Genomic DNA, 57,671 nt, shown 5'->3' on the forward strand with positions numbered 1-57,671 from the left:
AGAAGTATTTTGATCTAACATTGCTAACGTCTCCAGAGGAGTAAATTTATTTGATGAGAGAATGATAGAACAAACCATTAAATAGGTGAAACGGTTTGTTTTTATAAAATTAATCGGTTTTACAAATTAAATGATTAAATTTCTTTCTAAATCATAAGAATATACCGATGTGAATGCAGTCAATATTGGGCCATTATCGAGAAATGCAAGTTAAATAGTGGAAAAATAAATGAATTCATCGCGCTTTAAGCAAGACAATGCTAGAGTCAACCCTATTGTATTGAGAACTTTTTAGGGAAATGGCATGCAGGTCAAGCAAGGGATTTATCAGCATTATAAAGGTCAGTTGTATCAAGTCTTTCATGTTGCAACACATAGTGAAACGCGTGAAAAAGTTGTGGTCTATCAGTGCTTATATGACGACTATTCAATGTGGATTAGACCATTAGAGATGTTTATGGAAACCGTTGAAATTGATGGTGAAGTAATTCCACGTTTTAAGCTGATCCAAGAAACCCACTGAGCAGATATTTAGCCCTTCAATTTATAAATATGAATGAAATAGTAAAAGGACAGAATCATGAGCATGGATGCAAATTTTAAAAACTATATGCAACAACTCTATGCAGACTTTAGCGCTCACGATGCTGCGCAAAATCACCGACTTGCGCGTTACCGAAATATTGAGCCTGAATCTGCACTGTTTTTGGCTATGCAAATTCGCTTAAAACAAGCCAAACAGATCTTGGAAATTGGAACATCTACAGGTTATTCCACGCTGTGGTTAGGAGATGCTGCACAGTCTACACAAGGGCGGGTCGAAACCATTGAAATTGATGCAGCGCGTATCGAGCAAGCTAAACAACATGCGGCAAATTTAAGCTTAGCCGAATACATCGAATTCCATCATGGCGATGCACTGCATTTTTTACAGCAGTTAAATCAGCGTTATGACTTTATTTTATTAGATGCAGAACGTGATGCGTATATCGCGTATTGGCCATATTTAGCTGAATTGATACAAGCTCAAAGTGGCGTGTTAATCGTGGACAATGTGCTGTCACATGCCAATGAGGTCGCTGAATTTATCCAACGTGTTGAAGCGGATGATCGTTTTATCAGTACGACATTAAAGGTGGGCGCAGGGCTCTTTATGGTGACTTGGCGCAACTAAAAATCAGGGCATTCAGCCCTGATTTGATCGAAAATATTTTTTAATTAATAAAATACTGTTGCTATAGCGCTAAACTTGTAGCGGATTAACCCTGTAAGCTTACTCGTGAAAAATGTAGATCATATTCTAAATATTTGTGGACAAATGCCGTTTTATCACTACATCGAAGTAAATTATCATAAATAAAAGGTGAAACTGGATAAAAGAGATCCCCAGAACCATTCGCATAAAAAATTTTTAAGTAACGTGAAGAAGAACTGTATTTCCAAGAAGTTACAACAGTTGTTGTCATAAGCCACCCCCTTATTGCGTTGTTATAGTCATACTGCAGTTAAAGGTTTATCTCATTTGAAATTAAGACAAATTTAGGGCGTGGAGTATTGCAGAATTGTTAAAAAATAATGTTTTATCTCACATTTTTTTCATTTCTTTATCAACTAATTTGATAAAAATAATGCCAGTTCAGAGAAATGCCAAAAGCGTCATTCTCGCTTGTTGGTGTCGGGGGAGTTAAAAACTACGGCATTGTTCTGATTTATTACCTTTGACTTGGTTGTTGCTGCCATTAATTGAGAACGCATTTTCAAGACAAATCAAATTACCTGCGATTTCATTATTATTTAGAACAATATTGCCGTTATTTTTCTTTAATTTCAGGTCGCCTGAAATTTGGTTATTGAGGAGTTGGATGTTTTTCCCAGTCGTAAAATCGACATTGCCACTGATATTGTTATGATTGGCAATGATCTTGGTAAAATTTTTATTAGATTCAATATTGCCTTTGATGTGGTTGTCATGCAGTTCAACACTGGCGCCATTTTCTAAAATCACATTGCCATGAACAATTAAACCTTCAAGCTGACAATTTTTTTTGACTTTAATATCTTCACGAATACTTTGGTATTTAATTTCACCATCGCAATTCACGGCAGCAAAAGTCGTAAACGAACATAAAATTAAACTGATCGAGACGAAATATTTTTTCATGGGCTTACATCTTCCTGAAATAAGCAATTGACCTAAAATTCATGTTAAAAATACTGAAATACAGGCAAAGATGTAAGCTTAGATAATCAGGTTTGCGGCGCATTTTTATTATATTTGTGTAAGTTCTAACTTGATGAATATCTACAGATATGTGGAAAGTGCTAGAGCGTTAAAGTTGTATGAATAAAGTGTGAACTACGTAGGGTGCAAAGAGGTACTTGCTCGCCAATAATAGGCACAAAAAAACCACGCTAAAAGCGTGGTTTTTGAATCAGTTCAATCTAATCTGTATTAGATTTTACCAACTAGGTCGATTGAAGGAGCAAGAGTTGCGTCGCCTTCTTTCCATTTAGCTGGGCAAACTTCGCCTGGGTGAGCGTGTACGTATTGAGCTGCTTTAACTTTACGAAGAAGTTCTTGAGCATCACGACCGATACCACCAGCGTTGATTTCAACGATTTGGATTTTACCTTCTGGATCGATAACGAAAGTACCACGATCAGCAAGACCGTCAGCTTCGATTAATACGTCAAAGTTTTTAGCAAGAGTCCAGTTCGCATCACCAACCATTACGTATTGGATTTTTTTGATTTCTTCTGAAGAATCGTGCCAAGCTTTGTGAGTGAAATGAGTGTCAGTAGAAACTGAGTAGATTTCAACACCTAGTTTTTGGAATTCTGCATAGTTGTCAGCAAGGTCACCAAGTTCAGTTGGGCAAACGAAAGTGAAGTCAGCTGGGTAGAAGAATACAACAGACCATTTACCTTTAAGATCAGCTTCAGTTACTTCGATGAATTGACCATTTTGGAATGCAGTAGCTTTAAACGGTTTAACTTCAGTATTAATTAAGCTCATCATTGTCTCCATGATTGAGGTTTGTTTTTGATTTCCAATAGGGTACAGAAATTTTTCTTATTGCTGAAATAGTATTTTTACATAACTAATATCGGAAAATCCGAATTAATAGTGATTTACTCATTTCCCAATAGACCAGTATTTCATCTCATTTAACCGCAGTTGTGTGAGGATTAAATGACAGGAACTACCCTAAACGTCCTACACAGACATGAAGTCACACACCTTAAAATTCAAGGGTAAAATTTAAAAAAAGTGATTTAAATTTTTCGATTGTTGATTCAATCCATCTATAGGCATGCCAATTTGTACACCTGCGAAGCAGTTTTGTTCGTTCAATTAGGCGGATGAAGGGGAATATGGTGAATTCATCCTATTTTCAGATTTGAAATCTAATCCGCACCGCGCCAGATAAATTCACTTCGGGTTTTCAATTGTTGCATTGGGAAATGCGATGAAACCGAGTAGAATATCGGGTTTCATGTAGTTGTAAGGCGTATTCTTGGTGGTGAAAGATTTAAATGTAGATCAGATGGTGATGGCTCGTGATGTTCACCGTTTAAATCGATTGCGTAAGAGTAAAGACGCCAATGAAAAGCTGCATGAAGAACTGTTTGAAAAGTCAAATGCGAAAGTCCGCGAACGGATTGCCCGCATTCCAAATATTAAATTAAATCAAGACTTACCTGTTACGCAGTATGCAGACAAACTGATTGACGCGATTCAAAAGCATCAAGTGATTATTGTGGCAGGTGAAACCGGTTCGGGTAAAACCACGCAGTTACCGCAAATTGCCATGCTTGCAGGTCGTGGTTTAACGGGTTTGATTGGTCATACTCAACCCCGTCGACTGGCTGCACGTAGCGTTTCGCAGCGTATTGCAGAAGAAGTGGGCGAAAAGCTAGGGGAGTCGATCTCCTTTAAAGTTCGTTTCAATGAACAAGGTTCACAAGATTCCATCGTGCGTTTGATGACTGACGGTATTTTATTGGCTGAACTGGCCAATGACCGATTCTTAAATAAATACGACACGATTATTATCGATGAAGCGCATGAACGTTCGCTAAATATCGACTTCATCATGGGCTATCTCAAACAGCTCTTGCCACGTCGTAAAGATCTCAAAGTCATTATTACTTCCGCGACATTAGACGTAAACCGCTTCTCTAATTACTTCAATGGGGCACCTATTTTTGAGGTGGAAGGTCGAAGCTTCCCTGTAGAGTTGCGTTATCGTCCGATTTCAGAGCTGAGCATTGTCGGCAGTGATGATGATGAATTTGACGATTTTGAAGAAAATTTACCCCGTGCCGTGGTTTCGGCAGTAGAAGAATGTTTTCAAGATGCGCAGGAAAAAGGTCATCCTGAACATGCCGACATTTTGATTTTTGCCAGCACTGAACAAGAAATTCGTGAGTTACAGGAAACACTGCAAAAGTTTGGGCCACGTCATACCGAAGTTTTACCTTTATATGCTCGATTGGCTTTGGCAGAACAGCAAAAGATTTTTAATCCATCGGGTGGTGGGCGACGTATTATTATTGCCACCAACGTGGCAGAAACGGCTTTAACCGTACCGAATATTCGCTACGTAATTGATAGTGGCTTTGCACGGATATCCCGTTATAACTATCGCTCACGTGTACAGCGTCTACCGATTGAGGCTGTATCACAGGCGGCAGCAAATCAGCGTAAAGGTCGTTGTGGTCGTATCGCACCGGGTGTGTGTATTCGACTGTATTCAGAAGAAGACTTTATGAGTCGTCCTGAATTTACCGAGCCTGAGATTAAACGAACCAACTTGGCCTCGGTTATTTTGCAAATGCAAAGTTTGGGCTTTGGTGAATTAGAAGACTTTGATTTTATTGAGCCGCCAGATCATCGTTTGGTGAATGATGGTCGTAAGCTTTTGATTGAGCTTGGGGCGATGGTTGAGAAAGGGAAAGCCCCTCTTTCGCAAAGAGGGGTTGGGGGAGATTCTATTGAAAGTAATCCCCCTAAATCCCCCTTTACAAAAGGGGGACTTCCTCCGGCGAAGGGTGGTGGTTTAACCAAAATTGGTCAGCAAATGGCGAAAATGCCAATCGACCCGCGTCTTGCACGGATGATTTTGGGCGGAGCGCATTTTGGCGTATTAAATGAAGTCTTGATTATTGTCGCTGCTTTAGCGGTACAAGATCCACGTGAACGTCCTGCGGATAAACAAATGCAGGCCGATCAGAAACATGCTTTGTTCCGTGAAGCTGACTCGGATTTCTTGTTCTATATCAAATTATGGGAAGCTTTGGTTGCTAACCGTGACATGAGTGAGAATAAGCGTCGAACCTTTGCACGCAACCATTTCCTTAGTTGGTTACGCCTCCGTGAGTGGAAAAAAACCCATGAGCAATTGGTGGATTTGGCTCAGGGCTTAAAACTGTCCTTTAATGAAAAGAAGGCCAATTATGAAAATCTGCACCGTGCGTTATTAACGGGTTTACTTTCATTTATTGCCAACAAAACCGATGAACGTAACGTGTTCATGGCAGTGCGTCAGCAAAAGGCACGCATTTTCCCTGCATCAACTTTGCATAAAACCAATACACCTTGGGTCATGGCTTTTGAGATGGTGGAAACCTCTCAGGTATATCTTCGTACATTGGCGAAAATTGAACCTGAATGGATTTTATTGGCTGCAGGCGATTTATTGAAGCATCATTATTTTGAGCCGCATTGGTCGAAAAAAGCTGGTGTGGTGAATGCTTATGATCAAATTTCTTTATTTGGTTTGATTATTGAGCCACGTCGTCAGATTAATTATGAAAAAGTGGATCATCCGGCGGCGCATGAAATTTTCCTACGCGATGCGTTGACGACGGGACATTTGGGTATTACGCCGCCGTTCTTAAAACACAATTTATTAAAACTCGAAGAAGTTGAGCGCGTTGAAGATAAACTGCGTCGTCGTGATTTAGTAGTGGATGAAGAAACCATCTACCAGTTTTATGCTGCTAAAGTACCTGAAGAGGTGGCAAGCCGTCGTAGTTTTGAAGACTGGCGTGCAACGGTAGAACCACAAAATCCGCGTCATTTATTTATCGATGATGATGCACTTTGGATGAATGACCGTCCAACGACCCAGCAATTTCCAGACTACCTACGCAATGGTGAACTGCGTTTGGCTGCAAGTTATCGTTTTGACCCAAGTCATGATGAAGATGGCGCAACGGTCAAAATTCCAGTTCAAGCTTTGCCGCAAGTGGATGAAAATATTTGGTCATGGGGTATACCTGGTTGGCGACAAGACCTGATTGAAGCCTTGCTTAAAGCATTGCCTAAGGATAAACGCCGTCACTTGGTGCCAATACCTGATACGGCTCGTAAATTGATGGATCGTGTCGATGCCGTGCATTTGCGCGAGCATATTTTTAGTTTCTTGGCGTTCCAACTACGTGGTGAGCAAATCACAGATAAGGACTTTTCTTGGGAGCGCGTTGAGCAATATCTGCTGCCTTTAATCAAAGTCATTGATGAAAAAGGCCGTGTGATTGAGCAAGGTCGTGACCTAGATGAACTCAAAGCACGCTGTCGTACGGAAACTCATAGCCCAGTCAAACAGTTAAAAGGTGAGTTTAAAACCTTCCCTGATAATTTTGTGTTCGAAGCATCACAAAAAGTCACGGGTGTGGTGGTAAAACAATACCAAGCGCTTGTTCCAGTCAAAGGCTTTGCGGAGTTGGATGCCAAAGATGAATCGGGTGTGGTGATTCAGACCTTCAATGACCAATTTGAAGCAGTCAAACAACATCGCGAAGGGATCATTCGTTTGGTTCATATGCAGTTGGGGGATTTAGTTCGTCAGTTGAAAAAACAGATTTCTAAACCCTTGGCATTGGCTTATTCACCGCTAGGTGACAAAGCAAAACTAGAGCAAATGTTAGTTTATGCCACACTTCAGCTTGCAATAAATGAGCTACCTGTCAATATGCAGGAGTACCAAAACCTGATTTTAAATGTAAAGAAATCTTTCTTGACCCATGGGCAACAAGCGTTAGCCGTTTTAACTGAAACCTATATTCAATGGCAGGATATACGTCGGAAATTATTGGTTTTAGATGATTCTGTATTTGGAAAGAATATTGATGACATTGAAGATCAGCTCGATTTGATGCAACTTTCAGATTTTGTTTATGGCAAAACTTCCGATGTGTGGCTCGAATTTCCAAGATATTTGAAGGCATTAGTCTTGCGTTTAGACCGCTTGCCAAATAACCTACAAAGGGACAATTCTGCCATTGATCAAGTTGACCCATGGATGGAAAAATTATTTAAGTTTAAAAATGACACTCGCCTTAAAGAATTGTATTTCATGGTTGAGGAGTTACGCATCTCTATTTTCTCTCAACCAATGAAGACCAAGATGCCAATTTCTCCATCCCGCTTGCAAAAAGTATGGGATAAGCTCGGAATCAGTTAAGATATAGGTAATTTCTAAAAGGAGTTTTACATGGGCATCCGCATTACGGGTACAGGTCTTTATCATCCAGAAGACGTAATTACTAACGAAGAGTTAGTTGAAGCTTTAAATGCTTATGTGGAACAGTACAACAGCGACAATGCTGAAAAAATTGAAGCCGGTGAGCTAGAAGCGCGCCGTGGTTCAAGTGCAGAATTTATCGAAAAAGCGTCTGGCGTGAAAGCACGTTATGTTGCTGAAAAAAGCGGTATTTTAGATCCAAAACGTTTACGCCCAGTGCTACATGAACGTCCAAATGATGAAATTTCGCTACAAGCGGAATGGGGTGTTGCTGCGGCTAAACAAGCGATGGAAAATGCAGGCGTGACTGCAGAAGACATCGATGTAGTGATTTTGTCTTGTTCAAATATTCAACGTGCTTATCCTGCTGTAGCGATTGAAATCCAAACTGCATTGGGTATTCAGGGCTATGCATATGACATGAACGTTGCATGTTCAGCTGCAACTTTTGGTATTAAGCAAGCCTATGACGCGATCAAATCAGGTGCTCGTCGCGTGTTATTGGTGAACGTTGAGATCACGTCTGGTCATACAGATTTCCGTATGCGTGACTGCCACTTCATCTTTGGTGACGTTGCAACGGCTTCGATCATTGAAGAAACTGAAACCAAAGCTGGTTTTGAAGTGTTGGATATTGACCTGTTTACACAGTTCTCAAACAACATTCGTAACAACTTCGGTTACTTGAATATGAGTGAAGTCGATGCTGACATCGACAACAACCGTTTCCGTCAAGACGGTCGTAAAGTATTTAAAGAAGTGTGTCCATTAGTGGCGAAAATGATCACTAAGCAATTGGATGACAACAAAATTGCGGCAACAGATGTAAAACGCTTCTGGTTACACCAAGCAAATGCCAGCATGAATGAATTGATTCTGAAACTGGTTGTGGGCAAAGAACATGCTCAGCCAGACCTAGTGCCAATCATTCTTGATGAATTTGCCAATACTTCTTCTGCAGGCGTCATTATTGCATTGCACCGGACTGCGAATGAAGTAAACCATGGCGAGTACGGTGTACTTTGCTCATTTGGTGCAGGCTATTCAGTAGGTTCTGTACTTGTTCAAAAACATGATGCTGCCTAAGGTCAGCTCATTTGCAGGTTGAACATGATGCAAAATGGATAAAGCGTTTAAGCGCTTTATCCCGCATGTATTTCACGCCAACGTTTTTGGGCGCTGAATATATCGATGCATCTAAACCTGCAATGTATGTAGGGAATCACACAATTTACGGTGTACTCGATTCACCTGTGATTATTGATTATCTCTACAATGAACATAAAGTGGCTGTAGTCAGTATTGCTGATCATAGCCATTTTTATTTGCCTGGTTGGCGTGGGATGGTCAAAAAGTTCGGTGCAGTCCAAGGTATTCAGGACTATGTCAGAACAGTGATGCAACAAGGTTATTCCATTTTGGTTTTTCCCGGTGGCGGTCGAGAGGTTTTGAAACGTAAAGGGGAAGCCTATCAACTGATCTGGAAGCAACGTTATGGCTTTTTAAAACTGGCGCAAGAATTTAATTATGATATCGTGCCTTTTGCCGCTTTAGGTGGAGATGAAGTCTTTGAACTGGGTTTTGATGCCAGTGTGATTATTGAACATCGTTGGTTTAAACAACTATTAAAAATACAAAAACTCGATAAATTATTACGTCATGGTGATGTGATTCCGTCTTTACCCAAACGTATTATCCCCAAGCGCATTCCATTCTATTTTCAATTCTTACCCCGTCAAAGTTTGAGTCATATTCAGAGTGTAGAGGATTTAAAGCTCTATCGAGAGGCACTACAACAAGATATTTACACTGCAATAGAACAGCTTAAGAAAATCCGTTCAGAACAACATTCTACAGATCAATAATAGTGACTACTCTTCAACTTCATCCATTTTTATTCGTCACAGCTCAAAATCATGGTGAATTTTGTCACAACAATAGCTTTTAGATTTTTTATTGAACGCCTTTGTATTGACCTTTTGTACAGCTATTTGGCTGATTAATGGCAGTAGTCGGAGCATTAAACTTTGACTATAGTGAAGGTTGAAAAATAATCAACGATCGTTAGGGCGGAAGATGGAAAAGAAAAGCTTGCCCCCGCAGCTTGAGCATATTGCTCGGCAACTTATTCGAATATCTCCAAGTTTAAAGCAGTTGTATCAAGAGCAAATGGATCTTGCTACAGCACTCAATTCACAAAATATCTTTAAAATTGAGCAAGAGCAGCACCGCATTCAACTGTGTAATGGACTATGGACCTTACAGCTACAAAGTCGTGAATCAATTGGCTATCAGTTTCCTAGAAGTCCGTTTAGACCCATCAAAATTGCTGAATTGCATTCGACAGCGCCTTGTATTGAGGCAATAGAAGATTTCTTATTTCATGAATTGTATTTTTTTACTGGGGACTTAAAGCCGCAACATTCACTCTTGCTCAGAGAAAAAGCACAGCAATTTAGACAATTGATCTTACAGTCGGTTTTTCAACATCTAAATGGGCCAGCGCGTGTTCAACAGTTTTTAGCACAGATGACAGCAGTTGAAGCGCAAATTTTTGATCAGCTGATGCAAGAGCAGCAGATTTATCAGACACCGCTATTACAAACGTATATCGAATGCCAAATCTGTCTACCACATTGGTTGATGCAAAAGATTGAGCAGATGTTTGCGCTTCATTCACTTACAGAAGCTGAAATATTGCCGATACAGCTCTTGATGGATAGTTTGGACGAGATTTGTTTTGCTACAGCACAATTTTTAGATCCAACGATTTACCGGATCATGAGTTTGAGTTATGAAGATCGGTTCAATTTACAAGAATTAAATGAACATATAGAAGATATTATTTTGTTGCTCGACCATGCATATGAGCGTCCCAATTTGTTGGGTTTTATTCGTTTGATGCATCGGGATGTTTGGGCAGAGCAGGACATATTAAGCCATAGCAATTTTGTGCAAGCCACAGCAATTTGGCAAAAAAAATGTGGAAAACTCCCTTTACTCGACAACAACCGTGCAGTGCGATGGATGTTCAAGCAGTCAGCCGAAGTGTTGGATTGGCTGAGTCGTAATTTTCAACACAGTAATGTACGAGTGGCTGTGACGGCATTAAGTTTTGTCGATACGCAGCATATTCATCCCGCATTGATTCTTGCGACCTTACAACATTTTCAATTTATTGCAGCGCGCTTATTTATTCAAAATTGCCATGCGATTGCGCATGAACATGATTGGTTTAATCATGAAAAAAATCTGCAGTTTGTTTTACAGCGAAAATATCAGCCGCACGATGATCATCGCGTTGTCATCAGCCCATCGATTTTGTATTTAGATGAGTGGATGATCTTAATGCGACAGGTTTTAGGCACAGAGGATCAGGCCATAAAAAAAGTTTATTTGCCTTTGAGCCGTATTATGCAGGCCTATCTGCAGCATTTATTACGTTGTACGCAGCATTTACCACAGGCTTTGATGGATTATATCCGTCCAGAAACTCAAGAAAATCGCCAGTTTTTAAATGTTTTACGACAACATAAAATTCAACTGCAGGATTTTCGAAATTTATTTTATTTAAAACATGCCAATTTAAGAGTATCTGTATTTGATGCCTATGTGCGTGACTATGTCAGTGCAGCCTATTCGACAGGTCATACAGTGCCTAAAAATATTACGTGGAATGGGGTCTTTCATCAGGCAGTGCATTGGCATGCTAAGCAACAAAAGCAGGAAGTGTTAACTCAATTAAAGCGTCAATTTTCGACAACGGTTTGGCAGCCGGTTACAACTGAAGACAAAATCTATTTTCAAGATTGGGTCTTTGAGGAATTAAAAACCATCGATCGAATTATTGATGAATCTATTCACTTTCGACATTGTTTAGCGTCAAGTTATAGCGCCAGTATTATGGTAGGGGCGTATGTGGCTTTTCATATGTACCATCCCATTTTGCATGTATCGATGACTTTGGGTTGTCATGTGCAAAACCAGATCTTGGTTTTTGACCAACTCGAGTATTCAAATAATACCCAAGCAGAAATAGAAAAAGTAAATATCGCCAAAGAATTTTTAAATGGGTTCAATAGCTTAAAGTAAGATTGGCGAAATACGGATTTAGGAAACTGTGTTGTGTGCTTAACTTTTGAGTCAAAAATCGTTAGGCTATAGCCGTTCTTTTACGGTATAGGTCTTATGAAACAAGAAACTGCACTCAAGCTGCTCAAAGCAGGCGAAAATGTGTTTTTAACAGGTTCGGCTGGTGCAGGTAAAACTTATACTTTAAATCAGTACATCAATTATCTAAAAGCGCGCAAAGTGCCGGTGGCAATTACGGCTTCTACAGGGATTGCTGCAACCCATATGAATGGCATGACAATTCATACATGGGCAGGGATTGGGATTAAAGATGCGATTTCCGAAGATGAGTTAAAGCGCTTAAAAGAACGTAAATATTTAAAAGAGCATTTGGAAAATGCCCAAGTTTTAATCATCGATGAAATTTCGATGTTGCATGCCAAGCAATTAAACTTGGTGAATAAAGTTTTAAAATTTTTTAAAGACAGTGAAGATGCTTTTGGGGGGATTCAAGTCATTGTTGCAGGTGACTTCTTCCAGTTACCCCCTGTGGGACGCAAAGGTGAATTAAACCGTGACAAGTTTTGCTTTATGTCTGAGGCATGGGTAGAAGCGAAGTTTCGCGTGTGTTATTTGACCGAACAACATCGTCAGGGTAATGACTATCTCAATGATATTCTAAATGCGATTCGTGCTCAGCAAATTACTGGCGATCATTTGCATGCTTTAAGGCAGACAAGTTCACAAAATATAGGTGAAACCTTTACGCGCTTGTATACCCATAATATGGATGTAGATAGTATTAACTATAAACATCTAAATGAAATTGAGCAAGAATCTCGCCAGTTTGAAGCCCAATGTGATGGTAATGATAAACTGATCGAAACCTTAAAATCTTCAGTGCGTGCGCCGGAAACTTTGACCTTAAAGAAAAATGCCAAAGTGATGTTTGTAAAAAACAACTTTGACGTGGGCTATATCAATGGCAGCCTCGGTGAAGTGATAGGTTTTGAAGAAGATGATGAATATGGCATCTTGCCTAAAGTAAAACTCACTGATGGCACGACCTTGGTGGTCGAGCCTGAAACATGGTCTGTCGATAATGATGATGGTAAAACCATTGCCAGTTTCCAACAAATTCCACTGCGTTTGGCCTGGGCGATCACCATTCATAAATCTCAAGGGATGACCCTTGCAGCGGCTGAAATTAACTTGACCCATACTTTTGAGAAAGGTCAGGGTTATGTGGCATTGTCGCGTTTAAAAACATTAGATGGTTTGCGTTTACTTGGTTTTAATGAACAAGCCTTAGAACTCGACAGTTTGGCCATTAAAGCCGATCGACGCTTTCAGGAACTCTCTGATGAAGCGGAAACCAATTTTGCAGAGGCCGATTTAACCGTTCAACACAAAGCCTTTATTCGCCATTGTGGCGGAACACTGAATGAAGTGGAAATCGAGCGCAATGAAAAGAAAATTGCCAAAACTGGTGCGAAACAAAGCTTTGCCACAGCGACTTTAGATCAAACTCGTGAATTATTTGAAGAAGGTTATGAAATTCAAGATATTGCAGTGGAGCGTGGTTTAACACCTGCTACGATTATTAACCATTTGGCTCGTCTGCAAAAAGAGCAAGGTTTGGATATCTCGGTGGCACATCCGGGAGAAGACGTGGTTGAACAGGTGCGTAAAATCTATAAACGCTTGGCGAAGCGACAAGACCCAGCACATTATAATGATGACGGCACGGTTAAGCTGCGCCCAATTGTGGAGTTGACCAGTCCACGCATGGGATATGACCAAGTTCGTTTGGCTTTATTATTTGTGGAATAATGGATATATGGTGCATACGAAAAATACTGATGAATAAAGTGTGGTTAATATCGTTCAATAGATTTAACAGCAGACTGTCTAAAGGATTCGTATTTTTCCTAAGCGATGGTTTACACTGTAGCAAGTTAATTTGCTAACGATTTGAATTATGACTTTTAGTGCATGGTATTCACTGCGTAAATTTGTCTATAACAATTTACATAATGATGATTATGAAACTAAATTTAGTCATTTTCTCAACTATGCTTTGATATTGCTGATTTTAGGTAATGCTGCTGCGGTTTTACTCGAATCGGTCAATGATATTTATTTGTCTTATCAAGTTTACTTTGATTTTTTTGAAAATTTTTCAATCATTATATTTAGTGTTGAATACGTATTGAGGCTTTGGTCGATTGCAGATAAAGACCCATTTTACTCCGCTTGGCGTAATCGTTTGAATTGGGTAAAAAGTGGTGGCGCAATTATTGATTTATTGGCAATTTTACCTGCATATCTAAATTTCTTTGTCCATTTTGATTTGCGTTTTTTACGTATTTTACGATTACTGCGTTTATTAAAATTAACTCGATATTTTGTGTCGTTGCAAATTTTGTTACGTGTCATTGAACGTGAAAAAGGTTCATTTCAAGCTGTTGTTTTTATTTTATTTATTATGATTATTATGGCCGCAGCTGGGGTGTATTTAGTTGAGAGTAAAGCACAGCCAGAGGTCTTTAGTTCTATTCCTGCGTCCATGTGGTGGGCTGTTGTTACTTTAACGACGGTCGGTTATGGCGATGTAACACCGATAACCCCTGTTGGGCGGATATTAGGTGCAATGATTACGATATTAGGGGTTGGCTTGGCAGCATTGCCAGCAGGTATTTTAGCCAATGGTTTGGCACATGAATTGGAGCAACGCAAACAACAATTAGAACTCAGTTTTCGTGAGTTGATTCAAAATCGTGAAATTGATTTTGTACTTGAGCCTGAAAAAATCGAAGAAATCCGAAAAACAGTGGGTTTAACCCGTGAGCAAACACAGGATATTATTTGGCAATTGTTACGTGAGCAAAAAGAGGAATCATTAAAGCAGGAGCGTGAGCAGTATGCATATTGCCCGCATTGTGGAAAAAAATTACCTGATTTGTAATGTGAAAAAAACACATTAGCTAAAGATGATTCAGTAAAACTTGATGAAGTATATTCATGTGAATAAAAAATAGTTAAATAAAATTTATGATGAATATGATTCATAAATATCATGATATGATAAATATAATTTAAAAATACTGATTTTCAGCTCATTCAGTATGTCGTTTGTGGAACTCATTATGTTGGAATTACGCCATCTCAAAACATTATTGGCACTCAGAGAACATGGTTCTTTGGTCGCTGCATCTAATGATCTGTGTTTAACGCCTTCTGCGCTTTCACATCAGTTGAAAGAGCTTGATCATTGGTATGGGGTAGAGGTGGTGAACCGACGGACACGTCCTGTGACCTTTTCGAATGTTGGGCAACGTTTACTACGCCTTGCCGATGACATTTTGCCGCAAGTTCAAATTGCGCAATCGGACATTACACGTATTGTGCATGGTCAAACTGGCCGAATTATTTTTTCTTCAGAATGCCATAGTTGCTTTGACTGGCTGATGCCGTTATTGAATGTCTACCGTCAGCAATACCCCGATGTAGATTTGGACTTTGCATCTGGCTTTGAAGCCAATCCGCATGAACTATTACAAACGGGCGAGTTTGATCTTCTGATTACTGCAGACCCGGTCAATTTAAAAGGTGTGGAATATTTCCCTATCTTTGAATATGAGTCTCGTTTGGTATTGTCGAATACACACCCATTGGTTCGTGCGACAAATGTGACTGTTCAAGAATTAGCAGAAGAAACGCTGATTACCTATCCGGTTGATAAACATCGTTTAGATATCATGGCGAAATTATTTTTACCGGCCAATATTCAACCTAAACATGTCCGTACCACAGATTTGACCCAGATGCTGATTCAGTTGGTTGCAAGTGGTCGTGGTATCGCGGCATTACCTGATTGGGTCGTGAATGAATATGAACAAAAAGGTTGGGTGACCTCTCGACGTTTAGATTGTGTTTCACCTGAAGGTTTAAGACGAACTTTGTACGCCGGTTATCGTACCGAAGAGGCTGAAAAAAGCTATTTTGAAGGCTTCCTAAAACAGTTGGCCAAATTCTCACAAAAACGCAATCAATATTATTCCAACTAAGGGGGAGCTATGACTCAGAGTCTTTTTGTATACGGGACATTACGTCTAGGTCAGCCCAATGCTCATGTGATGGAGCGTATTGGTGGCGAGTGGAAGAAAGGTGTGGTTTGGGGTGAGTTAGAACATAAAGGCTGGGGTGCGGCGATGGGCAGTCCGGGCATTCGTTTATCGAAGGCAGGTCTAGCGATTGAAGGCTATGTTTTTATCTCTGAAAACTTAGCCGCACATTGGGCGGCTTTAGATGAATTTGAAGGGGTTGAATATCAACGTGTGGCTGTCGATGTGCAACTGGAAGGCGGAGAATGGATGCAGAGTGAAATTTACGCGTTGAAATAATATTCAGGGGGAGAGTCGTGAAATACGTGGGTCATCCATACATCATGACTTCCCCAACCTTCGAAATATGTATCGATGATTCTGCTTGCTCTGTTGTTTCCTTGAGTGCATTTTCTTTCGAAGAGCAGTATTTGAAAGAGTTGTATCTAAAGTGCTTGAATGCACAGAAATTACTTTAAGATTGCTATACAAGTGGATGAATAATTTTTAGAATTGAGCTGTATCTCACATTGAACCCTGTTTGAACTCAATCATGCCCAATTCTATAGAACCCTCACCAACTCAACTCATGTCTGTGATTCAAACTCAGACAGCTATTGCCAAACTGGGTTTAGATCTAAATGCAGTGATGACCGTAGTGGCAGAACAGGCGCAGCAGATTACACATGCTAAAGGTGCAGTTGTAGAGTTGGCTGAAGATGGTGATATGGTCTATCGTGCAGTGTCTGGTGGGGCGAGTCATTTACTGGGTTTAAGACTTCATATTGAAAATAGTTTATCGGGTCTATGTATAGCGCAAAAACAAACACTGTATTGCCAAGATTCGGAAACAGATGCACGGGTAGATCGCGTGGCATGTCAACGTGTTGGATTGCGTTCGATGGCAGTAGTGCCATTGATTCATTGTGATGAAGGTGTCGGTGTTTTAAAGATTTACTCTGACCAAGTCGATGCCTTTCAGGAAGCCGACTTGCATATATTGAGTTTGATGTCTGAGTTGATCGCTGCGGCGATGTACCATGCAACACGTTTCGGTGCGACAGAGTTATATAAATTGGCGACTCAAGATAGCTTAACCGGCTTAGCCAATCGAGCTTTGTTTGTCGACTTTTTACGCCAAGGTATAGAAAAAGCACGTGCGCAGAAAAAAGTGCTAGGTATCTTGATGATTGATATGGATGGTCTGAAGCCGATTAATGATCAGTTTGGACATCGCATTGGGGATGCTGCACTGAAAGAAATCGCGCAGCGTATTTTGCGTGAAACGCGTCAAGATGACTTGGTTGCACGCTTGGGCGGTGATGAATTTGCTGTGATTTTAACCAATATTGCCAACTTAGAGCGTGCGCAAACGGCGATGAATCGAATCGCAGAAAGTTGCGGACTGCCATTTGCATTCGAGCAAATGAGCTTGAAAATTGGTGCCAGTATTGGCATGGCTTTATTTCCAGAGGATGCCGAATCCATCGATCAATTGGTCGAAATGGCTGATTTGAAAATGTACGCCAATAAGCGTGAACGGAAACAAGTAAATATTAAATAACTCACTGCTTAAATAATTCACTAATTGTTATGCAGGTGAATTCCTTCACTACCGCCAAATTATTGAAAGTATCAGAAAAAACATTTTTGATGGGAATACGTGTTGTCTCAAACAATTGCAGATGACATGACTAAGTATCGTTGTTTAATTTAAATCAAAGTGCGCTTAGCATGTGACGGTGCAAGATGATTAAATAATTGAAAAATCATCTAAGGTCATTTGTTTTTTGACTCAAAATAATATTTTGAATTGTTAAGCTGTGCACTATTGCATGGCGAAAAGAGCATGACAATTCAATGAAAGGGATGTCAAAAGATTTATTCATTATTGCGGCAGGTTTTATTGCTGCAATGCATATCGGGAAACTACCGCCCGCAATACCTGTATTACAACAGCAACTCGGCATTAGCTTTATTCAGTCTGGTTTATTGCTCTCACTAGTACAGGGTGCAGGAATGTGCTTTGCATTGTTGATTGGTAGTTATATCCAAAAAATTGGATTTAAACTGTGTATCTTATTGGGCTTAAGTCTATTGACGATAGCAAGTGCATGGGGGAGCTTTGCACAAAGCTTTGATGTCTTGTTGCTACTGCGTGTCATAGAAGGATTTGGCTTCTTATTGGTGACACTCACAGGGCCTGCATTTATCCGTCAGCTTGTACCGCTACAGCACATCAGCGCAAAGATGGGACTGTGGAGTGCTTATATGGGCGGAGGTATGGGCATAGCCTTATTGGTTGCGCCATTTCTAATTGCTCAATATGGTTGGAGTGTGGTTTGGCTCAGTTTCGCTATGATTACTGCAACATTACTACTCTGTATCGCCATGTTTATTCCTCAGCCTAATGTGGCACTGAATACAACACCTATTATTGGTCTCATTAGAGATACTTTGAAACATCCTGCAGCATGGCTTTTGGCGCTCATTTTTGGGACATATGCAGGGCAGTGGTTTGCATTGGTGGGCTTCTTACCGATGATTTATGCGCAAAATCAAATTTCAGCAGAGCTGGCGGGTGCTTTAACAGCCAGTGTTGCCGTTGCGAATGCTGTGGGCACATGGGGTTGCGGACTGTTATTACAGCGTGGTTTTCAAGCTAAAACTTTAGTCCAACTGGGTTTTGCTGTTTTGATCATTTGCTCCTTAGGGTTTTATCTCTCTAAAGATGCGTTACCGTTTTTACTGCAATATTTAACGGTGTTTAGTTTTTCGCTTTTTGGAGGCTTAGTTGCTGCGACGGTTTTTGCGCAAGCACTACATTTTGCACCTTATCCTGCGGCAATTAGTACGACGGTCGGCATGATTTTACAATGCTCTGCCATATCACAATTTGTTCTGCCACCTGTGATTGCCACTGTGGTTTCACAAACTGGAGCGTGGTTTTGGGCGGGGATCTTGATGTCAGCATTATCATTCGTTGGAATCATGCTTAGTCGACGTTTATTTCAAATGCAGCATGGCTCAAATTAAAATTTTGTTAAACCGCTATGTCAGCAACAGCCTTATTGTTTAATCCCAATCAGTAGCGACAAGATGCCTGCTGCAATGAGTGGGCCGACAGGTACACCGCGCAGCATCGCAACACCTGCGACTGTCCCAATCAATAGCCCGGCAACCACATCTGGCTGATTTGACATCAGTTTGACACCACGTCCGCCTAGCCATGCGACAAAGATGCCAATGGCGATTGCGACGAGGGATTTCCAACTTAAAAAGGATTTTAAAATCGAATCACCAGGAATTTTTCCGCTAGCGATCGGCGTGAGTACCCCAATGGTTAAAATAATAATGCCAATTTTTAAGCCATATTGTTGCAGATAGGGGAAAAATTCACTTAAAGGCGTGATGCGGAAAACAATCAAGACACCTGCTGCTATGGTGATCGCTGTATTGTGGCTAAAGATGCCACAAGCCAATAACACCAATAACACGATCAGATTTAAATCCAACTGAGACATAGGATATTCGTGAGAAACTTCAATAAATAATCAATAGTGTAGCGCAGAAACATTAAAAACTGGCGTTCAAGATCATTTCCGCTATTTTTCCTGCAAGTTGGCTCGTTGTTCAGTATAAAATAGCAATATATGGTGTTTATTAGGTTGTTCTATGTTTTTGGAAAAAATGCTGCAATCACAAGGTTTTGGTTCGCGTAAATATTGCCAACAGTTGATTAAAAATGGTGCGGTCGAAATACACGGTGAGATTGTAGATAATCCAAAGCAAAAACTGGACTTGAATGATTTAACTTACAGTGTGCATGGACAGGACTATACCTATCGTGAGCATGTTTACATCGCGTTAAATAAACCCCAAGGTTATGAATGTTCGCATCAGGCAACTCATCATTTCAGTGTTTTTGAATTATTTGATGATGTGCTGTTAAATCGTGGTCTGCAATGCGTCGGGCGACTGGATCAAGACACCACTGGACTGTTGCTGCTCACGGATGATGGTCAATATCTACAAGCGCTTACACACCCTAAAAAGCATGTTGCCAAAGTGTATTCGATGCATACCGCAGATCCTGTGACACCTGAGCAAATACAACAATTAGAACAAGGCGTGGAGCTTCGAAACGAAAAAGGCATTTTCGCTGCAACCGATGTACAGCTATTGGCTTCACATCAATTGCAAATGACTGTCCATCAAGGGGTATATCATCAAGTAAAGCGGATGTTGGCGGCTGTCGGTAATAAAGTTGAAACTTTACATCGAGCTCAAATTGGACAATTAAAGCTTGAAGATCTCGCTGAGGGTGAATGGATTTATTTGAATGCAGCGCAAATTGAACAATCGAAATTTCGTGAAAATCTAAATCCACAGTAATGGGTATTGGGCTTTGATACGTCATCATTTGAAGGATGAATGTGCGGTATTAAAGCCCCTTAATATGTCTGCTATCTACTGATCGAAAGATTCGTTTCTAATATGCGTTGATGATGTATTTTAATGCCGAGCAAGGCATTAGCGAATAAAGTAATGATAAGTTTGAAATTCATCATCTTTAATGAAGCCCATCGATTCATAGAGCTGATGTGAGTGATAGTTATTTTTTTGAGTTTCGAGGCTGATTCGAAGCGCACCTTCATGTTGAGCAAAGAGAACCGCGGTATCGATCAATTGTTTGGCTGAACCCTGACGACGATATACAGGGCTGACATAGACATCATCTAAAATATAGTAGGTTGAACAAGCCACAGATGAAAAGCCCAAATACAGTAAGATAAACCCAGTAATCACATCATCTTTTAAGCAAATAAAAATTACACTTTCATTATTTTCAAAACGTTGTCTTAGAAATTTATATGAGATATCAAGATTAGAAGAGGTGCCATAAAATTGGCGATATTCATCAAATAAAACAGCAAGTGGATGAAGGTCTGCTTCTGTTGCGCGTCGAACGATCATTTTTTTCTATACTCCATGCTATTTTTATCAGTCTTGCATGAAGCATATCGAATTTTCGAAATTGGTTGATTTATAAATTGTTTATAAATGCGACAGTGTTAAGTTTTGTCACCTTCACCCAAAATTGCATTGAGTTCTTCAAACAAGTCGAGATGATCATCATCTAATAATGGATCATTATTTAAAATTTCTAATTCCGCAGGGCTAATTTCAGTGGTTGAAATGGCTTGGGCTTCTTGTTGTTTTAATTTACGTAACTTAATCAATTGTTCAATATTGATATTTTGGTTTTCAATAGAGAAGGGGATCGATTTGGTTAAAACAACTTGTTTAAAGAATAGACGTACAGCCTGTGCAGGTGTAATGCCTAATTGTTTAAACACGGCAAAGGCCTGTTTCTTTTCCTGTGAATCGAGGCGGATTTGGTAGACTTCAGTTTTTCTCATATTCTTAGAAAGCTTTAAAATACTTAACTTTTCGCATTTATTCTAATCAAAACTATCATAAATTCAAGAATGTTCGGCAGTATTTTATCAATTTAATGTAATGACAATCGATTTACAGTGTCAATTCATAGGCAGAACTGAATTGAAAAGCCTGCTCTGTCACAGGATCGATAAACTCAAGATGTTTCGCAAGTAGTTGTAAAGGTTGGCTGAAATCATCGTCTGACTTGTGTTGCACTACGGGATAAAAGGGGTCGTTTTGAATTGGAATGCCCAAAGCATTTAAATGCACACGGAGTTGGTGCTGCTTGCCGGTATGTGGCTTTAATTCATACTTAGCGCGGTTTCCATGCTGCTGGATCAGCTGAATGAAGGTTTCGCTGTTAGGTTCACCATCTACTATTTGCATTGTATAAAAAGGTTGACCTTTTTCCATGCGATAGCGAGTTGTGATTGGGAAATTTAATTCATCTCGATAAGCTGCAATGGCATGATAGGTTTTTTGAACGTTTCGAGTGGCAAACATCTGTTGATATAGCCCACGGCTTTCGACACATTTGGAGAAGAGAACTAGGCCGGCAGTTTCACGATCTAAACGATGAATCGGTGTTAGGTGTTCAAGCTGCGTTTGTTTTTTGAGTCGAACCAACAAGGTTTCTTGTACATACTGACCGGTCGGACTCATGGTGAGAAAATGCGGTTTATCGACCACGATGAAATGATCATTTTCAAATAAAATCTGATGCTTAAAGGGAACATGGATTTCATGTGCTAAGAATCGATAATAATAAACATGACGATTTGCTTCAAAAGGACTATCTAGTGTTAAAACGTCACCATTTGCGGCATAGACCAATCCATCCTTAAATCGTTGTTGCCACTCTGCTGCTAGGATATGAGGAAATTGCTCACACAAATATGCATAGACCGTGGTGGCTTGTGTGTGTTGACCGTCTAGGAAGACTTTACTGGCACTAACACCATTGATCATTGGGGGAGTAAATTCAAAACTGTGCATGAAGAAAGATCTAAAAACTGAACAAATAAAGCAGAGAACACATCATGAAAAATGCTCAATCTATAGTGTGAACATATCCATTTTAGCCAGTGCGATGCTATCATATTTAATTCTTATGTACATGTTGTGAGTAATATGCAGTATTCATTCAGTCTGGAACTTAATAGTGAAGTCGATACCCAAAACTTAGCTACCGTACTGGCGACGCATTTTACGACGGGTGTAGCGTATTTAATTGGTGACTTGGGTGCAGGAAAGACCACGTTAACACGTTATTTTTTACAACACTTGGGTCATCAAGGTGCGGTAAAAAGTCCAACCTATACATTGGTTGAACCTTACAATATTCAAGGACAAGATATTTTTCATTTTGATTTATATCGTCTGAATGACCCTTATGAGCTTGAGCTTATGGGTATCCGTGATTATTTAGAAACGCAGAACGCCCTATTTTTATTTGAATGGCCGTCTAAAGGGGGCGACGAAATCCCTGCGGCTGATTTAATTATTAATATTGAAAAGTCTGCGGATGAAACCACCCGTAAAGCGACTTTAAGCTCTTCTTCAGAAACTTTGCAAAACGCTTTGGAGCAAAAATTTAACCATGCTGAATGAAATCAGTGCCCGCCGCATTCGAACGCTTGATCCTGCCTTAGCCAACCAAATTGCCGCAGGGGAAGTGATTGAACGTCCCGCTTCTGTGGTCAAAGAATTACTGGAAAATGCCATTGATGCAGGGGCGACTGAGCTGATTGTTCGTATTGAACAAGGCGGCAGTACACTGATTGAAATTATAGACAATGGTCGGGGCATCCACCCTGAAGATTTACCTTTGGCGGTCATGCGCCATGCCACCAGTAAAATCCAAACTGCTGAAGATTTACATGCCATTGTAAGTCTAGGTTTTCGTGGGGAAGCCTTGGCTTCGATCGCTGCGGTGTCTCGTTTGACATTGACCAGTAGCCAAAATGATGACGGTGTAGGCTATCAGGTCGAAGTAAATGGCACCGCATTTGATTCGCAAGAAATTCAGCCTGTGGCAGCGACGCAAGGCACCACCATCCGTGTGCAAGATTTATTTTTTAATGTGCCTGCACGGCGTAAGTTCCTCAAAAAACCGGGGACTGAGTTTGGACATATCGAAGAAATTGTCCGTCGTTTGGCACTGACCCATTTTGATATACGTTTTGTCCTTGAGCATAACAATAGTATTAAGCTGAACTTGCCTATTGCAGACAGTGGCGCGCTCCGTTTTCAGCGGGTACAACAATTATTAGGCCGTCAATTTACTGAAAATGCGTACTGGATGGATGCTGATAGCGTCAATATGCGTCTCAGTGGGTGGTTAGGTCATCCTTCAGATGCACGTGCGCAAGCCGATATGCAATATGTCTATGTGAATGGACGTATCGTAAAAGACAAGACAGTTTCACATGCACTTCGCATGGCCTATGATGGTATTTTGCATGGACATCAACATGCCGCTTATTTGTTATTTATGGAAGTTGATCCTGAAAATATCGATGTGAATGTGCATCCGACCAAGCATGAAATTCGGTTTCTAAATCAACGTGAAGTACATGAGTTTGTCCGCCATTTTGCCAAATCGACATTAGCGCAATTTCAAACCGCGACCGCCGAATTGTCATCTGCAATGAAACTTGATGGGCAGGCACACGAAAATATTATTCCGCAGCCGCGTCATCAGGAACAATTTTCATTACATCAACCTCAGCCAGTTGCAGAGCAAGGCACAAATTTTGTCAGTCCAGAGATCGCGGGCGGGCTTACTGATTTTAGTTCGCCGGCTGCTGTGCAATATGCTTCAAATCATGCGTCAACAGGGCAAGAAGGGTATACACAGCAAAATTCAAATGCATCGAACAATAGCGCCGGATATCAGTCAAATATAGGGGGTTCCAGACAGCTCAATAATGCATTGCAAAGTTATTTAGCGCCTTTACGTCAAACTGAGTCTACAAATGATCCTGATACTTCTTTGGCTGAACATATTCAGCAGAAAGTCGATGAGCATCCTTTGGGGATTGCCATTGCGCAATTGCATGGTATTTATATTTTGGCCCAAAACACCGAAGGTTTAATCATTGTTGATATGCATGCTGCGCATGAGCGCATCGTTTTACAACAAATGAAAACGGCTTGGGATAAACCTGAGTTTTGGACATCACAGCAATTGCTGATTCCTAAAGTCGTCAGTATCAGTCGGATGCAAGCGATGCGCGTCGATGAGCTCAAAGAACAATTGGCACACCTAGGTTTAGAAATAGACCAATATGGCGATGAGCAAGTCATTGTTCGTGGTGTTCCTGCCATTTTGCATAAAGCAGACTTTGATGCGTTGATTCCAGATTTATTAAATGATTTAGACCCAAGTGATCAGGTTGCAGGGTTGCTACAAAAGCGCGATCAAATATTGGCAGGCATGGCCTGTCACGGCGCTGTACGCGCACACCGTATTTTAAGTCTATCTGAAATGAATGCATTACTGCGTCAGATGGAACAAACTGAATTTGCCAGTCAATGTAACCATGGACGTCCGACGTGGCGTGCGTTTCCATTGTCACAGCTAGATAAACTTTTTGCTCGGGGAGAATAGTTTTACATGTCAAATCAATTGCCGGTCATCAACTTAATGGGACCAACTGCAAGCGGTAAAACCGCCTTGGCATGTGAGTTATACGAGCAAGGTGGATTCGAATTAATTTCAGTCGATTCTGCTTTGGTTTTTCAGGATATGGATATTGGTACGGCCAAGCCGAGTAAAGCTGAGTTGGAGAAATATCCACATCATTTGATTGATATTATCAGTCCGCTAGAAGTGTATTCGGCAGCGAACTTTGTGGAAGATGCCTGTGTGCTGATTGATGATATGCATGCACGAGGTAAAACACCGATATTAGTCGGTGGTACGATGTTGTATTACAAGGCTTTATTGGAAGGGTTGTCTTCAAATTTACCAAGTGCAGACTATGCTGTACGTGCTGAAATTGAAGCCAAAGCTGAGTCGCAAGGTTGGGATGCTGTATATGCAGAATTGTGCCATGTCGACCCATTGGCAGGTGAAAAATTTAAACCGAGTGATAAGCAACGAATTATCCGTGCGCTCGAAGTTTTTAAGTTAACCGGTAAACCCATTACTCAGTTACAAGCTGAGCAACCTAAAAACGTACCATACCGATACAATTTTCATAATTACGCATTATTGCCCGACCGATTAGAATTACATGAGCGTATAGCTCGACGTCTAAAAATAATGTGGGAAATTGGATTTTTAAATGAAGTGAAAGCTCTCATTGAAAAATACGATTTAGATGAAAATTTACCCTCTATGCGCTCAGTTGGATATCGTCAAGCTTTAGATTTTTTGAAAAATAGTGATCAAAGTAGCGAAAAACAGCGTGAAATGGAGGATAAGGCACTTTTTGCAACACGACAACTTGCAAAACGTCAATATACTTGGTTAAGATCTTTGCAAGAAACGCATAAATTTACTACATATTTAACTGCGCAGCAGGCTCAAGAAGACTTGCGAAAGTGCTACGGATAAAGCAAAATTTACAGACTACCTTTTTGATAATTTTTAATTGAAAAGTAAAGGTAGCTTTTGCGCTGATTTTTATTATTTTTTGGAGTTATAACATGTCTAAAGGTCAAACTTTACAAGATCCGTTCTTAAATTCTCTCCGTAAAGAACGTATTCCAGTGTCGATCTTCCTTGTAAACGGTATTAAATTGCAAGGTCATATTGAATCTTTCGACCAATACGTTGTTTTATTAAAAAATACTGTAAGCCAAATGGTTTACAAACACGCTATTTCAACTGTTGTTCCAGCACGTAACCCACGTCCTGCTGGTGCTCCTGCTGGTGCTCAAGGCGCTGCTGGCTTCGGTGGTCAACAAGGCGGCTTCGGCGGCGGTCAACAAGGTGGCTTCGGTGGTCAAGGTGGCTTCGGTGGTCAAGGTGGCTTCGGTGGTCAAAGTGGCTTTGGTGGTCAAGGTGGCTTCGGTGGTCAAGGTGGCTTTGGTGGTCAAGGTGGCTTTGGTGGTCAAGGTGGCTTCGGCGGTCAAAGTGGCTTCGGCGGTCAAAATGCTGGTTTTGATGGCGAAACTAAATTTGAAGATGCTCAAGACGACGAAAACAACAATCGTTAATTGAGTTAAAAAAACCTCCCAAATGGGAGGTTTTTTTGCCTATAAAAGAGTAGATTGTTTTCACAAAGGGTATGTAATAATTACTAAAGTGCTGAATGATGATAAGAATCGACATAAAAAAACCAGCCGAAGCTGGTTTTTTGTTTATTCATTTATTTCTTTTTACGATCTAGAGTAGGATCTTTAATTTCAACATAGGCATTGTTGCGAATTTCACGTAACCAGCTGTCCAGTTCAGTGTCAAATTGACGCTCACCTAAAATCTGACGGGCCATACGTTCTTGTACTTCATGTGTCATATCTTGTTGACGTGTATCGGTCACTTGAAGGATGTGCCAACCAAACTGTGACTGAAAAGGCTTGCTGATTTCACCTTTCGCTGTTGATTTCATCATTGCTTCAAATTCTGGAACCATAACACCTGGGCTAACCCAACCTAAACTACCACCATTGGCAGCAGAACCAGTGTCATTCGAGAACGTTGAAGCCAAGACCGCAAAATCTTCACCCTTTTGCAGGCGATTATACAAGTTGTCGATCATTTGCTTGGCATTTTCAGGACTCACGACCTCAGATGGTTGAATCAGGATATGGCGAGTTTGGTATTGAGGAACAATGGCTTTTTGTTCGCCACCTTTACGGTCAACCAATTTTAAAACATGAACGCCATCACGTACTGAAATTAGTTCAGTGGTTTGACCGACTTGCAAAGGTGCTACACGTGCAGCAAGTTCATCTGGAATATCAGATAAGTTGCGGAAGCCCATATCTGCACCGTCAACTTTAATGTCTTTGGTGCTGTATTTGTTGGTAATCGCTTTAACATCGTTACTTGCTGCCAGTTCTTTGCGAATGTCTTCAGCGATTTTAACGGCATTATCACTGCTAGCAACGCGTACATGTAAGACGTGGACTTGATTACCTAGTGCTGCTTGGCCTTGTGGTGAACTTAAGAAGTTTTTCACATCTTGGTCACTGATTTGAATACGAGAAGTGACCAACTGTTGGCGTAGGCGTTGTAACGCGATGTCTTCAGCGATACGTGCACGTAAACCTGCATAGGTATTTGGTGCAACAGCATCTAATTTTTGCTGAAACGCTTCTAAGCTTGGAGAGCCGGCATCTTTCGCAACTTTAAGTACGGCTTCATTGAGTGATTTTTCATCCGCTTTGACGTTATAGCGTTTCACTTGTTCAAGCTGTGCTTGGCGCGTAATTAGCTGTTCTAAAGCTTGTTGCTGCAAGTATTCGGTCGGTGGGACGGTTTGTTTTTTTGCTTGAAGTTGGTGAGTGATCACGGCAATGCTTTGATCAAGATCACTACGAAGAATTACGCTATTGTCAACGACAGCTACAATTTCATCTTTAGGTTGCGCAGCAGCAAATACAGATACAGAAGTCGATAGGCAAAGTGCCAAGGCTGACGCTTTAAAAATTTGTTTTAACTGTTTTGTCTTCATTAACGTTCTGTCCAAGATTGATTAATATTGTTAAAACCCAACACTCGGTTTTCAAGCAAAGAGGTTAATTTATTGTTGAAGCCACCTAAACCTTTTAGGGTGAACTCCGCCATAATGGCACGTTTTGGTTTAACATCTGAAGATGTTACATCATCTAAATCGTTATAGTACGAACGACCATAAACTGAAACACCCCAGCAGCATGACTCGTAGTTCACACCAAGTAAATATTCACGCGCAATACTGTTGTCGAGGTCATATTGTGCATGACCGATAATACGCCAGTTATTGTGAATAGGTTGAATAAACGATGCTACTGCTTGGTCATAGCTGTCTTGGCTGTTCGGAATGTCTTTACGATAGAAATAACCGACATTGTATAAATTGCCTTTATTTCCTGTGTAATACATTTGAATATCGCGCTGAGCATTATCACCATTCGCCATCCATGCAGAATTGGCATTGACACTGATGCTGTCAGATAGCTGGCTAGAAATGCTCACGACAGGGCCGGTATGGCGTTCGGTATCAAATTTATCAGAGACGTTGTTTAGCGTGACGCGGCGGTCTTCAAAATAGAAGCTTTGACCAACACTGGCTTTTAAACGCTCAAGACCTACATCATCAAATAAACTATAGCTTAAACCTAGAGATGCGAAGTTGTTGTCTTCTAAACGGTCATTACCGTAGAAGCGACGCGGGCTAAATAATTGGTCATAGTTAATTGACGCTGTGGTTGAGTCAAAGTTCGGGTTAGTGTCTTGGTTTTTGTATGGAGAATACGCATAGAAGAAGCGAGGCGTTAAGGTTTGTAGATAACGACCTTCGCGCTCCATCACAAGACCCGCATCTAAAGTGAATTGCGGTACAACGACCGATTTACTTTCATTTGATGAACTAATGTTTTGTGCATTAACGGTGTCTTGATCGTAAATGGTGTTGACGTTACGAATCGTTGCTTCAGGAATCACAAATGACCATGGGGTACGATAGTTATAACGCACACTAAAGTCGTTATAAATACGCGCGCCGCTTGGCTCATACATTGGCGAATCGACAGTGCTGCTTGGAATATCGTTGCTACGTAAGTTCTTTTTGAAGTAAGCCGTATCGTTGTTAAATTCGTACTGTAAGCCTAGAGGATTACCAGTCTTGTAGTTCAGTAGGAATTGCGGCAAACGCGCATACGGACGGTCTTCATCACTGACAGTTTTATCCAGTGTTTGGAAGTCTTCAACTTTGAGCTGTGCTTTTAGCCCAGGGATACCATTTTTATAATTGAGTTCCCATGCACGGCGTAAGTTTAGGTCAGTTTTTGAGTTTGGATTATTATTGAGATCTGAGAAATAGTCTTTATCAGATGCATAGTTATATTCTAAATTTGTCGTGAATTGATCGTTAATTTTCCAGTTATGGAGAAAATGTAAGTCTTTACGATCTTGGTCGTCATACTTTTGGTCGGATGGTAAATAACCACCCCACACCATAGCTGAACCAAAGTTTTTGGTCAAATAACGGAATTCACCTTCCATCATTGCACCACGGTCTGCGATATAACGCGGCGTTACTGTGGCATCATAGTTTGGCGCAAGGTTCAGATAAACCGGTACCGCAAGCTCAATACCACCGTCATTGGTAAAACCAAAGCTTGGGGTCAAAATACCTGTGGTACGGCGGTCATCAATCGGGAAGTTGAAGTAGGGTACAGCCATGACAGGAACATCTTTTACATAAAGTGTCGTTCCTTTGGTTTCACCACGACCGGTTTCTTGATTCAGCTTAATTTTGTCTGCTTGAATTTTCCACGTTGGTTTTTCATCGGGTGGACAAGTGGTATAAACCGCATTTTCTAATTCTAGGGTTTCTGTTGAAGTGCGCGAAATTTTTTCAGCACGACCATGCGCATGCTGCTGTTCAGCAATAAAGAAACTGTTATTTAAATCACCTTGTTGGGTTTTTAAATTGTAATCAATTGAATCGCTTTGAGAAATTAGCCCAGACTGCGCCATTTGCACGCGGCCAGAAGCATTGGCGTAGGTTTGGGTTTTATCAATTTTGATTTGATCGGCACGAATTTGACGACCTTCTTGGTCAATCAGAACATTACCTTCAAGAATGGAGTCGCCATTCGGGTCAAAATGACCATAGTCAGCGGTAATGGTAGAGGTTGCATCTTCAGGTGCGACCGCTTTTGTCGTTGGCGCAACAGGGGTAATCCACGTGCCAGTACAAAATGCAGAACTTAATTGATTGGTGTTGCGAATCTGTGCTTCAGGTGCAGACTTATCGACATAATATTGTTCGAAGAACTGCTGCCCAGGATAAGCTTCTGAAATGCTTTGTTTGAGTTGTTCTGTATCGTCATCCGTGGACGGGTTTGAAACAGGTGCTGCATAGCTTGGTAACGAGCTACCACATAGAAGGGTTAAGATCGCAGTCGCTAAAGGATTAAATTTAAACTGATGCTTCATTTGTCTCATTAACCAGGTATGCTTAATCGCAATTAATTATTGTCGCATCATAGAGAAAAAGTTGATAAGTAGCTACACTTAGCACTTTAAAAACTCAGCCTGTATTAGAATTTATCGCAAATGAATACACAACGTGAACAATTGATACAAACATGGATTTCATCTGTACTCGGTTCAGATCAATTTGAAATTAACTTCTTAGCAGGCGATGCAAGCTTCCGTCGTTATGCACGAATCAAATTGAATAATAAAACATTTATGCTCATGGATGCACCACCAGAAAAAGAAGATTGTGGTCCTTTTGTGTCGATTGATGAATTTTTTGATGCACATGGCGTGCGTGTACCACATATCATGGCCAAAGACCTCGATCAAGGCTTCTTATTGTTAGAAGATTTTGGTGATGTTTTATTGTCCACGTTGTTGAATGATCAAACAGTAGACGCACATTATGCTCAAAGTTTTAAACAGTTGATTCAATTACAGTCAATTGATGGTACTGCTCATTTTCCTGCATATATCTATGAAAAGCTGATTTCTGAAATGGAGCTGTTAACCGATTGGTTATTGCCATCTCTACAAGTGCAGCCTACTGAAGAAGAATCGGCACTGATTAAACGTACCTTTGCTATCTTAGCCAATGCTGCATTGGCTCAGCCTCAAGTGATTGTGCATCGTGATTTTCATAGCCGTAATTTGATGGTACTTGATGATGAGCAAGATCAGGGTGTGATTGACTTCCAAGATGCTGTGATTGGTGCAGATACTTATGACTTAATCTCAATCACACGTGATGCTTATGTGCAGTGGAATGTAGATCGCGTTTATGCATGGTTTAAAACGTTCTATGATTTGCTACCTGCATCGGCTAAAGATGGTCGTAGCTTTGAGCAATTCAAACAAGACGCTGACCTCATGGCGATTCAACGTCATATCAAAATTTTAGGTATTTTTGTGCGCTTATTTGAGCGTGATGGTAAGTCAGGTTATCTCAAAGATTTGCCGCGTGTGATGTGGTATTTACTTGAAGAAAGTAAACCATATGCAGAATTACAACCTTTTATGCAATTTATTCACGCTAAAGTATTGCCGAAATTTGAAGCCAAATACGGCACTTATGAGGTTGTTGCATAATGAAAGCCATGATTTTAGCAGCGGGTCTCGGAAATCGGATGCGCCCTTTAACATTGTATAAGCCAAAGCCTTTGCTTGAAGTGGGTGGAAAACCACTGATTGTTTGGCATATAGAAAAGCTAAAAAAAATAGGTGTCACTGAAATCATCATCAATTCTGCATGGCTTGCAGATATCCTGATTGGTACTTTAGGTGATGGTTCGCAGTTTGGTGTAGATATTCGTTGGACACGTGAAGCGGAAGGTTTGGAAACAGCTGGTGGCATTATTAATGCTTTACCTTTGCTTGGGACAGAACCGTTTATTTTAGTCAATGGTGACGTTTGGACGACTTACGATTTTTCAGCCTTGCTCAATGTTGAGCTAAAAGATGATTTGGCACACTTGGTTTATGTGACTAATCCAACGCAACATCCAAAGGGTGATTTTATCTTGGATGCAGGGCGTAGTTATACCTTTGAGCAAGAACATGCAGGCGAGGCACTCACCTATAGTGGGATCGCGGTCATTCATCCAAATATGTTTGATGGATTGGAAGCGGGCAAGCGTCCGCTCGCACCTTTATTGAAAGAAGCTATGTTGGATGGAAAAATTTCTGCAGAGAAAATGCAAACTGCATGGGTTGATGTTGGCACACCTGAGCGTTTAAGTGATCTAGATCTACAGATTCGCCAAGGCATGTACGATTAAGTGCATATTCGCTAAGCGTTAGCTACTGTTCCACGGCTTAGAAATCGGTATACTTCAGTTAATTTTTATTGAGATGTCTTCTTTATGCATCCTTTTTTTCAAGACTTAAAGCAAGGTAGTCAAAAGCTTGGCTTAGATTTGAGTGAAGAAGCATTAAATCTATTGCTGAAATACCAAGATGCCCTAGTGCTGTGGAACAAAGCATATAACTTAACCGCTATTCGTGATCCTAAAGAAATGTTGGTTAAGCATTTATTGGATAGCTTAAGTATCCTAAATGATTTGCCTGTAGGTCGTTTATTGGATATCGGTACGGGTGGTGGCATGCCGGGCATGATCATTGCACTGTGTCAGCCTGAACGTGAATGTGTGCTTTTAGATGCCAACGGTAAAAAAATTCGATTCTTAAAACAATTTATTGCTGACTTAAAACTAAAAAATGTCATTGCGGTACAAACACGTGTCGAAAATGAAGACAGCATTCATGAACTGGGTCAGTTTGATGTGATTACCAGTCGTGCTTTTGCATCATTAACGGATTTTGTGGATGCCTCTAAACCGTATATGCATGAGCAAAGTATTATTGCGTCGATGAAAGGCTTAATTCCTGAAGAAGAAGTTGAAACACTGAAAAGTGATTTCAAGATTGATATCGTTGCATTACAAGTTCCACGACTTGATGAGCAGCGTCATTTAATTTTTCTTAAACGTATTTAAAATTTTCAAAGGACTGGGGTTACCATGGCTCAAATTATTGCGATTGCAAACCAAAAGGGTGGCGTAGGTAAAACCACAACGGCTGTGAACTTGGCTGCATCTTTAGCCATATTAAAAAAACGAGTTTTACTTGTGGACATGGATTCACAAGGCAATGCCACGATGGGTTCGGGCATTCAAAAAAATGATTTGCTGTATTCAGTCACAGATGTCTTACTCGGCGAAGTGCCGATTGAAACCGCTATTTATAAAGCGGAAGTGGGCTATAAGGTTTTAGGTGCAAACCGTGACTTAGCTGGCGTTGAGCTTGCAATTGCAGATCAAGACGGTCGTGAGTTTATTTTACGTGAAGCATTGGCAAGCGTCGAAAAAGACTTCGACTATATTATTGTCGATTGTGCACCAAGTTTAAGTTTGATCACTGTCAATGCACTTGCAGCGGTACGTGCTGTGCTGATTCCAATGCAGTGTGAATATTATGCCCTAGAAGGTTTGGCTGACCTAACCCAAACCATTGACCGTATTCAGCAAGCTTTAAACCCAGATCTAGAGATCGTGGGTGTGCTTCGTACCATGTACGATGCGCGTAATGCCTTAACACGTGATGTGTCTGCTGAGCTTGAACAATACTTCGGTCAGAAACTTTATGACACGGTCATTCCGCGTAATATTCGTTTGGCTGAAGCGCCTGCGCACGGTTTACCAGTGATTTATTTTGAAAAAAGCTCGAAGGGTGCAGTTGCTTATTTGAACTTGGCAGCTGAGATGTTGAAAAAAACCAAAGTAAAAAAAGGAACTAAAGCATGACCGTAAAAAAACGCGGACTGGCTAAAGGTCGTGGTCTGGATGCCTTACTCGGCTCAATCCAAAAAGAAAAACTACAGCTCGAAGCAAAAGCTTTAGATCATGGACAGTTAAAACAAATTGATGCGCATTTATTGAAACGTGGTGAGTATCAACCGCGTCGTTTCATTAAAGAACAAGATTTACAAGAACTTGCTGCATCGATTGAAAAGCATGGCGTCATGCAGCCAATCGTGATTCGTCCTGTAGAAGATGAAAAGCATCCCTACGAAATTATTGCAGGTGAGCGTCGTTGGCGTGCGGCTCAGCTTGCAGGTTTAACCGAAGTTCCAGCCATTGTTCGTGACTTGAGTGACCAAGTGGCAATTGCCTTGGCATTGATTGAAAACATTCAACGTCAAGATTTGAACCCAATCGATCAAGCCATGGCTTTACAACGCTTCCATGACGAGTTCGGTTTAAGTCATCAAGAGATTGCCGATACGGTCGGTAAAGCACGTACCACGATTAGTAACTTGCTACGCCTCTTGTCTTTAGCGGATCAAGTCAAAGACTTTATGCAGCAAGGTTTGCTCGATATGGGGCATGCACGTGCGATCTTGACGTTAAAAGCCAAAGATCAGCTTAAAGTTGCTGAAATGGTGATTGAAAAAAGTATGTCTGTACGTCAAACCGAACAATTTGTTCGTGATTTGAATGCACCAAAACAACAAAAAGCTAAACCAAGTGTTTCATCAGACATTCAGCAACTGACACAACGTCTCTCTGATCGTTTCAGTGCAGATGTGAAAATTGATCATAATAAACAAGGGAAAGGCAAGCTGGTGATTAGCTACCATACTCTTGAAGAGCTAGATGGCATTTTAAATATTTGTCTAGCTGAATAATTTTTAAATTCGATTTATTGGGGAAAATCAAATGTGGGAATTAGTCAAAGCGGGCGGGTGGTTAATGATCCCGCTCGTCATTTGTTCGATCTTTACGGTAGCCATTACCATTGAGCGTTTTATTCGTTTAAAAAAATCAATGGTGTTGCCAAAAGACTTGATGATGAATGTGAACACATCAGTGAAAGATGTGGTGCAGCAGCTAAAGCAAAGTCCAACTTTACAGCAAAGTACATTGGGTCGTGTCTTGGATGCAGGTTTTGCCAGTAAAGATCAAAACGAGCAATATGCACGTGCGCAAATGGAAGTCACAGCGTCACAAGAAATTGGTTATTTAGAAAAAAATATCAACTTTTTGGGCACCTTAAGCGCTGTTGCACCGTTACTAGGTTTGTTGGGTACGGTGATCGGTATTATTGAAGCATTCTTAATAATTGATATTGGTACCAATAGTGATCCAGTGTTGATGATGCCGGGTATTTCTAAAGCCTTGATTACCACTGCTGCCGGTATGTTAATTGCTGTGCCTGCATTATTTGCGCATCGCTATTTCCAACGTTTGGTTCAGGAATATGTGGCTGAGTTAGAACAGCAGTCGACATTGTTTCATGCCGCTTTGTTTTATAAAAAAACACCTGAAGTAGAAAGTCAGGACATTCAGAAAGCCAGCTGAGTGGAGACTGCGCATGAAATTTAAACGTCGTCAGGTTGAAGATATTCATATCAACCTCACACCGATGATTGACTGTTTGATGTTCATTTTGGTGTTCTTGTTGCTCTCGACTACCTTTAATCAGATGAGTCGAATGAACCTCACTTTGCCAGATGCACAAGGTGTTCCACCTAAAAACTATGATCAAAAAATTGAAGTTGTGGTGGATTCATCAGGCCATTATTCTGTCAATGGTCAGTCATTGGCCAGTAAAGAAGTCTCTGATTTGAATACTGCAATTAAACAGACAGCCAATGATCGTCGTGATTTAATGTTTGTGATTGCCGCAGATGCAAAAGCAACACATCAAGATGTGATTCGGGTGATGGATGTTGCAGGTCAACTTGGATTTGTGAATATCAACATCAGTACCAAAGTTCCAACTCGAGGTTATTAGTGAAGCACGATTTTAAGGTCTATTTACGCCTATTAAGTTATTTAAAACCTTTTTGGGGAATCGGCCTGCTGGTTTTGCTTGGTTTCGGTATTAATGCTGCGACAGAAGTTTCTGTCGCAAAATTATTGGAACGCATTATTGAAGCCATTCAAAACAAAGATCAAAGCTTTACAACCTTATTTCCACTCTTGGTGGTTTTATTGATGTTCTTCCGTGGACTCGGTTTGTTCATGGGGGGATATTTTACCGCAGTGATTTCTCGAAACTTAATCTTTAATATTCGTCAGCAAGTGTTCGCAAAACTCATGCGTTTGCCTTCGCAATATTATTTAGATAATTCGAGCGGTCATATCACTGCAAAAATTATGTATAACGTTGAACAGTTGACGGCAGCATCATCTGAGTCACTGAAAACGATTGTACAACAGGGTCTGATTACCATCGCATTATTGGGTTATTTGCTCTATACCAACTGGCGTTTAACTCTATGTATTTTAATTTTTGGCCCAATTATTGGGCTGATCATTCGGAAAGCGTCGAAACGCATGCGTAAATTATCCATGCAAGTACAAAGTACCATGGGTGACGTTAACCATGTGGTGCAAGAGACAGTACAAGGCAACTTGGTAGTGAAGGGCTTTGCAGGGCAAGATTATGAACAAAAACGTTTTTATGAAAGCTCAATGGAGAACTTACGCCGCGGCTTAAAAATGGTTGTGGTGCAGCAACTCAATAGCCCAATTGTTCAGCTGATTATGTCGATCGCGCTCAGTATCGTGATGTATATCGCGCTACGCCCTGAGATTTTACAAGATACAACAGCGGGTGAGTTTGTAGCGTATATCACTGCCGCAGGTATGCTGAGTAAGCCGATTAAAACCTTAACGGATGTCAATGAAAAACTACAACGAGGCATGGCAGCAGCTTATTCAGTTTTTGAATTGCTTGATATGCCTGAAGAAGTAAATAACGGCACGCTGAAGCCTGCTTTGAAAGGTGATGTCGAATTTAAAAATGTTAATTTGATCTATGCCGATGGTCACCATGCGATTCATGACTTCAATTTAAAAGTGAATGCAGGGCAAACTGTTGCATTGGTTGGGCGTTCAGGTGCAGGTAAAACCTCACTGGTCAATCTGTTGGTGCGTTACCAAGAGGTATCCTCAGGCCAATTGTTGCTTGATCAGCATGATATTCACGACATAGAGCTCAATAGCTTGCGTACTCAGATTTCGATGGTCAATCAGCAAGTGGTTTTGTTTAACCGTACTGTGCGTGAAAATATTGCTTATGGTCAGCTCGAGCATGCAACAGATGAACAAGTCATTGCTGCTGCCAAAGCTGCATTTGCACATGATTTTATTATGGACTTACCGCAAGGTTATGACACACCATTGGGTGCCCAAGGTTTAAATCTATCTGGTGGACAACGTCAACGGATTGCAATTGCTCGTGCGATTTTGAAAAATGCACCGATCTTAATTTTAGATGAAGCGACCAGTGCGCTAGATAACGAATCTGAATTTTTCATTCAGCAAGCATTTGACGCTGCGATGCAAGATCGTACTACGATCGTGATTGCGCATCGTTTATCGACCATTGAAAATGCAGACTGTATTGTGGTGATGGATAAAGGGCGTATTATTGAACAAGGTTCGCATACGGAATTGATGGCACAACGTGGTGCATATTACCAACTTCATCAGCGTAATTTTGAGGAAAATTAAGTCATGTCTTTTACACAATTGATTCAGGATGCTTGGAATGAACAGGCAAAGTGGCTCGTTGTGTTTAGACCTTTGTCATGGCTTTATCGTGGCGGCTTTTTACTCAATAAAAAACTCTATCAATCAGGTATTAAGCAAAGCTATAAAGCGCCCATTCCAGTCATGGTCATTGGTAACATCACAGTCGGTGGAAGTGGTAAAACCCCTTTGCTCATTCACTTGGTTAGTTATTTAAATAGCTTAAAGCTGCGTGTTGGTGTGATCAGTCGTGGCTATGGTGGTCAAGGACCATTTCCGGCCTATGTGGATTTAGATTCGACGGCTGAAATCGTGGGTGATGAACCGAGCTTAATCGTTCAGTCTACAGGTGTGCCGATGGCGGTCGGTCCAAATCGCCAACAAAGTATTGAGTTGCTGCTATCTAAGCATGAATTGGATTTGATTATCTGTGATGATGGTTTGCAGCATTGGGCGCTTCAACGCCAGTTGGAGTGGATCGTACTGGATAATAACCGTGGTTTAGGCAATGAAAAATTATTACCTGAAGGTTATTTGCGTGAACCGAAAAAGCGCCTTGCCAGTGGAACGGTCATTGAGCATTCAGCAGATCCAAGTTCTCCACTGAATATGCACCTAGAAGCGGCGCAGCCTTATTTGCTCAATAAAGATCTTGTGACGACATTTGATGCAAATAAAGATTTTTATGCCGTAGTGGGTATCGGTTTTCCGCAACGATTTTATAAAACCCTAGAAAACATGGGGATTCATCAATTTCAATGTCATGAATTCCCAGATCATTATGAATATGAACTGAGTGATTTGCAATTTGAAGATGCCAATCCCATCATTACCACTGAAAAAGATGCAGTTAAAATTTTAGCGATCCTCAAAAATAATCCAGATTTTAAAAGAGAAATATGGGTTGTTCCTGTAGATGCAGTGTTGTCACCTGCGTGTTATGAAACTTTGCATGCGCAGTTGAAAAAACTGGGTCTGAAACTTCCCGAAGGCATTTAATTTATGAAACATATTGTTATTCCTGCACGTTTTTCAAGTTCACGTTTACCGGGTAAGCCTTTACTTGAAATTCATGGTCGTCCGATGATTTTACGTGTGGTCGATCAAGCCAAAAAAGTTGCAGGATTCGATGATCTTTGTGTCGCTACAGATGATGAACGTATTGCAGCAGTGTGTCGTGCAGAAGGGGTTGATGTGGTACTGACCTCTGCAGAGCATCCATCAGGGACAGATCGTTTAAGTGAAGTTGCATGCATCAAAGGTTGGGCGAGTGATGACATTATTGTCAATGTGCAAGGTGATGAACCTTTGCTTCCCGCTCAATTGGTAAAACAAGTTGCACAATTACTTGTTGATCAACCGACATGTTCGATGTCGACGCTCTGTGAGCCGATTCATAGTCTAGATGAGTTTCAACGTGACAGTATCGTCAAAGTGGTGATGTCAAAGCACAATCAAGCGCTGTATTTTAGCCGTGCGACTATTCCTTATGACCGTGATGGTGCAAAGCAAGCTGAACAAACCTTGCATGATCAGGCTTATCGTCATTTAGGCCTATATGCATACCGCGTAAAACTCCTACAAGAATATGTCACTTGGGATATGGGTGTGCTGGAAAAATTAGAAAGCCTTGAACAATTACGCGTTTTGGAAAATGGTCACCGTATTGCCATTGCTGTGGCAGAAGCGAACCTTCCACCGGGCGTAGATACTCAAGCTGACCTTGATCGTTTGAACCAAATGGATGTTTCGAACTTCGAATAAGGTTAAACGATTTATGCAAAATGAAATTGTGGCGCAAGTGTACCCTTGGCAGAAAAATACATGGAATACATTAACCAGCCGTTTTCCACAATTGGGACATGGCGTGCTTTTGTATGGCAAAAAAGGCTGTGGTAAAGAGGCATTTGCAAAACAATTTCTTGCATGGGTGCTGTGTCAAAAACGTGATGAGCGAACTGAGCCGTGTGGTGAGTGCGGGAGTTGCCAGTGGTTAAAGTCAGATACAAATCCAAATTTTGTCCATATCAGTACAGATGAAGACAATAAAAAGCAAAACGCCAAAATTAAAATCGAGAAAATTCGTGATTTATTGCCTTTTGTACAGCAAACCGTAGACGGTTGGCGAGTTGTGTTGATTGAGCCTGCTGAAGCATTAAACATTGCATCATCAAATGCATTGCTGAAAACATTGGAAGAGCCGGGCGAGCGGATTGTGATTATGTTATTGGCAGAGCATTATTTGAAATTGCCGGCAACCATTCGCAGTCGAATGCAGCACTATGCATTGGATCGTATTGAACCGGAACAATCACAGCAATATTTACAGCAGCATTTGCCCGATAGTGGTGAAACCCAGCGCAAAGTTCTCATGAACTTAGCTAGTCAAATGCCATTACAAGCGATTTCATTGGCAAGTAGTGAATGGCTAAATATGCGCCAAGAGTTTCTACAAGATTGGCAAAAACTTGTGACACAAAAAAATATGCCGATGGCAATTGCGACCAAGTGGAATAAAGCTCTGAGTTTTAGTGATTTTAGTCAAATGTTTGAATACTTGTTGTCCGATATAATTTGTGTCAAGCTAAATCAATCCATAAAAAATATAGATTTGGATTTTGGGGTGTTGGCAGAGCAATATTCGCTCGAAACACTCTTTGGGATTTATACAGAATTACAGCAGTCTAAGCGGTTCATCGAGCAGAACGTACAGGGGAATCTGGTCGTAGATGAGCTTTGCATCAAACTGATGAATGTTTAATTAAGGGGAAACATCATGCAACCACGTATGGGCGGGATCGTTCACGCTAATATTCCAGATGTGGAAACACTTTTTGCGAGCTACATGCCTTATGTCGTTGGTGGCGGTTTATTTGTACCATCAAAGCAAGCTGTGAAAATGGGTGATGAGGTTTTCTTATTGGCGACTTTGCCTGAACAAAGTATAAAAATTCCTTTGACAGGAAAAGTGATTTGGATTTCGCAAAAGCAAAATGGCATTAAACCACAAGGCTTTGGAATTCAATTAAGCGGCGAAAAAGGCGTTTATTTCAAAACAGAAGCAGAACGTTTACTTGCAGGGCTTAAATCTGAGGGGCGTAGAAGTTACACTATGTAGTTACAACAGTGAAGACTTGTAGGTACATATTGTGTTTGTAGATACCCATTGCCATTTAACCATGCTTGACTTAAGCCCTTATGAGGGTAATTTAGATCTTGCATTGGATCAGGCTCGTCAAGCCGGGGTCTCAAAATTTATGAGTATCTCGGTTGATCTAGATGACCATATCGAACTTTCAAAAATTGCTTCACGTCATGCCGATGTGGGTTATTCCGTTGGGGTACACCCATGTGAAGATCCTGCAACGATGGCTCGGGCAACAGAAGAATATCTCATTGAATTAGCACAACCTGAAAAGGTTTGGGCGATTGGTGAAACAGGGCTGGACTATTTTCATAGTACCGACTTTGTTGCAGAGCAAAAAGAATGTTTTGCCCGCCATATTCGCGCATCGCAAGCCGTGAAAAAACCGGTGGTTGTACATACTCGTTCTGCAAAGCATGATACGGTGGATATTATCCGTGCAGAGAAATCTACTCACGGTATTTTGCATTGTTTTACTGAAGATTGGGAAACGGCAAAAGCTGTCTTAGATTGTGGTTATTACGTGTCATTTTCAGGCATTGTTTCTTTTAAAAATGCACAAGATTTGCGTGATGTGGCCAAGCAAGTGCCACTGGATCGCGTGCTGATTGAAACAGATAGCCCATACCTTGCACCGATGCCCTATAGAGGAAAGTCTAATGAACCAAAATACGTTCCTTATGTAGCCAAAGCCTTAAGTGATGTATATGATAAGTCAATTGAAGAGATGGCTTTCATTACAATGCAAAACTTTGAAAATCTCCTCAATCTTAAGTAAATAATTTGAATTGATATAAGAGTAAGAGAGTATAGGGTGAAGATGGATCGTCAAGCTCAGTTTAGAGCAAGAGAGGCATTAATTTTCCAAGTGGCAGAGCAGCTGCTATTGGAAAATGGCGAAGCAGGGATGACACTAGATGCGCTAGCGGCAGAACTCGACTTGGCAAAAGGGACGTTATATAAACATTTTCAAAGTAAAGATGAACTATATATGTTGCTCATTATTCGTAATGAACGCATGTTATTGGAAATGATTAAAGACACCGATAAAGCTTTTCCTGAACACCTTGCTTTCTTTATGTTGCATCACTTACATCACCCAGAACGTACAGTGTTGTTTCACCAAATTGAAGAGCGTTTATCGACAACGGGTGTGGGTATTCAGCACTTGTTTAGTGAACTATATCAAGTGCGCAAACAACGCCTACGATTGATCATTCGTATGACTGAGCGTTACTTGGAGTCGATTCAAAGTAGCATGCCAGTACGTGATTATCTTGCTTCGATTTGGTCACTTACACATGGTGCTGCAGCAATTTTGAACTCTAGTTTTTATCAGCGTTATTTGGGTTCAAGAGACACCTTGCGGGTTGCTTATATTGATCAAGCCTTGGCCTTACCAAAACAAGTGCATGCGGTTGCTCAATTCGCTTAAAGGCTGCTTATGAAAATAGCATCACCATCATTGGTTCGTGGCTTCACCCTCGTAGAATTGATGGTGGTGATTGTGATTATGGGCATCATGGCCTCATTGGTGCTTTTGAATATCGGTGGAACAGATCAACGCAAAGCCATGCAAGCACGCGAAGTGTTTGTAATGGATCTGAAACGAATATTACGTGATGCAAATGATCAAGCTTTGATATTGGCCTTACAGCAAAAAGCTGGAACGGATGTCAACACGCAAAGCTATGCGGTACAAGAATATTTACCAGAACAAAAACGTGTAGAAAATAGTATTTTAAATCAGAACAATAAATGGCAAAACTATAAAAACTTTGAAATCCGAGTATTACCTGAAAATGTCTCTTTTACGATTCAGCCTTTAGACCAGCAGTATGAAAATGCCAATAATGATGATTTGTTAAATACCAATGCACCCAAGTTGATTTGGTTAGGTAATGGGGAAGTGAAGCCTGTGCGTATACAGTTTTATTTTGAAGAACGTCCCATTGGCAATGAAATCGAAATTGATCATTTAGGGAAAGTCAATGCGGGCTAAAGGGTTTACGCTACTTGAAGTCATGGTGGCATTGGCGATTTTTGCGACTGCGGCAATGGCTTTGTCTAATGTTGCGATGCAGTATACACAGTCGACAGCACACGCAATTTTAAGAAATAAAGCACAATTTGTCGCGCTGAATGAAATCGCTAAGATGGAAATCAATCGTGAATGGATGACAGGTACTGCATCTAAACAAGTCACTGAACAAGGCGAACAATGGCAAATTGACAAAAAAGCCCAAGCCACCATTAGTCCAAATGTACAACGGATTGATATCCAAGTGAGTTTGATGAATGCTGAAACTGGGGATGTAGAAGCAGGGATTAGTAGTTTAGTGTTCTTTAACTATAAGGCTCCGTTGGATGAAAATAATAACTAGAAAAAAACGTACATCTCAAGATATGCCTGTGCTTGTGCAGCAAGGAATGAAGAATCAAGCAGGATTTACCTTAGTTGAACTTTTGGTTGCGATTGCTATTTTCGCAGTGCTGTCTGCTTTGGGTTGGAAGGTTTTTGATTATGTCTCGAAAGTGAAGGAACGAAACGCAACCCATGAGGCAAGGCTTAGTCAGTTGCAAGATGCCCATCAGCAAATTCTCAGAGACACAGTACAAGCTGTGCCCTTAACTGCCAATATTAATGGAGATATTCAACCAGCGTTAGTATTGCAAAATGGCCGATTTAATTTCAGTAAGACAGGTGTCACTGATCCATTAAATCAGGGCATTGCACCTGACGAGCGAGTGGAATATCAATACAAAGCTGATGAAAAAAAATTGTATCGGCTAAAATTTAAAAATCTCAACCAAACGGGGCATGATCAGCCAGATTCGAGTGTTTTACTGGATAATGTTGAACAATATAAAATCACGGTACTCAATCCAAATGAGTTAGAGAATTGGCCAGATGCTGCCGCTGATTTGAATAATGAAAAAACCATTCAACTGTTACCGCGGGGTATCAGGATGCAGCTCACAGTGGATGGGACAAACTACGAATGGTTATTCAGTTTGTTAAATACTGATTTTTTATTGGATAAAAATAAGAATGGTTAGCGGTCAGGTAGTAGAGTCATTTGAAGTTCGGAGTTGCGTATGAAACAGCAACGTGGTATCGCTTTGTTAACTATCCTGATGATGGTAGCTTTGGCAACCATAGTTGCAGCAGGTATCGCAAAACAACAAGCCCATACTTCTGAAAATACCGCTTATGTGATGCGCCAAAATCAGTCGTTGTTATATGCGAAAAGTGCCGAAGCATTTTTTGCTGAACTTTTAGTAAATGATGCCGAAAATGCAGGGCAGGTGGATCACCTCCAAGAAAATTGGGCTCAGCCTATGCCCGCCTTTCCAGTGGAAGGTGGAACTGTTGCAGGTGTGCTGCAAGACGAATCTGGAAAATTTAACCTCAATAGTTTGGTTTCAGAAGAGGGTGTGGTAAATGACAAAGCAAAATTATGGTTTGAGAAAATATTGCAGCGTGTTGGTTTACCCGCAGAATTAAGTCAAGCCGTGATTGACTGGCAAGATGAAGATGATGAGACCTCTGGCCCAATGGGAGCAGAGCTGGCGTATTATCGTGGTTTAAATAATGCGGCACTACCGCCAAATGCAAAATTCCATAGTGTGGAAGAGCTGAAATCAGTCCGTGGTTTTGACGGTGCTCAATATAAACTAATTGCGCCTTATGTGAGTAGCTTACCTTCGCATGAAACAACGGTAAACATTAATACCGCTCCTGCATTTTTGTTAGCGACCTTGGATGATCGTTTAGATGTCAATGCAGTTGAACAAGCTTTGCAACAAAAAGCAGCCAAATTTGAACATTTCGAAAATATCAATGATTTATGGGCAATGGAGCCATTTGCACAGGTGAGCACAGAAAATAGGGAAGTTTTAAATTCACAATTGGGTGTGCAGTCGAACTATTTTAAAGCGCAAATTGAAATTATTTTAAATGAAAGAAAGCGTCAATTTACCAGTGAGTTAGTGCGAAAAGATAAAGATGTATATGTGGCTTTTCGCAGTATGGCACCATTTTAGGTCTTAAATATCGCTAAATTTTCATGATGCCTTTTCCCAATTGTGCTGAACAGCAAAATTAATGCCTCTTGTTAGACTTTTGCATTATAATCTCTAAGAACCCATAGATTATTTGATTGCATTACGACACATGTTAATTCGTAAGTTATTTAAGTTTGAAAACGCGCATATCGTGCGTAATTGCACGTCAGACCGTTGCAAACGTTCCATTCATGGACACAGTTATAAAGTCGAATTATTACTCAAAGCGTCGAAACTTGACCATGGACAAATGGTTTACGATTTCGGTTTGCTCAAAGGGGTAATTAAAGACTTATTTGATAGTTTTGATCACGCGATTTGTTTTTGGCAACATGATGATGCCGAGTACATTCGTGCCTGCAAACAGTTCAGCGCACGGTGGGTTGAACTACCCGTATCGCCTTCAGCAGAACAGTTTTCACGGATCTTCTTTTACTTGGCACAACAAGTTCTAAAATCAACAAAAACTCAAAATGGTGAGGGTGATGTTGAAGTGTATTCTGTGATCGTACATGAGACGGACACAGGCTATGCGCAAAGCTTTTTAGAAGATATCGATAATGTACAAATGGGGCTCTTGCAGTTAGATCAAATCGTCTTTTCCGAACAGGTTCAATCGGAATGGAACGATACCCAGATGTATGAAAAATTAAAACAGGGTCAAAAATTTTTAAACCCTGCAGTTGATTTACAAGTTAAAATTTAAGTAAATATTTGGTTTTATTAGGATTGGTTAACAGTGATGTCTTTAACAGAAGAGCAACAAGCAAAACTCGCTAAAGTGCAGCTTGATGCTAGCTGGAAATATGGTCTAAGTGAGTTTCTGCTTAGCCCCCGCATGGATGAGTTAAAAGACTTTCTGATACAACAAATGAAACAGGATAAAGTGATTTATCCTCCGAATCCGCTGATTTTTAATGCCTTAAATACGACGCCTATGGCGAATGTAAAGGTGGTGATTTTAGGCCAAGACCCTTATCATGGGCCAAATCAGGCACATGGCTTGAGTTTTTCGGTACAAAAGGGGGTTGCATTACCACCTTCTTTACGTAATATTTTCCATGAGTTAAATACCGACCTTGGGGTACCTGTGTCAAAACATGGGGACTTAACACGCTGGGCAGAACAAGGTGTTTTGCTTTTAAATGCGGTACTGACTGTTGAGGCTGGGCAACCAACTTCACATCAAAAACGTGGCTGGGAAGATTTTACAGACCATGTGATTGATGTTTTAAATGAACAACGTGAGCATATTGTCTTTATTTTATGGGGGGCATATGCACAGCGTAAGGGACAACGCATTGACCAAAATAAGCACTTGGTGCTAAAAGCCGCGCATCCATCACCTTTGGCTGCAAACCGCGGTGGTTTTTTTGGTTGTAAGGTGTTCTCAAAAAGTAATAATTATCTTAAACAAAATGGCATTGAGCCAATAGACTGGCAGCTGGACGCATGACTTATTCTCCCGTTTCAAAAAATTATCACCCAGATCTGATTGTTGAAGAAGCGAAAAAGGGCTGGCGCATTGTTCGCCTGAATCGCCCAAAATCGCTTCATGCATTAGATGAATCTATCTGTACAGCGTTGCTTGAAGTCTTTCAGGACTTTCAACACGATGATGCAGTAAAAGCGATTTGGTTAGATTCCACTACGCCGAAAGCATTTTGTGCAGGTGGCGATGTACGCAAATTGCGACAATTGGTGGTCAATGATGAAGTTGAAACGGCGAATAAATTCTTTGAACAAGAATATGCCCTAGATTTGCTGCTGCATAACTATGCAAAGCCGATTTTGGTTTGGGGCGAAGGTTATGTCATGGGAGGTGGTTTAGGTCTATTTATGGCTGCACCTTTCCGTTTGGTGACACCTTATTCACGTTTAGCAATGCCTGAGATTAATATCGGTTTGTATCCAGATGTTGGTGCGACGCGTTTCCTCGCTGACCGTGGTGCCATTGGATTGTTTACTGGGTTAACTGGCTCGATTATGACCGCAGCTGGTGCTTATGGTATCGGCTGGGCAACGCATATTTGTGATGCTCAGCGTGATAATGTACTTGAAACTGTCATTAATATTGATTGGGATCATTATCCAGCGGGCGATTTTCGTGCCATTGATGACACTTTAAATAGTATGCATCGTTCTGTGGGGCCGGGGCCATTACAAAACTCGTTAGATGTGATTCAAAGTGTGTGCCGTGGGCATAATTTTGAACATGACTATGAATCAATTATTGGTTTAAGTGATGCGCGCAGTGATTGGTTACGCCAAGCCAGTGAAAATCTACAAAAAGGTTCACCTGCAACCGCCGCATTAACATGGTTGTTGTGGCAGTGGGGCAAGCAAGTGCATTCTTGGAATGAAGTGTTTGAGCTAGAAACCCAAATTTCGGATTGGAAAATTCGTCACGCGGACTTTGTTGAAGGTGTGCGCGCCCGTCTAGTCGATAAAGACCTGTCTCCAGAATGGAAAAAAGGTACAGATCTTTCCCTCAAAGGAATTCTGGCTGATGAGCCTCCTGTAACCAATATTGACAGTTGGAATGCACTGTTAAGACAGTATGGTGTAATTTATTAATTGATGTCTGAACCAAACTTATATAGTGATGAACATTGGATGCAGCTTGCTTTCGAGCAGGCTGCACAAGCTGCCGAATTGCAAGAAATTCCTGTAGGCGCAGTCATTGTGAGTCAAAATCAAGTCATAGGTGCAGGGTTTAATGCGCCGATTTCTCTGAAAGATCCCACCGCACATGCGGAAGTACAAGCTTTGCGTCAAGCTTGTTTAAATATCGATAATTACCGTTTACCCGATGATGCAACCTTATATGTAACATTGGAGCCATGCACAATGTGTGTGGGTGCTTTGGTACATTCGAGAATTAAACGTGTGGTATTTGCGACGACTGAGCCTAAAGCAGGTTCTTTGGTCAGTTCGCGTCAATTATTAAATTCAGGCTACTATAACCATATCTTTGAGTTTGAGCATGGTTGCCTACAAGAGCAATGCTCCCAACAATTAAGTGATTTTTTTAAAATGCGTCGTGAACAAAAACGACTGATGAAGTTACAGGAAAAAGCCACTTTGACTGAACTTAATTTAAAAAATCAAGTAAACTCTACTGACAATTAATATTGTCAAATAAAATAGGGTACACCATGAAATCGATCCAAGTAAAAAAAGAATTTAATGCACCAGTCGAGCAGGTTTTTGACTTACTTTCAAAACATTCGACCTATAACGTGGCTTTTGCACCGATTCAAGTGGTGCGCGTCAAAGATTCTGCAGATCCTGAACGTCCTGATGGTGTGGGTTCTGTACGTCGTATGGGCTTTGGGCCAGTGAAGCCGTTACAAGAGCAAATTACCTTGCTTGAGCCAAACCAACGCATTGAATATAAGATTATTAAAAACCCACTGGTGAAACATCATTTGGGTGTGATTCAATTCGAAGCGATTGATGCTGCGCGTACTTTAGTCACTTATACGATTGAATTACAGGCGCGTGCGCCATTCGTTAGTCAATTAATCCTTGCGCAACTGAAGTCAGCGATTAAAATTGGTTTTTCAAAACTTGCAAAAACCGTATAAACAAAAGTGGAAGAGCAATGACAGTTCAAATCATTACAATTGATGGCCCAAGTGGCTCAGGTAAAGGAACATTGGCAGCAAAAATTGCGGCACATTATCAGTTCCACTTACTCGACTCAGGTGCGTTATATCGTCTGTTGGGATTGTCATTGCATAAGCAAGACTTAATTGATGCATTAGACTCAAAGCTCGATGAATGCGTAAAAATTGCAACAAATTTAGACATACAATTTGTGACAAATGAAGCAGGTGTTTCGGTGCTTTTAGATGGTGAAGATGTCTCAAAAGTTATCCGTACTGAGAGAGTCGGAGAGTTTGCCTCAAAAGTTGCTGCAATTCCTGCACTTAGAACTGCGCTTTTAGAACGTCAGCATGCCTTTGCCCAAGCACCTGGTTTGGTTGCAGATGGCCGTGACATGGCAACTACGATTTTTCCCAATGCTCAAGCCAAGATTTATTTAACGGCTTCTGCTCAGTCCCGTGCAGAGCGCCGTGTAAATCAGTTGCAGGCTATGGGTGTGGATGTTAAAATAAACGACATTTTAGCTAATATCGAAGCGCGTGATAAGCGAGATATGGAACGCACAGTCGCTCCACTCAAGCCTGCGCCAGATGCTTATTTCATTGATAGTTCAACTTTGAGTATTGATGAAGTATTCACGCTGATGACGAATTACATCGATCAGCAATTAGCAAACTAAAGAATTTTCAGCAGAAGCATAGCTTGATCAGTCTTATACGGACTATGTAGACGCTTAATTAAACCGGCCTTGTCTGATCCAAGACCGCTGACTTTACTAGGTATATCATGACCGAATCTTTTGCAGCCCTCTTTGAAGAAAGCGAATTAAACCTCAACGTTGAAAAGGGTGCTGTCATCCAAGGCGTTGTAGTAAATATCGACTCTGACTGGGTAACAGTTGACACTGGCCTTAAATCAGAAGGTATTGTTGACCGCGCTGAATTCTTAAATGAACAACGTGAACTTGAAGTTCAAGTTGGCGACACTGTTGACGTAGTTGTTGAAGCTCTTGACAACGGTATGGGTCAAACAGTTTTATCACGTGAAAAAGCGAAACGTGCTGAAACTTGGACTAAACTTGAAAAAATCTTTGAAGACGGCGAAATCGTTACTGGTGTTATCTCTGGTAAGGTTAAAGGCGGTTTCACTGTTGACATCGGTCCAGTTCGTGCGTTCCTTCCAGGTTCTTTAGTTGATACTCGTCCTATTCGTGATACTACTCACTTAGAAGGTAAAGAGTTAGAATTTAAAGTAATCAAACTTGATGCTAAACGTAACAACGTTGTTGTATCTCGTCGTGCTGTTATGGAAGCTGAATCTTCAGCTGACCGTGAAGCTCTTCTTGCTCAGCTTGAAGAAGGTCAAACAGTTACTGGTACTATCAAAAATCTTACTGACTACGGCGCGTTCGTTGACCTTGGCGGTATTGATGGTCTTCTTCACATCACTGACATGGCTTGGAAACGTATCAAGCACCCTTCAGAAGTTGTTGAAGTTGGTCAAGAAGTTACTGTTAAAGTACTTAAATTCGACCGCGAACGTAACCGCGTATCTTTAGGCCTTAAACAATTAGGCGAAGATCCATGGTTAGCGATCATGAACCGTTACCCTAAAGGTTCTATCGTTAAAGCTCGTGTAACTAACTTAACTGACTACGGTTGCTTCGCTGAAATCGCTGAAGGCGTTGAAGGCTTAGTACACGTTTCAGAAATGGACCACACTAACAAAAACATCCACCCATCTAAAGTTGTTCAGATCGGTGACGAAGTTGACGTTATGGTTCTTGAAGTTGATGAAGAGCGTCGTCGTATTTCTCTTGGTATCAAACAAACTCGTGCTAACCCATGGGAAGAGTTTGCTAAAGAACACGACAAAGGTGAAAAAGTTTCAGGTACGATCAAGTCAATCACTGACTTCGGTATCTTCATCGGTTTACCAGGCGGTATCGATGGTCTAGTTCACTTGTCTGACATTTCTTGGAACGAACAAGGCGAAGAAGCTATCCGTCGTTACAAGAAAGGTGACACAGTTGAAGCGGTTATCCTTTCAGTAGACGCTGAAGGCAACCGTATCAGCCTTGGCATCAAACAAATGAACAGCGATCCGTTCAACGATTTCTTAGCTGCTAACGAACGCGGTGCGCTTGTTAAAGGTACTGTAACTGCAGTTGACGCTAAAGGCGCTACTGTTAAGTTAGCTGACGAAGTTGAAGCGACTCTTAAAGCATCTGAAATCAACCGCGACCGCGTTGAAGATGCAACTAAGTTCCTTGAAGTTGGTCAAGAAGTTGAAGCTAAAATCATCAACGTAGACCGCAAATCACGTTCTATCAACTTGTCTATCAAAGCGAAAGACGAAGCTGAAGAAAAAGAAGCGGTAGCTAACTTGAACAAGACAGCTACAGCATCTTCAGACAATGGTCCTAAGACTATTGGTGATTTGATCAAAGCTCAAATGAACCACTAAGTAAGTGTTTGAATTGTATTATTAATGTAAATTAATTAATATTTTTTACACAATTACTGTAACGGTAGCGTAGTAAGTGATTATTACGCTACCGTTTTGTATTTAAACAGGTTATTATCAGGAAACTGATCCTAGGTAGCTTGATAATTAAAGAGGTCGCAGATGACTACTGAAGCACTTAATAAGTCTGACTTAATAGAGCGTATTTCTCTTAAAAACCCACACTTAGCTGAACCCTTAGTGGAAGAGGCCGTTAAGATAATGATCGATCAAATGATCGAAGCGTTATCTACAGACAACCGAATTGAAATCCGTGGTTTTGGTAGTTTTGCATTACATCACCGTGAACCACGTGTGGGTCGTAACCCAAAAACAGGTAAATCAGTAGAAGTTGCAGCAAAAGCTGTACCGCACTTTAAACCTGGTAAAGCTTTACGTGATGCGGTAAACGAATCTGCAAACTAATTCAAAACATTGTTAGGGGTGTTTATGCGTTACGTATTGGTCGTAATTTTACTGGTTCTATTTGGATACTCATTGGCTTTGGTTCTGCAAAACGGAACTGAACTTTCAGTCGATTTGTTATTTACACAAGTGCCTGCAATGCGTTTAGGGCTTTTATTGCTATTAACCTTGTCTTTAGGTTTGGTGTTAGGTCTTTTATTGGCAGTGCAAGTATTTCGAGTATTTCAAAATAACTGGGAAATTAAACGTCTACGTAAAGATATTGACCGCCTACGCAAAGAGCAAATTCAAACTGCTCAACTGGCTGCTGCTGAAGCGGCTGCACATACGCGTCATGAAAAGACAGTTTTAGATATTGATGCGAATGAGCGTCCTTCTAACCCGTTATAATTGGGTTTTAGAAGTAAATTAACTACTTTTATGAGTAGATTTAAATTTTATATTTAACACTCCGGTGGATCATCGGGGTGTTTTTTTATGGGCTGAAAAAATAAAACGCTTATCTCAAATAAAATAATGAGATAGGTCAATTAAAATTAATCATTTCAAATAACATGAGTTTTATAGCTTTCTGATCAAGTTGAATCCATTTATAATGCACTAATTTTGTCAAAATGAAGGGTAAGTCTCTTGAGTATCATCGTTGCACTAGATGCTAAAAGCCAATATGACGCACTTACAATTGCAGAGCAGTTAGATCCTGCATTATGTCGAGTTAAGGTTGGTAAAGAGTTATTTACCCATGAGGGTCCAAGTGTCGTTAAGGCATTGCATGATAAAGGTTTTGAAGTATTTCTAGATCTAAAATTCCACGATATTCCAAACACTACAGCGCAAGCAGTTTGTGCAGCTGCGGATATGGGTGTGTGGATGGTGAATGTTCATGCTTCAGGTGGTCGTAAAATGATGGAAACCTGTGTTGAGCGTTTAAAGACGGGTAACTATAACACTCAGCTGATTGCAGTAACGGTATTAACCTCGATGGGCCGTGAAGATCTTGCGGATTTAGGTTTAGATGTTGAACCCTTTGAACATGTGAAACGTCTTGCGACTTTAACGAAAGAAAGTGGTTTAGATGGTGTAGTGTGTTCGGCACAAGAAGCAAAAATGCTGCGTGAGACTTTGGGTGCTGAGTTTGCTTTAGTGACACCGGGTATCCGTCCTGCGGGTTCTGCTGCTGATGATCAAAAACGAATTGTGACACCTAAACAAGCCATGCTCGATGGTTCTACACATTTGGTGATTGGTCGTCCGATTACCAAATCGGACAATATGCGTCAGACTTTAAAAGATATTTTAGCGACACTTTAATATTTACCTTCTCTCTCTAACTCTCTCCCAAAGGGAGAGAGAAAGTCCTCTGCCTTTGGGAGAGGATTTAGGTGAGGGGTTAGATAGCCGCCAATATACTCACCAATATTGGTGCAAGTACAGAAAGGATAAAGCCGCTGACCATAGCATGTGGAATAAAATCATTACCACAGGCTTGTTTGACCATGGGTAGGGTGACATCCATAGCTGTTGCACCCGCAGATGAAATTGCAGAGCGTGGGTAGCGCCAGCCAATAATATACATAAATACAATCGCAAAAATTTCTCTGAATAAATCATTCATCAGCGCGATACTGCCTAGATGCGCATTCTTTAATTCAGTCACGACGATGCCTGTCATCGAATAGAAACCGTAGCCTTGTGACAACATAATCAAATCTTTCAAACTGATTTGTGGCAATAGATAGGCAGCAGCAAAAGCGCCCAAAAGTGAACCGACGATACAGCCGAGTGGAACAAGTAGAATTTTCCAATTTAACCAAGAACGATCGAGCGGTGAGTAGGCGAGATCAAGCCCAATCAGAAACATGAAGACTAAAAGTAGATCCCAAGTACTAATATGTGGCTGAAGACTAAAATGTGCTGCAATTTCGGCAAAAGCATAACCTAAACCTAATGCAATAAAAGCATAGCTAATATTGATGAGTGAGCTTGTCACTAACTGCATGGACACTTTGCCATGACTGGGTTTATAGCCTAAAAGCTTAAACAAAATATAGCAGCAAATAAAAGCACCCATTGAGGTCAATAGTGCAATAAGTACTGATGAAGAGAGGATTTGCAGAGGTGCTGGAATAGTGTGTAATGTTTCAGAAAATTCGATCGCAATCGCAAATAACAAAATATAAGTAAAGTACGGCAGGAGTTTAAAGGCGATTTTTTCAAGCCAAGTGGGTAGGCGACGTGCAAGAATAAAACCAAGCCCTAAACAGGTCAAGAGCTGGAAAATCAGCCAGAAAGATTGCATAAAAAATAGGCAGATAATGAATACCTGCCTATTATGACCTGTTATTGCTTAAGCTGCATGACTAGATTTTGTTTTACTTAGGAGTCGAAAATCAGCTGGATTTATTTTTCGAGTAGCGAGCCAATATTTCCATGTATAAGTTGGCCACAGTGCAAAATTTTTACCGCCATTTTGTTGATACCAGCTCACGCAGCCTGATTGCCATACCGTGCCATCAAGCATGTCTTGTACATGAGTGTTAAATTGATCTTGCACCTGATCTTTGACAGCGATGGCTTGAACATTAGATTTTGAAACCAATTGCATCATTTGTAAGATGTAATCGACTTGTGCCTCAATCATAAATACCACTGAATTATGCGCAAGTACGGTATTGGGGCCTAATAATTGGAACAGATTTGGAAAGCCTTTGGTGCAAATGCCATAAAAACTTTCTGCGCCAGCTTGCCAAACTTGTTTGAGTTCTTGAGCATTTTCACCAATACATTCAAAGGACTTGAGATAAATACGTGGGTCAGTAATAAAGCCAGTCCCATAGATTAAGCAGTCAATTTCACGGGATTTTCCATCTTTGGTAATAATGGCATTTTCAGTGATTTCTTGTATTGCATCACTGACCAATTCCACATTAGGTCTATTAAAGGTTGGAAAGTATTTATTAGAAATTAAAATGCGTTTACAACCCATGATGTAGTTTGGGGTTAGTTTCTTGGCGAGTTCAGCATCTTTGACTTGGTATTTAATATACAGTTCAGCCAGTTTTTGCGCATACTTCATGGTGGTCGGCTTAACAATTGGCACGACACGTGATTCGTTGGTCCAATACAGTCGAGCACGGTGAATTTTTCGAAACCAATCATATTTTTTAAATAATGATTTTTCTAAACCATGATAACTACGTTCATCTCGTGGAATGACCCAAGCCGCTGTACGCTGAAAAACATAAAGTTGCTGTGTTTGTGGTGCAATTTCTGGAATGTATTGGATGGCACTGCCGCCTGTACCAATCGATGCGACTTTTTTGCCTGCTAATGGATATTGATGATCCCATTGAGAAGAATGGAACACTTTACCCTTAAATTTTTCAATGCCTGGAATATGTGGAATTTGTGGGACATGTAACGGGCCAGATGCAAAAATCACATATTGAGCGGTAATTTTAACGCCATCTTTGAGTTCTAAATGCCAGTCGCAGGTTGATTCATTGTATTGGCTTGAAAGCACTTCACTGTTAAAGCGACAGAATTGTTTTAAATTATATTCACGGGTGACATGTTGGATATAGTCAAATATTTCCGGCGCTTCGGCGTAACGCTTTGACCAATCTGTTTTGGGTGCAAAAGAAAGTGAATACATATGTGATTGCACATCGCAGGCAGCGCCAGGGTAGCGGTTTTCACGCCAGGTTCCACCAAAATCATTGGCTTTTTCGAGGATCAGAAAATCTTGATTGCCTTGTTGTAAAAGTCGGATCGCCATAGCAATACCACCAAAACCACCGCCGATGATGGCGATTTGTGTATGTATTTCAGAATTGGCTTTTGGGGTTTGCACTGTTTTTGTTTGCGCTTCCTGCATCATTTTTTTAATTCCAAGCGAGATTACAGGCTAAGCATACTTGAGTTCATAACCAGAACAATATGATTGAGGTGACAGAAAAATTGATCGAAACGGCAATGTTCATAATTGCAAATTTGTAGTAAAAAAGAAGAAATTTAATGTCATTTTACGATTTATGAAACGATCTATTCTAAGCCTGATGTATTTAGTACAAGGAATGCGTAAAGCAGGCGTAGATGTCGATCAACGTTTGCAAACTATCGGGCTGCGTGTCGATGCACTCGATCCTACTTCGGTGATTCATCCGAGTTTGGAGTGGGATGTACTGAAAGTCATTGGTAAAGATGTAGAACCTGAGCAAGGTTTATTTATTGGTCAGCATTATACGTTGGCGGGTTATGGCCCGTTGCTGATGTTATTGGTCACCAGTGATACTTTACGCCAAGCTTTAAATCAGGGAATTCGCTTTCAACAGTTGACGCATCTAACTGGGCGTTTGAGTTTGCAAATCAGTCAGCATAAAGTGGCCTTATGTTATCAACCGCAAGATGTGTATGCACCACTGGGTGCATTATTGGCGCAGTCGGAAATTTCTGGAACGTATAAATTCATCCGTGATCTGTACAAAATGATGGGGCTATCTACACCGCAAGTTCAAATTGATTTGCCGTTCGCTGAACCCAAAGATCCTGAAAAATTAAAAATGTTTACTGATTATTATGGCTCTCAAGTTCGATTTGGTGCGCCATTTGCGGCATTTTGGTTTGATGAAGATGTTTTAGATATTCGGATCCCTTCCGCAGATATTATTACTTTTCGATTATATGAGTCGAAATGTATTGCGGAGTTAGAACGTTTAAGCGCCGATGAAGATGCGCCATCATTGGTTCAACGTGTGCAAGATTATTTGGAATTACAAAGTGGTGCGATGCCAAGTATGGCAGCAACTGCTCAAGCGTTGAACTTGCCTGAAAGAACTTTGCGTCATCAACTGCAACAGTTAAATACCAGTTATAAGCAAATTCGTGAAGATATTATTAAAGATAAAGCACTCCGTATGATTGAATATAATGAATATTCAATTGAAATGATTGCAGAATTGCTGGGCTATTCAGAACCTGCGGCGTTTAATCATGCGTTTAAACGTTGGTTTGGGCATAGTCCGAGACAATATAATAAATAGCCAATGCGCTTTACTGCCAAAGTGTTATATCTTCGAGTTTATTCTTCGTTATAATTCATTTAGCCCAAAAAAGTATTTAATGATATGTCAGATTTTCAGTCACCACACAACACCGCATTTACTCCGATTTCACCGGCTGAGCGTTATGCTCAAGCCTTAGCATCTGGTCAGTTTTTACCAGATCAGGAACAGGCGCAAGCGGTGCATGAGTTGGATCGAGTTTGGCAAGAATTAATCCAACGTTTTAAGGCTTCTAAAAAAGCGTTTCGTCGTTTCCGTCGTCAAACTGCACCGAAAGGGGTGTATATGTGGGGCGGTGTAGGACGTGGTAAAACGTGGCTGATGGATCAGTTTTATGATTCTGTGCCATTTCGACGCAAAACACGTATGCATTTCCATCACTTTATGCAGTACGTACACCGTGAATTAAATAAGCTTTCAGGTCAGCGTAATCCACTCGACCTTGTTGCCGACCAAATTTATAAAGAAGCAGTCGTGATCTGCTTTGATGAATTCTTTGTATCCAATGTCACAGATGCGATGATTTTGAGTGATCTATTCCAAAAATTATTTACGCGTGGGATCACCCTTGTTGCAACATCTAACATCGCACCAGATGGTTTGTATAAAAACGGGATCCACCGTGACCGTTTTATCCCAACCATCGAAATGGTAAAAAAGAACTGTGTGATTTTAAATGTAGACTCAGGCGTAGACTATCGTTTACGTGTATTGAAACAAGCGCAGTTGTTTAAGTCACCTTTAACACATGAACATAAGTTGTGGATGGCACAGCGTTTTACAGCATTAACGCAAACCCAAACAGTTTCACAAGAGCCAATTATTATTAATCAGCGTATTGTGGAAACCATTGGTCATACGGAAGATGTACTGTGGTGTGAATATTCTGAACTTTGCCTAAAACCACGTAGCCCAGCGGACTTTATTGAAATTGCCAATATTTATAATACGGTCTTGGTGAGTAATGTGCCGCACATGACGGATTATTTGTCTGAAGGGACTCGTCGTTTTATCTATCTAGTTGATGAGTTTTATGACCGTGGTGTGAAGTTGTTGCTTACTTCAGAAGATACGATTATTGAATTATATCAAGGTGAAAAATTGGCATTTGAAATTGAGCGTACACGTTCGCGCTTATTGGAAATGCAATCTGATGATTATCTACATACCTCTCACCGTCAAATCAATGCACCAGAATCTACGGCAGAAAATTAAGCGTTTCTGTTGGAATGAAAAAAGAACGTCTTGATGGCGTTCTTTTTTTTTGATTTTTAGTTTTAGAAAACATGTATAAATTAAGAAAAGCTGTGGAACGAACAATAGAAGTTAAAGCAAAGTCTCATGATAAAAGCATCATTAAATAAGAAGTATGGCTGTTTAATAATTCATCGATAAAAGCGTTAAATTTAAACTGATTGGTTGAAGTTGTAGCATCGACATTGGCAGCATTTCATGGCTTAATCGAGTGAGTTTGTTTGACGCTTGGGTCTATTTGTTCAGTTTTAGAACAAAA

General features: G+C 40.7%; 58 protein-coding genes. 47 read left to right on the plus strand and 11 right to left on the minus strand.

Features of this window, described 5'->3' with window-relative positions:
- The first annotated feature begins 304 nt into the window (after positions 1-304).
- Together FTT98_RS08940 and FTT98_RS08945 are read left to right on the plus strand one after the other, a co-directional pair.
- Positions 305-523: a DUF1653 domain-containing protein gene (locus FTT98_RS08940; RefSeq protein ID WP_168378866.1), complete on the plus strand. Its 219-nt coding sequence runs from the start codon at positions 305-307 to the stop codon at positions 521-523.
- 57 nt (positions 524-580) lie between these two features.
- Complete coding sequence (locus FTT98_RS08945; RefSeq protein WP_180134668.1) at positions 581-1,174, plus strand: O-methyltransferase; 594 nt, start codon at positions 581-583, stop codon at positions 1,172-1,174.
- A gap of 85 nt (positions 1,175-1,259) precedes the next feature.
- Here the strand turns inward: FTT98_RS08945 and FTT98_RS08950 are convergent, their stop codons facing one another.
- The 3 genes from FTT98_RS08950 to ahpC form a co-directional block, all read right to left on the minus strand.
- The gene (locus FTT98_RS08950) at positions 1,260-1,466 is read right to left on the minus strand and encodes a KTSC domain-containing protein (RefSeq protein ID WP_078189026.1); all 207 of its coding nucleotides are present in this window, start codon (positions 1,464-1,466) and stop codon (positions 1,260-1,262) included.
- Between the two features lie 218 nt (positions 1,467-1,684).
- Complete coding sequence (locus tag FTT98_RS08955) at positions 1,685-2,161, minus strand: hypothetical protein (RefSeq protein WP_180177294.1); 477 nt, start codon at positions 2,159-2,161, stop codon at positions 1,685-1,687.
- Between the two features lie 291 nt (positions 2,162-2,452).
- Complete coding sequence (gene ahpC / locus FTT98_RS08960) at positions 2,453-3,016, minus strand: alkyl hydroperoxide reductase subunit C (protein WP_005097370.1); 564 nt, start codon at positions 3,014-3,016, stop codon at positions 2,453-2,455.
- A 505-nt stretch (positions 3,017-3,521) separates the two neighbouring features.
- Between ahpC and FTT98_RS08965 the strand changes: the two genes are divergently transcribed.
- The 10 genes from FTT98_RS08965 (at position 3,522) to FTT98_RS09010 (ending at position 18,745) form a co-directional block, all read left to right on the plus strand.
- On the plus strand, positions 3,522-7,472 hold the full coding sequence (locus tag FTT98_RS08965; RefSeq protein WP_180177295.1) for a DUF3418 domain-containing protein: 3,951 nt from the start codon (positions 3,522-3,524) through the stop codon (positions 7,470-7,472).
- A gap of 30 nt (positions 7,473-7,502) precedes the next feature.
- Complete coding sequence (locus FTT98_RS08970) at positions 7,503-8,618, plus strand: beta-ketoacyl-ACP synthase III (RefSeq protein WP_078189024.1); 1,116 nt, start codon at positions 7,503-7,505, stop codon at positions 8,616-8,618.
- An 11-nt stretch (positions 8,619-8,629) separates the two neighbouring features.
- Positions 8,630-9,397 carry a 1-acyl-sn-glycerol-3-phosphate acyltransferase gene (locus tag FTT98_RS08975; protein WP_180163003.1) on the plus strand — a complete coding sequence of 256 codons (768 nt, stop codon included), beginning with the start codon at positions 8,630-8,632 and terminating at the stop codon, positions 9,395-9,397.
- Between the two features lie 211 nt (positions 9,398-9,608).
- A complete protein-coding gene (locus FTT98_RS08980) occupies positions 9,609-11,624 on the plus strand; it encodes a hypothetical protein (protein WP_180175621.1) in 2,016 nt (671 codons plus the stop codon).
- Between the two features lie 96 nt (positions 11,625-11,720).
- A complete protein-coding gene (locus FTT98_RS08985; RefSeq protein WP_111885078.1) occupies positions 11,721-13,436 on the plus strand; it encodes an AAA family ATPase in 1,716 nt (571 codons plus the stop codon).
- A gap of 148 nt (positions 13,437-13,584) precedes the next feature.
- Positions 13,585-14,571, plus strand: a complete 987-nt coding sequence (locus tag FTT98_RS08990) for an ion transporter (protein ID WP_180040209.1) — start codon at positions 13,585-13,587, stop codon at positions 14,569-14,571.
- 181 nt (positions 14,572-14,752) lie between these two features.
- Positions 14,753-15,673 carry a LysR family transcriptional regulator gene (locus FTT98_RS08995; protein WP_180040211.1) on the plus strand — a complete coding sequence of 307 codons (921 nt, stop codon included), beginning with the start codon at positions 14,753-14,755 and terminating at the stop codon, positions 15,671-15,673.
- 9 nt (positions 15,674-15,682) lie between these two features.
- The gene (locus FTT98_RS09000) at positions 15,683-16,009 is read left to right on the plus strand and encodes a gamma-glutamylcyclotransferase family protein (RefSeq protein WP_180040213.1); all 327 of its coding nucleotides are present in this window, start codon (positions 15,683-15,685) and stop codon (positions 16,007-16,009) included.
- Positions 16,010-16,262: 253 nt separating this feature from the next.
- Positions 16,263-17,273, plus strand: a complete 1,011-nt coding sequence (locus FTT98_RS09005) for a sensor domain-containing diguanylate cyclase (RefSeq protein ID WP_180177296.1) — start codon at positions 16,263-16,265, stop codon at positions 17,271-17,273.
- 296 nt (positions 17,274-17,569) lie between these two features.
- Positions 17,570-18,745 (plus strand): CynX/NimT family MFS transporter, encoded by a 1,176-nt coding sequence (locus FTT98_RS09010; protein ID WP_168378875.1) that lies wholly within the window; start codon positions 17,570-17,572, stop codon positions 18,743-18,745.
- 32 nt (positions 18,746-18,777) lie between these two features.
- Here FTT98_RS09010 and FTT98_RS09015 read toward each other — a convergent pair whose 3' ends face one another.
- Positions 18,778-19,233: a DUF441 domain-containing protein gene (locus FTT98_RS09015; RefSeq protein ID WP_180177297.1), complete on the minus strand. Its 456-nt coding sequence runs from the start codon at positions 19,231-19,233 to the stop codon at positions 18,778-18,780.
- 151 nt (positions 19,234-19,384) lie between these two features.
- On the opposite strand from FTT98_RS09015, the gene FTT98_RS09020 reads away from it, so the two are divergent.
- Positions 19,385-20,104: a pseudouridine synthase gene (locus FTT98_RS09020; protein WP_180177298.1), complete on the plus strand. Its 720-nt coding sequence runs from the start codon at positions 19,385-19,387 to the stop codon at positions 20,102-20,104.
- Between the two features lie 138 nt (positions 20,105-20,242).
- Here the strand turns inward: FTT98_RS09020 and FTT98_RS09025 are convergent, their stop codons facing one another.
- From FTT98_RS09025 to FTT98_RS09035, 3 genes are all read right to left on the minus strand, one after another.
- The gene (locus tag FTT98_RS09025) at positions 20,243-20,686 is read right to left on the minus strand and encodes a GNAT family N-acetyltransferase (RefSeq protein WP_168378877.1); all 444 of its coding nucleotides are present in this window, start codon (positions 20,684-20,686) and stop codon (positions 20,243-20,245) included.
- A 98-nt stretch (positions 20,687-20,784) separates the two neighbouring features.
- Positions 20,785-21,132, minus strand: a complete 348-nt coding sequence (locus FTT98_RS09030; RefSeq protein WP_078189014.1) for a type II toxin-antitoxin system RelB/DinJ family antitoxin — start codon at positions 21,130-21,132, stop codon at positions 20,785-20,787.
- 112 nt (positions 21,133-21,244) lie between these two features.
- Positions 21,245-22,150 carry a pseudouridine synthase gene (locus FTT98_RS09035; protein ID WP_180177299.1) on the minus strand — a complete coding sequence of 302 codons (906 nt, stop codon included), beginning with the start codon at positions 22,148-22,150 and terminating at the stop codon, positions 21,245-21,247.
- A 135-nt stretch (positions 22,151-22,285) separates the two neighbouring features.
- On the opposite strand from FTT98_RS09035, the gene tsaE reads away from it, so the two are divergent.
- From tsaE to hfq, 4 genes are all read left to right on the plus strand, one after another.
- Positions 22,286-22,765, plus strand: a complete 480-nt coding sequence (gene tsaE / locus FTT98_RS09040) for a tRNA (adenosine(37)-N6)-threonylcarbamoyltransferase complex ATPase subunit type 1 TsaE (RefSeq protein ID WP_168378879.1) — start codon at positions 22,286-22,288, stop codon at positions 22,763-22,765.
- Positions 22,755-24,767: a DNA mismatch repair endonuclease MutL gene (mutL, locus tag FTT98_RS09045; RefSeq protein WP_180177300.1), complete on the plus strand. Its 2,013-nt coding sequence runs from the start codon at positions 22,755-22,757 to the stop codon at positions 24,765-24,767. The genes tsaE and mutL overlap by 11 nt, the downstream gene beginning before the upstream one ends.
- 6 nt (positions 24,768-24,773) lie before the next feature.
- Positions 24,774-25,718 carry a tRNA (adenosine(37)-N6)-dimethylallyltransferase MiaA gene (gene miaA / locus FTT98_RS09050; RefSeq protein WP_180163938.1) on the plus strand — a complete coding sequence of 315 codons (945 nt, stop codon included), beginning with the start codon at positions 24,774-24,776 and terminating at the stop codon, positions 25,716-25,718.
- Between the two features lie 92 nt (positions 25,719-25,810).
- Positions 25,811-26,323 (plus strand): RNA chaperone Hfq, encoded by a 513-nt coding sequence (gene hfq / locus FTT98_RS09055; protein WP_180007345.1) that lies wholly within the window; start codon positions 25,811-25,813, stop codon positions 26,321-26,323.
- A gap of 152 nt (positions 26,324-26,475) precedes the next feature.
- Here hfq and FTT98_RS09060 read toward each other — a convergent pair whose 3' ends face one another.
- Positions 26,476-27,783 carry a peptidylprolyl isomerase gene (locus FTT98_RS09060; RefSeq protein WP_180177301.1) on the minus strand — a complete coding sequence of 436 codons (1,308 nt, stop codon included), beginning with the start codon at positions 27,781-27,783 and terminating at the stop codon, positions 26,476-26,478.
- The gene (locus tag FTT98_RS09065) at positions 27,783-30,254 is read right to left on the minus strand and encodes an LPS-assembly protein LptD (protein WP_180040224.1); all 2,472 of its coding nucleotides are present in this window, start codon (positions 30,252-30,254) and stop codon (positions 27,783-27,785) included. The genes FTT98_RS09060 and FTT98_RS09065 overlap by 1 nt, the downstream gene beginning before the upstream one ends.
- Before the next feature lie 120 nt (positions 30,255-30,374).
- On the opposite strand from FTT98_RS09065, the gene FTT98_RS09070 reads away from it, so the two are divergent.
- From FTT98_RS09070 to pyrF, 28 genes are all read left to right on the plus strand, one after another.
- Positions 30,375-31,388 (plus strand): aminoglycoside phosphotransferase family protein, encoded by a 1,014-nt coding sequence (locus FTT98_RS09070; RefSeq protein ID WP_180040226.1) that lies wholly within the window; start codon positions 30,375-30,377, stop codon positions 31,386-31,388.
- A complete protein-coding gene (gene murU, locus FTT98_RS09075; RefSeq protein WP_180007341.1) occupies positions 31,388-32,077 on the plus strand; it encodes an N-acetylmuramate alpha-1-phosphate uridylyltransferase MurU in 690 nt (229 codons plus the stop codon). The genes FTT98_RS09070 and murU overlap by 1 nt, the downstream gene beginning before the upstream one ends.
- A gap of 84 nt (positions 32,078-32,161) precedes the next feature.
- On the plus strand, positions 32,162-32,794 hold the full coding sequence (gene rsmG, locus FTT98_RS09080; protein WP_180040228.1) for a 16S rRNA (guanine(527)-N(7))-methyltransferase RsmG: 633 nt from the start codon (positions 32,162-32,164) through the stop codon (positions 32,792-32,794).
- A gap of 24 nt (positions 32,795-32,818) precedes the next feature.
- Positions 32,819-33,601 (plus strand): ParA family protein, encoded by a 783-nt coding sequence (locus tag FTT98_RS09085; protein WP_078188958.1) that lies wholly within the window; start codon positions 32,819-32,821, stop codon positions 33,599-33,601.
- Positions 33,598-34,485: a ParB/RepB/Spo0J family partition protein gene (locus FTT98_RS09090; protein WP_180177302.1), complete on the plus strand. Its 888-nt coding sequence runs from the start codon at positions 33,598-33,600 to the stop codon at positions 34,483-34,485. The genes FTT98_RS09085 and FTT98_RS09090 overlap by 4 nt, the downstream gene beginning before the upstream one ends.
- Before the next feature lie 31 nt (positions 34,486-34,516).
- Positions 34,517-35,158 (plus strand): MotA/TolQ/ExbB proton channel family protein, encoded by a 642-nt coding sequence (locus FTT98_RS09095; protein WP_180040230.1) that lies wholly within the window; start codon positions 34,517-34,519, stop codon positions 35,156-35,158.
- A gap of 13 nt (positions 35,159-35,171) precedes the next feature.
- Complete coding sequence (locus tag FTT98_RS09100; RefSeq protein ID WP_180022523.1) at positions 35,172-35,594, plus strand: biopolymer transporter ExbD; 423 nt, start codon at positions 35,172-35,174, stop codon at positions 35,592-35,594.
- Entirely contained in the window at positions 35,594-37,321 is a 1,728-nt protein-coding gene (gene msbA, locus FTT98_RS09105) for a lipid A export permease/ATP-binding protein MsbA (RefSeq protein ID WP_180007340.1), read from the plus strand. Before FTT98_RS09100 ends, msbA begins: the two co-directional genes overlap by 1 nt.
- 3 nt (positions 37,322-37,324) lie before the next feature.
- Positions 37,325-38,338 carry a tetraacyldisaccharide 4'-kinase gene (gene lpxK, locus FTT98_RS09110; RefSeq protein ID WP_168378892.1) on the plus strand — a complete coding sequence of 338 codons (1,014 nt, stop codon included), beginning with the start codon at positions 37,325-37,327 and terminating at the stop codon, positions 38,336-38,338.
- A 3-nt stretch (positions 38,339-38,341) separates the two neighbouring features.
- Entirely contained in the window at positions 38,342-39,103 is a 762-nt protein-coding gene (gene kdsB, locus FTT98_RS09115; RefSeq protein WP_180007338.1) for a 3-deoxy-manno-octulosonate cytidylyltransferase, read from the plus strand.
- Positions 39,104-39,116: 13 nt separating this feature from the next.
- Positions 39,117-40,100: a DNA polymerase III subunit delta' gene (locus tag FTT98_RS09120; RefSeq protein WP_180040232.1), complete on the plus strand. Its 984-nt coding sequence runs from the start codon at positions 39,117-39,119 to the stop codon at positions 40,098-40,100.
- A 15-nt stretch (positions 40,101-40,115) separates the two neighbouring features.
- Positions 40,116-40,457: a PilZ domain-containing protein gene (locus FTT98_RS09125; RefSeq protein ID WP_111885061.1), complete on the plus strand. Its 342-nt coding sequence runs from the start codon at positions 40,116-40,118 to the stop codon at positions 40,455-40,457.
- Positions 40,458-40,488: 31 nt separating this feature from the next.
- Positions 40,489-41,262, plus strand: coding sequence for a TatD family hydrolase (locus FTT98_RS09130; RefSeq protein ID WP_180022528.1), 774 nt, complete (start codon positions 40,489-40,491; stop codon positions 41,260-41,262).
- Positions 41,263-41,304: 42 nt separating this feature from the next.
- Positions 41,305-41,919, plus strand: coding sequence for a TetR/AcrR family transcriptional regulator (locus FTT98_RS09135; protein WP_168378896.1), 615 nt, complete (start codon positions 41,305-41,307; stop codon positions 41,917-41,919).
- 9 nt (positions 41,920-41,928) lie between these two features.
- Positions 41,929-42,486 (plus strand): type II secretion system protein, encoded by a 558-nt coding sequence (locus FTT98_RS09140; RefSeq protein ID WP_180040234.1) that lies wholly within the window; start codon positions 41,929-41,931, stop codon positions 42,484-42,486.
- Complete coding sequence (gene gspI, locus FTT98_RS09145) at positions 42,476-42,868, plus strand: type II secretion system minor pseudopilin GspI (protein ID WP_078188947.1); 393 nt, start codon at positions 42,476-42,478, stop codon at positions 42,866-42,868. Before FTT98_RS09140 ends, gspI begins: the two co-directional genes overlap by 11 nt.
- 46 nt (positions 42,869-42,914) lie before the next feature.
- Positions 42,915-43,544, plus strand: coding sequence for a type II secretion system minor pseudopilin GspJ (gene gspJ / locus FTT98_RS09150; RefSeq protein ID WP_111885090.1), 630 nt, complete (start codon positions 42,915-42,917; stop codon positions 43,542-43,544).
- A gap of 39 nt (positions 43,545-43,583) precedes the next feature.
- Positions 43,584-44,531 (plus strand): type II secretion system minor pseudopilin GspK, encoded by a 948-nt coding sequence (gene gspK / locus FTT98_RS09155; RefSeq protein WP_180040236.1) that lies wholly within the window; start codon positions 43,584-43,586, stop codon positions 44,529-44,531.
- A gap of 130 nt (positions 44,532-44,661) precedes the next feature.
- Complete coding sequence (locus tag FTT98_RS09160) at positions 44,662-45,258, plus strand: 6-carboxytetrahydropterin synthase (protein ID WP_180040238.1); 597 nt, start codon at positions 44,662-44,664, stop codon at positions 45,256-45,258.
- A gap of 36 nt (positions 45,259-45,294) precedes the next feature.
- The gene (gene ung / locus FTT98_RS09165) at positions 45,295-46,008 is read left to right on the plus strand and encodes a uracil-DNA glycosylase (protein WP_180026951.1); all 714 of its coding nucleotides are present in this window, start codon (positions 45,295-45,297) and stop codon (positions 46,006-46,008) included.
- Positions 46,005-47,129: an enoyl-CoA hydratase/isomerase family protein gene (locus FTT98_RS09170; RefSeq protein ID WP_180040240.1), complete on the plus strand. Its 1,125-nt coding sequence runs from the start codon at positions 46,005-46,007 to the stop codon at positions 47,127-47,129. Before ung ends, FTT98_RS09170 begins: the two co-directional genes overlap by 4 nt.
- 3 nt (positions 47,130-47,132) lie before the next feature.
- On the plus strand, positions 47,133-47,684 hold the full coding sequence (gene tadA / locus FTT98_RS09175) for a tRNA adenosine(34) deaminase TadA (RefSeq protein WP_078188939.1): 552 nt from the start codon (positions 47,133-47,135) through the stop codon (positions 47,682-47,684).
- A gap of 26 nt (positions 47,685-47,710) precedes the next feature.
- A complete protein-coding gene (locus FTT98_RS09180) occupies positions 47,711-48,142 on the plus strand; it encodes an SRPBCC family protein (protein ID WP_078188937.1) in 432 nt (143 codons plus the stop codon).
- Positions 48,143-48,159: 17 nt separating this feature from the next.
- Positions 48,160-48,843 (plus strand): (d)CMP kinase, encoded by a 684-nt coding sequence (cmk, locus tag FTT98_RS09185; RefSeq protein ID WP_168378902.1) that lies wholly within the window; start codon positions 48,160-48,162, stop codon positions 48,841-48,843.
- Between the two features lie 107 nt (positions 48,844-48,950).
- Entirely contained in the window at positions 48,951-50,630 is a 1,680-nt protein-coding gene (rpsA, locus tag FTT98_RS09190) for a 30S ribosomal protein S1 (RefSeq protein ID WP_168378903.1), read from the plus strand.
- Positions 50,631-50,792: 162 nt separating this feature from the next.
- Complete coding sequence (locus FTT98_RS09195; RefSeq protein ID WP_067767464.1) at positions 50,793-51,095, plus strand: integration host factor subunit beta; 303 nt, start codon at positions 50,793-50,795, stop codon at positions 51,093-51,095.
- Between the two features lie 24 nt (positions 51,096-51,119).
- The gene (locus FTT98_RS09200) at positions 51,120-51,485 is read left to right on the plus strand and encodes a lipopolysaccharide assembly protein LapA domain-containing protein (protein ID WP_078188931.1); all 366 of its coding nucleotides are present in this window, start codon (positions 51,120-51,122) and stop codon (positions 51,483-51,485) included.
- 240 nt (positions 51,486-51,725) lie between these two features.
- A complete protein-coding gene (pyrF, locus tag FTT98_RS09205) occupies positions 51,726-52,406 on the plus strand; it encodes an orotidine-5'-phosphate decarboxylase (protein ID WP_180040242.1) in 681 nt (226 codons plus the stop codon).
- A gap of 79 nt (positions 52,407-52,485) precedes the next feature.
- Here the strand turns inward: pyrF and FTT98_RS09210 are convergent, their stop codons facing one another.
- Both FTT98_RS09210 and FTT98_RS09215 read right to left on the minus strand, forming a co-directional pair.
- Entirely contained in the window at positions 52,486-53,394 is a 909-nt protein-coding gene (locus FTT98_RS09210; protein ID WP_180040244.1) for a lysine exporter LysO family protein, read from the minus strand.
- Between the two features lie 48 nt (positions 53,395-53,442).
- On the minus strand, positions 53,443-54,972 hold the full coding sequence (locus tag FTT98_RS09215) for an NAD(P)/FAD-dependent oxidoreductase (RefSeq protein ID WP_180040271.1): 1,530 nt from the start codon (positions 54,970-54,972) through the stop codon (positions 53,443-53,445).
- A 157-nt stretch (positions 54,973-55,129) separates the two neighbouring features.
- On the opposite strand from FTT98_RS09215, the gene FTT98_RS09220 reads away from it, so the two are divergent.
- Together FTT98_RS09220 and zapE are read left to right on the plus strand one after the other, a co-directional pair.
- Complete coding sequence (locus tag FTT98_RS09220; RefSeq protein WP_111885051.1) at positions 55,130-56,137, plus strand: AraC family transcriptional regulator; 1,008 nt, start codon at positions 55,130-55,132, stop codon at positions 56,135-56,137.
- Positions 56,138-56,221: 84 nt separating this feature from the next.
- A complete protein-coding gene (gene zapE, locus FTT98_RS09225; protein WP_111885050.1) occupies positions 56,222-57,373 on the plus strand; it encodes a cell division protein ZapE in 1,152 nt (383 codons plus the stop codon).
- Positions 57,374-57,671: the final 298 nt, after the last annotated feature.

Source organism: Acinetobacter sp. YH12039, from assembly GCF_013420015.1.
GTDB lineage: Bacteria > Pseudomonadota > Gammaproteobacteria > Pseudomonadales > Moraxellaceae > Acinetobacter > Acinetobacter amyesii.

Bases quoted from the DNA above. Each gene is read 5' to 3' on its own strand.
- FTT98_RS08970 (WP_078189024.1), top strand. From the start codon at position 7,503: ATGGGCATCCGCATTACGGGTACAGGTCTTTATCATCCAGAAGACGTA.
- FTT98_RS09170 (WP_180040240.1), top strand. From the start codon at position 46,005: ATGACTTATTCTCCCGTTTCAAAAAATTATCACCCAGATCTGATTGTT.
- FTT98_RS09125 (WP_111885061.1), top strand. From the start codon at position 40,116: ATGCAACCACGTATGGGCGGGATCGTTCACGCTAATATTCCAGATGTG.
- zapE (WP_111885050.1), top strand. From the start codon at position 56,222: ATGTCAGATTTTCAGTCACCACACAACACCGCATTTACTCCGATTTCA.
- FTT98_RS09135 (WP_168378896.1), top strand. From the start codon at position 41,305: ATGGATCGTCAAGCTCAGTTTAGAGCAAGAGAGGCATTAATTTTCCAA.
- FTT98_RS08940 (WP_168378866.1), top strand. From the start codon at position 305: ATGCAGGTCAAGCAAGGGATTTATCAGCATTATAAAGGTCAGTTGTAT.
- FTT98_RS09030 (WP_078189014.1), bottom strand. From the start codon at position 21,132: ATGAGAAAAACTGAAGTCTACCAAATCCGCCTCGATTCACAGGAAAAG.
- FTT98_RS09065 (WP_180040224.1), bottom strand. From the start codon at position 30,254: ATGAAGCATCAGTTTAAATTTAATCCTTTAGCGACTGCGATCTTAACC.
- gspI (WP_078188947.1), top strand. From the start codon at position 42,476: ATGCGGGCTAAAGGGTTTACGCTACTTGAAGTCATGGTGGCATTGGCG.
- FTT98_RS09020 (WP_180177298.1), top strand. From the start codon at position 19,385: ATGTTTTTGGAAAAAATGCTGCAATCACAAGGTTTTGGTTCGCGTAAA.
- mutL (WP_180177300.1), top strand. From the start codon at position 22,755: ATGCTGAATGAAATCAGTGCCCGCCGCATTCGAACGCTTGATCCTGCC.
- rsmG (WP_180040228.1), top strand. From the start codon at position 32,162: ATGCATCCTTTTTTTCAAGACTTAAAGCAAGGTAGTCAAAAGCTTGGC.
- FTT98_RS08990 (WP_180040209.1), top strand. From the start codon at position 13,585: ATGACTTTTAGTGCATGGTATTCACTGCGTAAATTTGTCTATAACAAT.
- FTT98_RS09090 (WP_180177302.1), top strand. From the start codon at position 33,598: ATGACCGTAAAAAAACGCGGACTGGCTAAAGGTCGTGGTCTGGATGCC.
- ung (WP_180026951.1), top strand. From the start codon at position 45,295: ATGTCTTTAACAGAAGAGCAACAAGCAAAACTCGCTAAAGTGCAGCTT.
- FTT98_RS09005 (WP_180177296.1), top strand. From the start codon at position 16,263: ATGCCCAATTCTATAGAACCCTCACCAACTCAACTCATGTCTGTGATT.
- gspJ (WP_111885090.1), top strand. From the start codon at position 42,915: ATGAAGAATCAAGCAGGATTTACCTTAGTTGAACTTTTGGTTGCGATT.
- FTT98_RS08985 (WP_111885078.1), top strand. From the start codon at position 11,721: ATGAAACAAGAAACTGCACTCAAGCTGCTCAAAGCAGGCGAAAATGTG.
- tadA (WP_078188939.1), top strand. From the start codon at position 47,133: ATGTCTGAACCAAACTTATATAGTGATGAACATTGGATGCAGCTTGCT.
- murU (WP_180007341.1), top strand. From the start codon at position 31,388: ATGAAAGCCATGATTTTAGCAGCGGGTCTCGGAAATCGGATGCGCCCT.
- FTT98_RS08955 (WP_180177294.1), bottom strand. From the start codon at position 2,161: ATGAAAAAATATTTCGTCTCGATCAGTTTAATTTTATGTTCGTTTACG.
- FTT98_RS09070 (WP_180040226.1), top strand. From the start codon at position 30,375: ATGAATACACAACGTGAACAATTGATACAAACATGGATTTCATCTGTA.
- FTT98_RS09000 (WP_180040213.1), top strand. From the start codon at position 15,683: ATGACTCAGAGTCTTTTTGTATACGGGACATTACGTCTAGGTCAGCCC.
- FTT98_RS09160 (WP_180040238.1), top strand. From the start codon at position 44,662: ATGTTAATTCGTAAGTTATTTAAGTTTGAAAACGCGCATATCGTGCGT.
- FTT98_RS08980 (WP_180175621.1), top strand. From the start codon at position 9,609: ATGGAAAAGAAAAGCTTGCCCCCGCAGCTTGAGCATATTGCTCGGCAA.
- cmk (WP_168378902.1), top strand. From the start codon at position 48,160: ATGACAGTTCAAATCATTACAATTGATGGCCCAAGTGGCTCAGGTAAA.
- FTT98_RS09035 (WP_180177299.1), bottom strand. From the start codon at position 22,150: ATGCACAGTTTTGAATTTACTCCCCCAATGATCAATGGTGTTAGTGCC.
- FTT98_RS08945 (WP_180134668.1), top strand. From the start codon at position 581: ATGAGCATGGATGCAAATTTTAAAAACTATATGCAACAACTCTATGCA.
- FTT98_RS09200 (WP_078188931.1), top strand. From the start codon at position 51,120: ATGCGTTACGTATTGGTCGTAATTTTACTGGTTCTATTTGGATACTCA.
- FTT98_RS09025 (WP_168378877.1), bottom strand. From the start codon at position 20,686: ATGATCGTTCGACGCGCAACAGAAGCAGACCTTCATCCACTTGCTGTT.
- FTT98_RS09215 (WP_180040271.1), bottom strand. From the start codon at position 54,972: ATGCAGGAAGCGCAAACAAAAACAGTGCAAACCCCAAAAGCCAATTCT.
- ahpC (WP_005097370.1), bottom strand. From the start codon at position 3,016: ATGAGCTTAATTAATACTGAAGTTAAACCGTTTAAAGCTACTGCATTC.
- FTT98_RS09015 (WP_180177297.1), bottom strand. From the start codon at position 19,233: ATGTCTCAGTTGGATTTAAATCTGATCGTGTTATTGGTGTTATTGGCT.
- FTT98_RS09060 (WP_180177301.1), bottom strand. From the start codon at position 27,783: ATGAAGACAAAACAGTTAAAACAAATTTTTAAAGCGTCAGCCTTGGCA.
- miaA (WP_180163938.1), top strand. From the start codon at position 24,774: ATGTCAAATCAATTGCCGGTCATCAACTTAATGGGACCAACTGCAAGC.
- FTT98_RS09100 (WP_180022523.1), top strand. From the start codon at position 35,172: ATGAAATTTAAACGTCGTCAGGTTGAAGATATTCATATCAACCTCACA.
- FTT98_RS09085 (WP_078188958.1), top strand. From the start codon at position 32,819: ATGGCTCAAATTATTGCGATTGCAAACCAAAAGGGTGGCGTAGGTAAA.
- FTT98_RS08950 (WP_078189026.1), bottom strand. From the start codon at position 1,466: ATGACAACAACTGTTGTAACTTCTTGGAAATACAGTTCTTCTTCACGT.
- gspK (WP_180040236.1), top strand. From the start codon at position 43,584: ATGAAACAGCAACGTGGTATCGCTTTGTTAACTATCCTGATGATGGTA.
- FTT98_RS09010 (WP_168378875.1), top strand. From the start codon at position 17,570: ATGAAAGGGATGTCAAAAGATTTATTCATTATTGCGGCAGGTTTTATT.
- FTT98_RS09095 (WP_180040230.1), top strand. From the start codon at position 34,517: ATGTGGGAATTAGTCAAAGCGGGCGGGTGGTTAATGATCCCGCTCGTC.
- FTT98_RS08995 (WP_180040211.1), top strand. From the start codon at position 14,753: ATGTTGGAATTACGCCATCTCAAAACATTATTGGCACTCAGAGAACAT.
- FTT98_RS09120 (WP_180040232.1), top strand. From the start codon at position 39,117: ATGCAAAATGAAATTGTGGCGCAAGTGTACCCTTGGCAGAAAAATACA.
- FTT98_RS09140 (WP_180040234.1), top strand. From the start codon at position 41,929: ATGAAAATAGCATCACCATCATTGGTTCGTGGCTTCACCCTCGTAGAA.
- hfq (WP_180007345.1), top strand. From the start codon at position 25,811: ATGTCTAAAGGTCAAACTTTACAAGATCCGTTCTTAAATTCTCTCCGT.
- FTT98_RS09220 (WP_111885051.1), top strand. From the start codon at position 55,130: ATGAAACGATCTATTCTAAGCCTGATGTATTTAGTACAAGGAATGCGT.
- kdsB (WP_180007338.1), top strand. From the start codon at position 38,342: ATGAAACATATTGTTATTCCTGCACGTTTTTCAAGTTCACGTTTACCG.
- FTT98_RS09210 (WP_180040244.1), bottom strand. From the start codon at position 53,394: ATGCAATCTTTCTGGCTGATTTTCCAGCTCTTGACCTGTTTAGGGCTT.
- rpsA (WP_168378903.1), top strand. From the start codon at position 48,951: ATGACCGAATCTTTTGCAGCCCTCTTTGAAGAAAGCGAATTAAACCTC.
- tsaE (WP_168378879.1), top strand. From the start codon at position 22,286: ATGCAGTATTCATTCAGTCTGGAACTTAATAGTGAAGTCGATACCCAA.
- FTT98_RS09180 (WP_078188937.1), top strand. From the start codon at position 47,711: ATGAAATCGATCCAAGTAAAAAAAGAATTTAATGCACCAGTCGAGCAG.
- lpxK (WP_168378892.1), top strand. From the start codon at position 37,325: ATGTCTTTTACACAATTGATTCAGGATGCTTGGAATGAACAGGCAAAG.
- FTT98_RS09195 (WP_067767464.1), top strand. From the start codon at position 50,793: ATGACTACTGAAGCACTTAATAAGTCTGACTTAATAGAGCGTATTTCT.